Origin of the sequence: Micromonospora sp. NPDC050795 (assembly GCF_044456785.1) — a bacterium.
Taxonomy (GTDB): Bacteria; Actinomycetota; Actinomycetes; order Mycobacteriales; family Micromonosporaceae; genus Micromonospora.
The window spans coordinates 1-51286 of record NZ_JBITGE010000035.1; the positions used below are offsets into that span (position 1 = coordinate 1).

Annotated in this window: 44 protein-coding genes and 1 tRNA gene; 23 read left to right on the forward strand and 22 right to left on the reverse strand. The window is 71.8% G+C overall.

Annotated features, from left to right (window positions below):
• Positions 1-145: 145 nt before the first annotated feature.
• Positions 146-1270 (reverse strand): cellulose binding domain-containing protein, encoded by a 1125-nt coding sequence (locus tag ACIBEF_RS26045; protein WP_396795751.1) that lies wholly within the window; start codon positions 1268-1270, stop codon positions 146-148.
• 299 nt (positions 1271-1569) lie between these two features.
• Here ACIBEF_RS26045 and ACIBEF_RS26050 point away from each other — a divergent pair, with 299 nt between their 5' ends.
• Complete coding sequence (locus ACIBEF_RS26050) at positions 1570-2676, forward strand: FAD-dependent monooxygenase (RefSeq protein ID WP_396795752.1); 1107 nt, start codon at positions 1570-1572, stop codon at positions 2674-2676.
• A gap of 130 nt (positions 2677-2806) precedes the next feature.
• The gene (ctaD, locus tag ACIBEF_RS26055; RefSeq protein ID WP_210780947.1) at positions 2807-4567 is read left to right on the forward strand and encodes a cytochrome c oxidase subunit I; all 1761 of its coding nucleotides are present in this window, start codon (positions 2807-2809) and stop codon (positions 4565-4567) included.
• Positions 4568-5249: 682 nt separating this feature from the next.
• Here the strand turns inward: ctaD and ACIBEF_RS26060 are convergent.
• Genes ACIBEF_RS26060 through ACIBEF_RS26075 form a run of 4 tightly spaced genes read right to left on the reverse strand, consistent with a single transcriptional unit; the run spans position 5250 to position 11155 of the window.
• Positions 5250-6500 (reverse strand): MFS transporter, encoded by a 1251-nt coding sequence (locus ACIBEF_RS26060; RefSeq protein ID WP_396795753.1) that lies wholly within the window; start codon positions 6498-6500, stop codon positions 5250-5252.
• Between the two features lie 40 nt (positions 6501-6540).
• Positions 6541-7122 carry an isochorismatase family protein gene (locus ACIBEF_RS26065; protein ID WP_355005446.1) on the reverse strand — a complete coding sequence of 194 codons (582 nt, stop codon included), beginning with the start codon at positions 7120-7122 and terminating at the stop codon, positions 6541-6543.
• Positions 7123-7173: 51 nt separating this feature from the next.
• On the reverse strand, positions 7174-8460 hold the full coding sequence (locus tag ACIBEF_RS26070) for a nicotinate phosphoribosyltransferase (protein ID WP_396795754.1): 1287 nt from the start codon (positions 8458-8460) through the stop codon (positions 7174-7176).
• Positions 8461-8476: 16 nt separating this feature from the next.
• Positions 8477-11155, reverse strand: a complete 2679-nt coding sequence (locus ACIBEF_RS26075; RefSeq protein WP_396795755.1) for a LuxR C-terminal-related transcriptional regulator — start codon at positions 11153-11155, stop codon at positions 8477-8479.
• A 194-nt stretch (positions 11156-11349) separates the two neighbouring features.
• On the opposite strand from ACIBEF_RS26075, the gene ACIBEF_RS26080 reads away from it, so the two are divergent.
• The 11 genes from ACIBEF_RS26080 to rdgB all read left to right on the forward strand — a co-directional run bounded on the left by ACIBEF_RS26080 (position 11350) and on the right by rdgB (position 20560).
• A complete protein-coding gene (locus tag ACIBEF_RS26080) occupies positions 11350-12900 on the forward strand; it encodes a hypothetical protein (protein WP_396795756.1) in 1551 nt (516 codons plus the stop codon).
• Positions 12901-13047: 147 nt separating this feature from the next.
• Entirely contained in the window at positions 13048-13338 is a 291-nt protein-coding gene (clpS, locus tag ACIBEF_RS26085) for an ATP-dependent Clp protease adapter ClpS (protein ID WP_088946433.1), read from the forward strand.
• The gene (locus ACIBEF_RS26090; protein ID WP_210780952.1) at positions 13335-13835 is read left to right on the forward strand and encodes a DUF2017 domain-containing protein; all 501 of its coding nucleotides are present in this window, start codon (positions 13335-13337) and stop codon (positions 13833-13835) included. Before clpS ends, ACIBEF_RS26090 begins: the two co-directional genes overlap by 4 nt.
• Before the next feature lie 52 nt (positions 13836-13887).
• Positions 13888-14376: a Mov34/MPN/PAD-1 family protein gene (locus ACIBEF_RS26095; protein ID WP_396795757.1), complete on the forward strand. Its 489-nt coding sequence runs from the start codon at positions 13888-13890 to the stop codon at positions 14374-14376.
• Positions 14377-14441: 65 nt separating this feature from the next.
• A complete protein-coding gene (locus ACIBEF_RS26100; protein WP_396795759.1) occupies positions 14442-14843 on the forward strand; it encodes a MoaD family protein in 402 nt (133 codons plus the stop codon).
• Between the two features lie 11 nt (positions 14844-14854).
• Positions 14855-15820, forward strand: a complete 966-nt coding sequence (locus ACIBEF_RS26105; RefSeq protein ID WP_396795761.1) for a PLP-dependent cysteine synthase family protein — start codon at positions 14855-14857, stop codon at positions 15818-15820.
• A 225-nt stretch (positions 15821-16045) separates the two neighbouring features.
• Positions 16046-16789: an MBL fold metallo-hydrolase gene (locus tag ACIBEF_RS26110; protein ID WP_396795762.1), complete on the forward strand. Its 744-nt coding sequence runs from the start codon at positions 16046-16048 to the stop codon at positions 16787-16789.
• A gap of 110 nt (positions 16790-16899) precedes the next feature.
• The gene (locus ACIBEF_RS26115; RefSeq protein WP_393223312.1) at positions 16900-18045 is read left to right on the forward strand and encodes a glycosyltransferase family 4 protein; all 1146 of its coding nucleotides are present in this window, start codon (positions 16900-16902) and stop codon (positions 18043-18045) included.
• The gene (locus tag ACIBEF_RS26120) at positions 18042-19211 is read left to right on the forward strand and encodes a glycosyltransferase (protein WP_396795765.1); all 1170 of its coding nucleotides are present in this window, start codon (positions 18042-18044) and stop codon (positions 19209-19211) included. Before ACIBEF_RS26115 ends, ACIBEF_RS26120 begins: the two co-directional genes overlap by 4 nt.
• A 9-nt stretch (positions 19212-19220) precedes the next feature.
• A complete protein-coding gene (gene rph / locus ACIBEF_RS26125; protein ID WP_355005439.1) occupies positions 19221-19946 on the forward strand; it encodes a ribonuclease PH in 726 nt (241 codons plus the stop codon).
• Positions 19943-20560 (forward strand): RdgB/HAM1 family non-canonical purine NTP pyrophosphatase, encoded by a 618-nt coding sequence (rdgB, locus tag ACIBEF_RS26130; protein WP_357227834.1) that lies wholly within the window; start codon positions 19943-19945, stop codon positions 20558-20560. Before rph ends, rdgB begins: the two co-directional genes overlap by 4 nt.
• A 31-nt stretch (positions 20561-20591) precedes the next feature.
• Here the strand turns inward: rdgB and hutH are convergent, their stop codons facing one another.
• Genes hutH through ACIBEF_RS26160 form a run of 6 tightly spaced genes read right to left on the reverse strand, consistent with a single transcriptional unit; the run spans position 20592 to position 28395 of the window.
• Entirely contained in the window at positions 20592-22130 is a 1539-nt protein-coding gene (gene hutH / locus ACIBEF_RS26135; protein ID WP_355005437.1) for a histidine ammonia-lyase, read from the reverse strand.
• Positions 22127-23314 carry an imidazolonepropionase gene (hutI, locus tag ACIBEF_RS26140; RefSeq protein ID WP_355005436.1) on the reverse strand — a complete coding sequence of 396 codons (1188 nt, stop codon included), beginning with the start codon at positions 23312-23314 and terminating at the stop codon, positions 22127-22129. Before hutI ends, hutH begins: the two co-directional genes overlap by 4 nt.
• Positions 23311-24678: a formimidoylglutamate deiminase gene (locus tag ACIBEF_RS26145; protein WP_396795767.1), complete on the reverse strand. Its 1368-nt coding sequence runs from the start codon at positions 24676-24678 to the stop codon at positions 23311-23313. Before ACIBEF_RS26145 ends, hutI begins: the two co-directional genes overlap by 4 nt.
• Entirely contained in the window at positions 24669-25871 is a 1203-nt protein-coding gene (locus ACIBEF_RS26150) for an allantoate amidohydrolase (protein WP_396795769.1), read from the reverse strand. Before ACIBEF_RS26150 ends, ACIBEF_RS26145 begins: the two co-directional genes overlap by 10 nt.
• Positions 25868-27526, reverse strand: a complete 1659-nt coding sequence (gene hutU, locus ACIBEF_RS26155; protein ID WP_396795770.1) for a urocanate hydratase — start codon at positions 27524-27526, stop codon at positions 25868-25870. The genes ACIBEF_RS26150 and hutU overlap by 4 nt, the downstream gene beginning before the upstream one ends.
• Positions 27527-27543: 17 nt before the next feature.
• Positions 27544-28395 carry a MurR/RpiR family transcriptional regulator gene (locus ACIBEF_RS26160; protein ID WP_357227819.1) on the reverse strand — a complete coding sequence of 284 codons (852 nt, stop codon included), beginning with the start codon at positions 28393-28395 and terminating at the stop codon, positions 27544-27546.
• A gap of 132 nt (positions 28396-28527) precedes the next feature.
• Between ACIBEF_RS26160 and ACIBEF_RS26165 the strand changes: the two genes are divergently transcribed.
• Together ACIBEF_RS26165 and ACIBEF_RS26170 are read left to right on the forward strand one after the other, a co-directional pair.
• Positions 28528-30138, forward strand: coding sequence for a DUF6541 family protein (locus tag ACIBEF_RS26165; protein WP_396795772.1), 1611 nt, complete (start codon positions 28528-28530; stop codon positions 30136-30138).
• A 90-nt stretch (positions 30139-30228) separates the two neighbouring features.
• Positions 30229-32241 (forward strand): trypsin-like peptidase domain-containing protein, encoded by a 2013-nt coding sequence (locus ACIBEF_RS26170; RefSeq protein ID WP_396795775.1) that lies wholly within the window; start codon positions 30229-30231, stop codon positions 32239-32241.
• Here ACIBEF_RS26170 and ACIBEF_RS26175 read toward each other — a convergent pair.
• The gene (locus ACIBEF_RS26175) at positions 32238-33266 is read right to left on the reverse strand and encodes an acyltransferase family protein (RefSeq protein WP_396795776.1); all 1029 of its coding nucleotides are present in this window, start codon (positions 33264-33266) and stop codon (positions 32238-32240) included. The genes ACIBEF_RS26170 and ACIBEF_RS26175 overlap by 4 nt on opposite strands.
• Before the next feature lie 142 nt (positions 33267-33408).
• On the opposite strand from ACIBEF_RS26175, the gene ACIBEF_RS26180 reads away from it, so the two are divergent.
• Positions 33409-35586, forward strand: coding sequence for a sialate O-acetylesterase (locus ACIBEF_RS26180; protein WP_396795778.1), 2178 nt, complete (start codon positions 33409-33411; stop codon positions 35584-35586).
• Between the two features lie 30 nt (positions 35587-35616).
• Here the strand turns inward: ACIBEF_RS26180 and ACIBEF_RS26185 are convergent, their stop codons facing one another.
• From ACIBEF_RS26185 to ACIBEF_RS26210, 6 genes are all read right to left on the reverse strand, one after another.
• Positions 35617-36957, reverse strand: coding sequence for an O-antigen ligase family protein (locus ACIBEF_RS26185; protein WP_396795780.1), 1341 nt, complete (start codon positions 36955-36957; stop codon positions 35617-35619).
• 1 nt (position 36958) lies between these two features.
• Complete coding sequence (locus tag ACIBEF_RS26190; RefSeq protein WP_396795781.1) at positions 36959-38320, reverse strand: lipopolysaccharide biosynthesis protein; 1362 nt, start codon at positions 38318-38320, stop codon at positions 36959-36961.
• Entirely contained in the window at positions 38317-39384 is a 1068-nt protein-coding gene (locus tag ACIBEF_RS26195; RefSeq protein ID WP_396795782.1) for a glycosyltransferase, read from the reverse strand. The genes ACIBEF_RS26190 and ACIBEF_RS26195 overlap by 4 nt, the downstream gene beginning before the upstream one ends.
• The gene (locus tag ACIBEF_RS26200; RefSeq protein WP_396795783.1) at positions 39384-40349 is read right to left on the reverse strand and encodes a glycosyltransferase family 2 protein; all 966 of its coding nucleotides are present in this window, start codon (positions 40347-40349) and stop codon (positions 39384-39386) included. The genes ACIBEF_RS26195 and ACIBEF_RS26200 overlap by 1 nt, the downstream gene beginning before the upstream one ends.
• A 91-nt stretch (positions 40350-40440) precedes the next feature.
• The gene (locus tag ACIBEF_RS26205; RefSeq protein ID WP_396795785.1) at positions 40441-42105 is read right to left on the reverse strand and encodes a sugar transferase; all 1665 of its coding nucleotides are present in this window, start codon (positions 42103-42105) and stop codon (positions 40441-40443) included.
• 87 nt (positions 42106-42192) lie between these two features.
• Positions 42193-43095 (reverse strand): LCP family protein, encoded by a 903-nt coding sequence (locus tag ACIBEF_RS26210; RefSeq protein ID WP_396795786.1) that lies wholly within the window; start codon positions 43093-43095, stop codon positions 42193-42195.
• Positions 43096-43505: 410 nt separating this feature from the next.
• Here ACIBEF_RS26210 and ACIBEF_RS26215 point away from each other — a divergent pair, with 410 nt between their 5' ends.
• The 3 genes from ACIBEF_RS26215 to ACIBEF_RS26225 all read left to right on the forward strand — a co-directional run bounded on the left by ACIBEF_RS26215 (position 43506) and on the right by ACIBEF_RS26225 (position 46261).
• The gene (locus ACIBEF_RS26215) at positions 43506-44339 is read left to right on the forward strand and encodes an O-methyltransferase (protein ID WP_396795788.1); all 834 of its coding nucleotides are present in this window, start codon (positions 43506-43508) and stop codon (positions 44337-44339) included.
• A 4-nt stretch (positions 44340-44343) separates the two neighbouring features.
• Positions 44344-45162 carry an MOSC domain-containing protein gene (locus tag ACIBEF_RS26220; protein WP_396795789.1) on the forward strand — a complete coding sequence of 273 codons (819 nt, stop codon included), beginning with the start codon at positions 44344-44346 and terminating at the stop codon, positions 45160-45162.
• Between the two features lie 109 nt (positions 45163-45271).
• Positions 45272-46261 (forward strand): expansin EXLX1 family cellulose-binding protein, encoded by a 990-nt coding sequence (locus ACIBEF_RS26225; protein WP_396795791.1) that lies wholly within the window; start codon positions 45272-45274, stop codon positions 46259-46261.
• A 4-nt stretch (positions 46262-46265) separates the two neighbouring features.
• Here ACIBEF_RS26225 and ACIBEF_RS26230 read toward each other — a convergent pair whose 3' ends face one another.
• The 4 genes from ACIBEF_RS26230 to bcp all read right to left on the reverse strand — a co-directional run bounded on the left by ACIBEF_RS26230 (position 46266) and on the right by bcp (position 48070).
• Positions 46266-46793, reverse strand: coding sequence for a GNAT family N-acetyltransferase (locus ACIBEF_RS26230; RefSeq protein ID WP_396795793.1), 528 nt, complete (start codon positions 46791-46793; stop codon positions 46266-46268).
• A 109-nt stretch (positions 46794-46902) separates the two neighbouring features.
• Positions 46903-46976 (reverse strand) — tRNA-Leu (locus ACIBEF_RS26235).
• Positions 46967-47563, reverse strand: a complete 597-nt coding sequence (locus ACIBEF_RS26240) for an HNH endonuclease (RefSeq protein WP_396795794.1) — start codon at positions 47561-47563, stop codon at positions 46967-46969. Before ACIBEF_RS26240 ends, ACIBEF_RS26235 begins: the two co-directional genes overlap by 10 nt.
• 30 nt (positions 47564-47593) lie before the next feature.
• On the reverse strand, positions 47594-48070 hold the full coding sequence (gene bcp, locus ACIBEF_RS26245; protein WP_091393498.1) for a thioredoxin-dependent thiol peroxidase: 477 nt from the start codon (positions 48068-48070) through the stop codon (positions 47594-47596).
• Between the two features lie 261 nt (positions 48071-48331).
• On the opposite strand from bcp, the gene ACIBEF_RS26250 reads away from it, so the two are divergent.
• The 4 genes from ACIBEF_RS26250 to ACIBEF_RS26265 are packed head-to-tail and all read left to right on the forward strand — an operon-like array spanning position 48332 to position 51013.
• Positions 48332-49048, forward strand: a complete 717-nt coding sequence (locus ACIBEF_RS26250) for an energy-coupling factor ABC transporter permease (RefSeq protein ID WP_355005418.1) — start codon at positions 48332-48334, stop codon at positions 49046-49048.
• Positions 49045-49473 carry a PDGLE domain-containing protein gene (locus ACIBEF_RS26255; protein ID WP_396795796.1) on the forward strand — a complete coding sequence of 143 codons (429 nt, stop codon included), beginning with the start codon at positions 49045-49047 and terminating at the stop codon, positions 49471-49473. Before ACIBEF_RS26250 ends, ACIBEF_RS26255 begins: the two co-directional genes overlap by 4 nt.
• Before the next feature lie 14 nt (positions 49474-49487).
• Positions 49488-50258, forward strand: a complete 771-nt coding sequence (gene cbiQ / locus ACIBEF_RS26260; RefSeq protein ID WP_396795798.1) for a cobalt ECF transporter T component CbiQ — start codon at positions 49488-49490, stop codon at positions 50256-50258.
• On the forward strand, positions 50255-51013 hold the full coding sequence (locus tag ACIBEF_RS26265; protein WP_396795800.1) for an energy-coupling factor ABC transporter ATP-binding protein: 759 nt from the start codon (positions 50255-50257) through the stop codon (positions 51011-51013). Before cbiQ ends, ACIBEF_RS26265 begins: the two co-directional genes overlap by 4 nt.
• Positions 51014-51286: the final 273 nt, after the last annotated feature.

The following is a 51286-nucleotide window of genomic DNA, read 5'->3' on the forward strand; positions in this document are numbered from 1 at the left end:
GGGGCCCCCCCCCGGGGGCGGGGGCCCCCGGGGGCACAACCCCCCCCGCCGGCCCCCGCCCCGCCGCCCCCCCCCCCCCCCGGCGCCCCCCCCCCCCCCCCCCGGGGGGGGGGGGCCCCGGCGGGGCCCCCCCCCCACCGTCAGTTCAGGAGCGGGAGCAGGTCGCCCCGTTCAGCGAGAAACTGGTCGGGGACGAGTAGGCCCCGCTCAGGGTGCCCTGGTAGCCGAAGCTGGCCGTGCCCCCCGGTGCGACCGACCCGTTGTGGCCGACGTTGCGGGCGGTCACCGTCGACCCGCTCTGGCTCACCGTGGCGTTCCAGGCGTTGGTGACCGTCTGCCCGCCGGGCAGGCTGTAGTTCAGCGTCCAACCGTTGATCGCGCTGGACCCGGTGTTGGTGATCTGCACGTCGGCCGTGAAGCCGTTGTTCCACGAGTTCGCCGTGTACTTCACCGCGCAGCTCGCGCCACCGCTCGGCGGCGGGGTGGTCGGGGGCGGGGTGGTGGGGTTGCCGCCACCGTTGACGTTGGCCGAGAACGAGGTCACCGCGAGGCCGACACCGCCCTGCCACGGCTCGAAGCCAGCCTGGATGCTGGTCAGGTACCAGGAGTTGGTGATCGCGCCCCGGTTACGGGTGTCGTTGATGAAGTCCAGCACGCTGAAGTTCAGGCTGGAGATCGCCGAGGACGCGACGTAGGAGATGACGTTGTTGGAGCCGTTGCTGCCCCGCCAGACCTCCCAGGTGCGGCCGGCCAGGTTCGTGGTGCCGACGACCGAGCCGATGGGCTGGATCGGACCCTGCCGGTTGAGCCAGATCATGATCTCCATCTGGTTCACCCCGTCCCGCTTGGGCGACGGGTCCAGCCAGATGTCGTACGACGCGTTGTAAGTGGCACCGCTGACGTAGCGGTAGGAGATGCTGCTGGTGGCGCTGCTGATCTGGCTCACCTGGATCGGCAGGTTCGTGCCGGGGGAGCAGTTGGTGTAGTGACAACCAAAGAACACCGAGGGGTACGCCGTGGGCGCCCCGTTGGTGGGGCTGCTCCCGTTCAGCGTGGTGATCTCGAAGCCGTTGCTGGTGGCGTTGATGCACTGCTGGGCGGTGGTGCCCCAGCGGTTGTTCTGCACCACGTAGCGGCCCTGGATGACTGTCGAGCCGTACTGCTCGCAGATCAGGGTGTCGGCGGAGGCGCTGCCCCCGAAGGCCACGGCCACCAGCGAACTGGCGACCAGCAACCCGGCGGCGGCCAGGGCCCGAAGTTGACGTTTCATGACACTCCTCGACTCGGCGCGTGCCGGGCGCCGGATGTGGTGGGGTGGTGCGAGAGCGCTCCCACGCTCAACGACACATTTACATGTCTGAAACTGGTGCGCAACCGTTCGCGTCGAACTGGTGAATTGTGAGGATTGCCATGCCCCGCCGGACGGCTGCCGACGGACGGCCAGCCAAGCGACTCGGGTCGCCGACGAGCGGCGGGGAGCGGACCGATTGGGCCTGGTGTGCGCCGATCGCTCCGAGTAGCGTGTTGCCTCCAACGCGTGCCGCTCCCCCTCCGGAGGCGTACACCACCATGGGTGGCTCCCCCCTGCGCATCCTCGTCGTCGGCGCGGGCATCGCCGGCCTGGCCGTAGCCCGGGCGCTGCGCCTGGCGGGCTTCCGGCCCGACGTCACCGACAAGCTGCCACCGGGGGAGTCCACCGAGACCGGTCTCTACCTGCCCGGCAACGCCGCCCGCGCGCTGCACCGGCTCGACCTGCACGACCCGGTCCGGCCGATCGGGCAGGTGATCCACCGGCAGCGGTTCTACGACGCCGCCGGCGCGCAACTCTGCGAGGTCGACCTCGACGCCCTCTGGGCCGGCGTCGGCGAGTGCCGGGCGCTGCCCCGGGCCGACCTGCACCGGGTGCTGCTCAGCGGTGCCGGCGGCGCCGTCCGGCACGGCGCCGAGGTCCGCACCCTGGAGCTGCTCCCGGGCGCGGTGGGCGTCACCTTCACCGACGGCACCACCACGGAGTACGACCTGGTCATCGGTGCCGACGGGCCACGCTCCTCGGTCCGCGCGCTGGCCGCGCTCGGTGGGCCGCCCCGCCCCGTCGGGCAGGTCGTCTACCGGGCCCTCCTGCGCGACGGCCCACCGGTCACCGAGTGGACCGCGCTGCTCGGCCAGCGCTCCGGGTTCCTGATGGTGCCGATCGGTGCCGGACGGCTGCACATCTACGCCGACGAGGCCGGCACCGAGGAGCCCGCCGACCCCCTCGCCCGGCTTCGGGACCTCTTCGCCGACTACCGCGGCCCGGTGCCCGAGGTGCTGGCGGCCCTCGACGAGGTGCACGTCGGGATCACCGACGAGGTGGAGTTGGGTCGCTGGTACCGGGGGCGAGTCCTGCTGGTCGGCGACGCCGCGCACGCCACCGCGCCGACGCTGTCGCAGGGTGCGGCAATGGCCCTTGAGGACGCCGTGGTGCTGGCCGAGTCGCTGCGCGCCGCCAACAGCGTGGAGGCGGCCCTGGTGGCGTACGAGAGTCGTCGCCGTCCGCGTACCCGATGGGTGCGGGACCGGACCCGGGACCGCAACCGCACCAGGGACGTTCCGCCGGCGCTGCGCGACCCGCTGCTGCGCGGACGCGGCGACCGGATCTTCGGGGAGCACTACCGGCTCCTGCTCGGCCCGCTGTAGGCCCGTAGTAGATCGTGTCACGCCACCCCACGCGGCGCTGCGACCTGCCGGGGACTATCCTCCTTGCGGATGACGGCCCGCCGATAACCAGCGTGTGCCGAGCGGGACAACCGAGAACCGGAGGCCACTCGTGACCACCGTCGCACCCAAGCCGGTCGTGACCCGGCCCTGGCCGGTCCGGGAGCCGGTCAAGGGGTCGGCCATCGCGCGGCTGCTGCGAACCACGGACGCGAAGCAGATCGGGATCATGTACATGATCACCGCGTTCGTGTTCTTCATGATCGGTGGCCTGATGGCTCTGGTCATGCGTGCTGAGCTGGCCCGACCCGGGCTGCAGTTCCTGTCGCCGGAGCAGTACAACCAGCTCTTCACGATGCACGGCACGATCATGTTGCTGTTCTTCGCGACGCCGATCGTGTTCGCCTTCGCGAACTACATCGTGCCGATCCAGATCGGCGCGCCTGACGTTTCCTTCCCCCGGCTGAACAGCTTCGCCTACTGGCTGTACCTGTTCGGCGGCACGATGGCGACCGCCGGATTCATCACCCCGGGTGGCGCCGCTGACTTCGGCTGGTTCGCGTACGCGCCGCTGAGCAGCGTCGAGCACTCGCCGGGCGTCGGCGCCAACATGTGGATCATGGGTCTGGCCATCTCCGGCCTGGGCACCATCCTCGGCGCCGTGAACATGATCACTACGGTGCTGACCCTGCGTGCGCCCGGCATGACCATGTTCCGGATGCCGATCTTCACGTGGAACATCCTGGTCACCAGCCTTCTGGTGATCCTGGTCTTCCCGCTGCTGGCCGCCGCGCTCTTCGCGCTCGCCGCGGACCGCATCCTCGGCGCGCACGTGTACGACCCGGCAACCGGTGGGCCGATGCTCTGGCAGCACCTGTTCTGGTTCTTCGGGCACCCCGAGGTCTACATCGTGGCGTTGCCGTTCTTCGGCATCATCAGCGAGGTCATCCCGGTCTTCTCCCGCAAGCCGATCTTCGGCTACAAGGGTCTGGTCGCCGCGACCGTCGCGATCGCCGCGCTCTCCATGAGCGTCTGGGCGCACCACATGTTCGCCACTGGCCAGGTGCTGCTGCCGTTCTTCAGCTTCCTGAGCTACCTGATCGCCGTGCCGACCGGTATGAAGTTCTTCAACTGGATCGGCACCATGTGGCGGGGCCAGATCAGCTTCGAGACGCCCATGCTCTGGGCGGTCGGCTTCCTGGTCACGTTCCTCTTCGGTGGTCTCACCGGTGTGCTGCTGGCCAGCCCGCCGATCGACTTCCACGTGTCGGACTCGTACTTCGTGGTGGCGCACTTCCACTACGTGCTCTTCGGCACCATCGTGTTCGCGGTCTTCGCGGGCATCTACTTCTGGTTCCCGAAGATGTTCGGCCGGATGCTCGACGAGCGCCTGGGCAAGGTGCACTTCTGGCTCACCATGATCGGCTTCCACACCACGTTCCTGGTGCAGCATTGGCTCGGCAACGAGGGCATGCCCCGTCGGTACGCCGACTACCTGCCCAGCGACGGCTTCACCACGCTGAACACGATCTCCACGATCGGCGCGTTCATCACCGGTATCTCCACGCTGCCGTTCATCTACAACTGCTGGAAGTCGTACAAGACCGGCCCGGTGGTAGAGGTGAACGACCCCTGGGGTCACGGCAACTCGTTGGAGTGGGCGACCAGCAGCCCGCCGCCGCTGCGCAACTTCGACCGGATGCCGCGGATCCGCTCCGAGCGGCCGGCGTTCGACGCGAAGTTCCCGGAGTTGGCGGCCGGTGGCCAGAGCCTGGCCGGCCCGCCGGAGGGTGGCGCCAAGCCGCTCACCAGCGAGTCGGACGGCGGAGCCAGCTACCGCGAGGACACCGCGAGCGACGTCGACCGGCACTGACGCTCAAGCTCAGCAGTACGACGGGCGCCGCCCCCGGGACACCGGGAGCGGCGCCTGTCGCCATTTCCAGCCACTGTCACTCCTACTGCTCGCCCTCGTCTCAGCTGCTCCCCATCGCTACCGAGGCCCGCTCGGCGTCGGTCCGGTCTGGCCCGGCTCGGCGTCGGTCCGGTCTGGCCCGGCCCGGCCCGGCCCGGCCCGGCCCGGCCCGGCTCGGCTCGGCCCGGCCCGGCCCGGCTCGGCTCGGCCCGGCTCGGCTCGGCTCGGTTTGGTTTGGTTTGGCCTGGTCAGGTTCGGCCCGGTGCAGCTTGGCCCCGGCTGGCCTGCTCGGCCCGCCTGGCGTCGCCGCGGCGCCAGGGCAGGCGAAGTCGCTAGTGAGCGTGATGTCTGTGAGTCATCACGATGACTCACAGACATCACGCTTAATGGCGTGTATGCCTGCCCACTGTCGGGCGGACACCGCGATCTGCAGTTATCCCGGCACACCGGGAACTGACCGGGCCGATGTAGCTACGTCAGATATTGAGCGCCCTTGGCCGACACCGCCCTGGCCTGCCCGCCCTGGCCTGCCCGGCCTGGCCCGCCTGGCCGGCAGCGCGCGGCCCGGTCTGGGCGGCCGCCCGGGGCGTGCCCGGCTTGGATGGCCCGGTCCGGGGCGGGCCGTTGGATCTGGGCCAGGCTGTCAGCGGGTGGTGAGGGTGAGGTCGGCCTCGGCGGGCGGCGGGGTGGCCGCTTCGGCGATGCGGCGGCGGCGGCGCAGCTCGATCGGGAGCACCACCAGGGTGACCAGCGCGCCGAGCGCCCCGGTCACCACGAAGCCCCACAGTGGCGCGCTGGCGTCGATCACCGCGCCGGCGAGCGGTGCGCCAACCGCGATGCCGACGGTGACCGCGGAACCGTGCAGACCCATCGCCTCACCGCGTACCTCGGCCGGAACCAGGCGGCTGACCGCGTCCGAGCCGGCCGCGATGGTCGGCGCGCAGAGCGCGCCGGCGGGGATCAGCGCCAGGCACAGCAGCCACCAGTGCGCCCCGCCCAGCCCCACCGGAATGGTGCACAGGGCCAGCGCGGCGGTCAGTGCCAGCGGGGAGAACGAGCGGTGTACGGCCCCGTAGGCGAAACCGCCGACCAGCGAGGCGACCGCCCAGATGGCCAGGACCACGCCGGTCCAGCCGACCTCGCCGCTGGCCCGCAGGACAGCGACCACCGCCACGTCGGTGCCCCCGAGCACCAGGGTCGCGGCCGCGCTGAGCGCCAGGATGGCGAGCAGTCGCGGCGTCAGCCACTCCCGGCGCGGCACCCGGCGTTGTGGGCCGGTGGGCTCGGTGGCCTCCCGGATCGGGGGGTTGACGACCCACAGAGCGATTCCGGCGGCGACGATGCCGCCACCGACCAGATACATGGTGGTCTGCGCGGAGATCGCGGTGACCAGGGCCACCGCCAACGCTGGGCCGATCATGAAGGACAGCTCCACCGACATCGAGTCCAGTGCGTAGGCGGGGCGGCGTTGGTCCTCGGGTACCAGCGCGGCGATCGACTGACGGACCACGGAGAAGATGGGCAGGGCCAGGGAGCCGGCCACGAAGGCGGCCGGCAGGAGCACGGGGTACGCCAGCGACGGCGCGGTGGACCAGAAGATCGCCTCAGCGATCGCGGTGAGCACCAGGACCGGGCGCAGTCCACGCCGGTCCACGAGTCGGCCGAGCAGCGGCCCACCGATCGCCGCGCCAACCGTGACCGCCGCCCCCACCAGACCGGCCGCCCCATAGCCCCGATCAAGATCGAGGACCACGTGAAACGTCAGTGTCACCCCGGTCGCGGTGAGCGGGATACGGGCGAGGACGGCAACCAGTAGCAGCGACCGCAGGCCGGGCAGGGCGAGCGCCCGCCGGTAAGGCTTCATGTTCACGTGGGTCCGTACCTCCGGCGACATCCTCGACCGGCGGCCGCCCCTTGGCCAACCAATTAGCGCCTCATGCGGCCCTGATCACAGGCTGGCCGTGCATGAGCACCCCAGCGCCCTCCATGGCGCGTAGGGCCACGTCGGTGGTCGCCGGGGCGACGGCGGCGGTCAACTCCAGCAGCACGGTGGTGGCGAAACCCTCCCGGGCGGCGTCCAGCGCCGTCGCCCGGACGCAGTGGTCAGTGGCTATGCCGACCACGTCGACCCGGTCCACGTCGCGCCGGCGCAGCCAGTCGGCCAGGCACTCGCCGTCGTCGGCATGGCCCTCGAAACCGGAGTACGCGGCCGCGTGCTCGCCCTTGTGGAAGATCGCCTCGACCTTCGCGGTGTTCAGTTCCGGATGGAACTCCGAACCGCTGGTACCGACCACGCAGTGCCGGGGCCAGGACTCCACGAAGTCCGGGGGATCGCCGAAGTGGGCACCCGGGTCGACGTGGTAGTCCTTGGTGGCGACCACATGTGTCCACCGGTCCGGCTCGGCGGCGAGTAACCGGGAGATGCCGGCGGCCACCCCTGCGCCGCCGGCGACGGCCAGCGAGCCGCCCTCGCAGAAGTCGTTCTGCACGTCCACGATGATCAGCGCGTTGGCCATCGGGGGGTTTCCTCTCTCCGCACGGTCGTTCGGTGCTGCTCGGGGGATGACTCAGCCAGCGGGTACGACGGTGACCGGCACGGCCGGGTCGCCGGCCGAGAGCTTCAGTCCCTCCCACGGGATGGAGATCAGGCACTCCCGCAGGTGCTCCCGTGACTCGTCGAGGGTAGGCAGCGGCACCGACTCGCCGGCGACCACGTACGACTGCTGGAGCAGGCGGTCGTTGGGCTGCCGGTCGGGAACGCCCTGCGGGACGATGACCTCTTCGGTGGCGGTGCCGGTCGGCTTGTGCCGGCGGACCGCCACCTTCCGGCCGCCGATGGTGGCCTTGTGCTCGGAGCGCTTCACGACCGGCCGGCCCTCGACCTCGACCAGTTTGTAGACCAGCCCGGCGGTCGGTGCCCCGGAGCCGGTGACCACGGCCGTGCCGGCGCCGTACATGTCCACCGGCTCGGCGGCCAGCGCGGCGATCGCGTACTCGTCCAGGTCACCGGAAACGATGATCTTGGTTTCGGTGGCGCCCAGCGAGTCGAGCAACTCCCGGGACTGCTGAGCGATCACCGCGAGGTCGCCGGAGTCGATCCGTACCGCCCGCAGGTCCGGCCCGGCCACCGCGATGGCGTTGCGGATGCCCTGGCTGATGTCGTACGTGTCGACCAGCAGCGTGGTGTCCTTGCCCAGCGTGGCGACCTGCGAGGCGAACGCCGCCCGCTCGTCGTCGTGCAGCAGGGTGAACGCGTGCGCTGCCGTGCCCGCCGTCGGGATGCCGTAGCGCGCGCCGGCGGCGAGGTTGGACGTGAACCGGAACCCGGCCAGGTACGCGGACCGTGCCGCGGCCACCGCCGCCTCCTCGTGTGCCCGACGCGACCCCATCTCGATCAGCGTCCGGCCCCGCGCCGCGGTCACCATCCGGGCCGCCGCGGCGGCCACCGCGCAATCGTGGTTGAGCACGGACAGCGCCACCGTCTCCAGCACCACGCATTCGGCGAAGCCGCCGGAGACGGTGAGGATCGGTGAACCGGGGAAGAACAGCTCACCCTCGGCGTACCCGTCGATGTCGCCGGTGAAGCGGTAGTCGGTGAGCCACGCCGCCGCCGTCTCGTCGACCACCCCGGTCCGCAGCAGGAAATCGACCTCGGTGGGGTCGAACCTGAAGTCGCGGATCAGCTCGATCAGCCGGGCCGTCCCGGCGACCACGCCGTACCGGCGACCGCTGGGCAGCCGGCGGCTGAACACCTCGAAGACACACCGGCGGTCGGCGGTGCCGTCCTTCAGTGCGGCGCTGACCATGGTCAGCTCGTAGTGGTCGGTCAGGAGCGCGGGGCGGTGGATGCTCACCGCCCCAGCCTAAGGTTCAGCTCGGGTCGCCGCCGTCGTGGCCCGGGATCGAGCGCAACGCCGCCCACAGTTCGGCCCGGCCGGTGACGCCGAGCTTGGCGTAGATCCGCTGGAGGTGGTTCTCCACGGTGCGCGCCGAGAGGTAGAGCCGTTCGGCGATGGCCCGGCTGGGAGCGCCGTGCGCGGCGAGGCGCGCCACCTGCCACTCCCGCTCGGTGAGCACTGGCGCGCCGGCCTGGAGCGCCGGCGTCCGGATCAGGTCGCAGCGCCCGAGCAACCCGGCGAGGCGTTCCCGGGCGTCGTTGGCGGCGGCCGAGTGTTGCCGGCGCAGCCGCTGGACGGCCTGGGAGGTGGCCTCTGCGGCGTAGACGGTCAACTCCAGGGCGGCGTAGTCGTCGGCGACCGCCAGCAGATCGGTGGGGGAGTCGGTCACCGCGGCGCGGGCGTGCCGGGCCAGCAGCGGCGGGAGCACCCCGTCGACCCGCTCGGAGAGCTCGGCGAGGCGCTGCGCGACGGTGCGGCGGCTGCCGTCGGAGCAGGTGGGGCCGACAGCCATGCCCGCCTGGTCGAGTCGGACGAGGTCGTGCAGGACATGCACCTCGTGACCGGCGAAGCCGTCGGAGCGCAGCCGGTCCACCAGGTCGCCGAGGTGTTTGACCGCGCCCGGCAGGTCACCCGAGGCGGCGAGCGACGCGCCCCGGGCCTGCTCCAGCCACGGGTAGAGCACCGCCATGCCCGGCGCGTGCGTGCGGTCGGCTTCGGCCATCGCCGCAACCGCCTGCGCGGCGTCACCGCGCAGCGCCGCCGCCTGGGCGCGTTCGGCCTGGGCCAGACCGGCGTAGACCCGGCTCGTGGCCAGCACCGCGCAGGCGCCCAGCGAGGTCCGCATGGCCGCGTCGCTCTGCCCACGCAGCCGGGCCGCGTACGCCTGGAGGATGGCCAGGTAGCCGGTGCCGAGGCGGAAGTCGCCGGCTCCGGCGAGGTCGGCGAACTCGTCGGCCACGATCGCGTCGATCCCGGCCAGGTCACCGGTGAGCATGAGCCGGGTGCCTCGGGCCAGTTCCAGGGCCAACTGGAGGTACGGCATGTCGTTGCGCCAGCTCGCCGCGGCCGAGTGCACCTGGGCGATCGCCGTACCGCTGCGGGTCAGTTCGCCCTGCGCGGCCTGGACGTACGCGATGGTGGAGCGGGCCAGCTCGCGGGCGGCGACGCCCGCCGCCGGACGGTCGAGCACCCGTCGGCTGAGCTGCACCGCGGTGGCCGTGTCCAGGCGGTGCAGGCGCATGATCGCCTCGAATGCGTGCACCCGGGACCGGTCGGCGGAGTCGCTGAGCTGCTCGGCCCGGCTCGCGATCTCCTCCACCGTGGACTCCCGGCTCAGCCCCCAGTAGCTGACCATGCCGCGTACGGTCAGCCACCGGCAGAGCCGCCGCTCGTCGCCGGGCTCGGGGGTGACCGCGTCGAGGACGTCGATCGCCTCGTCGGGCCGGTCGGCGAACATCAGGATGGTGGCCAGCAGCTCCGCCGCGTCGTAGCCGCCGTCGGTGTGCAGCGCGGCCCGCGCCAGGCGGGTCGCCAGCGGTACGTCGTAGCGGGTGAAAGCCTGCACCGCGGCGTCCAGCAGCAGAGCCGGATCCTGTGCGGTGCCCGAGTCGAGTCGCCAGACCGCTACCCGCAGCAGGTCGTCGCGTCGGCGTTTGCCGACCCGCTCGAGCAGCTCGGCGAGGTGTGCCTGAAGCCGGCGGGTGCGGCTGACCGGGCAGCGACGGCGCATCACCTCGCCGTAGAGCGGGTGTGCCAGCCGGACGTTGGTGCGCCGGTCGTGCTGGATGACGGTGATCAGCCCGCGCTCCTCGGCGGTCTCCACGTCCGACTGTTCGGCGGCCTGCCTCAGGAGGTGCAGGCCCAGTGGTTCGCCGAACGCGACCAGCTCGACGACCGCGCGGACGCCGTCGGTGAGTTTGCCGACCCGGGTGTCGATGAGGTCGGTCAGGTTGGGCGCCAGTTCCAGTCGCCCGGTCCACTTCCAGATCCCGTACGTGCGCTTCAACTCGGCGCTGCCGTTGGCGGCGTGCACCAGCTCGCGCAGCAGCAGCGGGTTGCCGGCCGACAGCCGGCCGAGCCGGTCGGCGGAGTTGGCGTCGACCGGGCCGCCCAGGATCGCCGCCAGCAGGTCGGTGGTCTCCTCCTGCGGCATCGGGGTCAGCTCGACGTGCTCGACCAGGTCGTCGGTCCAGAGTGCGCGGATCGGCAGCGGGATCTGCTCGCCGTCGCGCAGGGTGCCGACCACTGTGGCGTTCTCGGCGCGGGCGACGAGATGCACGAGTGCGGCCGAGGGCGGATCGAGCAGGTGGGCGTCGTCGATGGCGAGCACGATCCGTCGGCCGGCCGCCTGCTGTTGCAGCACGTTGAGCGCCCAGCGCAGGATGCCGGCGGGGGAGAGGCCCTGCGGCTGCTCGGCGGGGAGGACCTGGACGAGCCCACCGAACGGCAGTGCCGCGGTGGTGGCACTGGCGGCGATGGACCAGATCGCGAACCGGTCGGTGGGCAACGAACTCACGCCCTCCCGCAGCAGGCGACTCTTGCCGATGCCAGCGCTGCCGCTGAAGAAGAGCCCGCGGCCGGCCTCGCCGGTCACGGCCTCCAGCAAACGGTTGAGCTCATCCGTGCGGCCGACGAACTCCCATCGACTCATTCGCGCAGCATATCGACCGGAATCCGTCCGCGCCCGCACCGTCACCGTGCGAAGTTGAGTAATCGCACAATTACCGCTGAGTATTCGAGGCGTTCCGCCCGGTCGCCGGCCCGCCCGTAGTCTTCCGACATCCGGGTTGACGTACCGGAAATTTCGCGACCGGACCCCTGGTCACCTGCAACGGGAGGCACCTGATGAAGCAGGGCCCTCTCCCCTCGGTCGATTCGCCGGACGACATGACCGGCCCAGCAGACCTACCGACCTGCGGCCCCCTCCCCACCCGGGTCGGCGTGTCCGGCGCCGCCCCGGATGAGCCGCTCGGTGTGGTCGCCGTTGGCCCGGCGGGTGCCGAGCGGCGTGCTGTGCTGGCCACCCTGCTCGAGCTCGACCCGGTCATGCTCACGGTGCCGGCGGGCAGCTGGTTGGTGGTGCGCGACGCCAAGGTGCCCACCCGGGCGGCGTTCGTGCCCGGTTACCGGCAGCCGCACTCCTACGGCGCGGACCGGGACGCCGCCGGTCCGGCGTTGGCCCGCCCGCCCCGGCGTGTCGAGCTGAGCGTGCCCCAGCCGCTGCTGCGTCACTTCACCCTGGTCGACGTTCCGGACACCGCCACCCTCGGTGTGTCCGGCACCCGGGTGCTGCTCGAAGCGGTGGGCCGGGCCGGCGCGATGCTCTTCGTGATCGCCGCCGACCAGGCCTTCACCGCCGCCGAGTTGAACCTGCTCGCCGAAGTCGCCCCGACCTCGGTGGAGGTCGTCTTCGCGGTCACCCCGGGCGCGGCGGGGTGGGCTCCGCTGGCCGACGGCACGGCGACTACGGAGGGCGCGGGGGCGTCCGTCCCGCCGGTCGGGGGTGCGGAGACCGAGGTGGATGCGGTCGCGGTCACTGTGGAGGCGCATCGGGCGGCGCTCCTGGCCGCGGTGCCGGCGCTGGCCGGCGCGCGATGGTTCCCGGTCGACGGCGCCGACACTGCCGCCGACCTACGGCGGGCGCTGGTGGGTTGGGCGTCGCGTGAGGGGTTGCAGCGGGCCAGCGTCGACCCGCCGATCCTGCCGGGCCAGCAGGGCCGCGTGGCCGTGGCCGCCGATCCGGGTGACTGGTCCGAGCGGCTCGACCGCCACGCCCGCTCGTGTGCTCAGCGGATCCGCCAGCATCTCGCCCTGGAGTTGGCGAACATCCACCTTCGGGCCGTTCAGGAGATCGTGTTCGGAGTCGGCCTCACCGGCCTGCCGGATCTCCTCGACCGTGAGATGGCGGCGTTGTCGTTGTTGGCGACCGCGCAGTGCGACCAGGCGGTGCGCGGCATCATGACCGACGTCGCGTCCCAGGTGCTCGGCGCGCCGCCGGCCGAAGGCGTGCGCCGCCGGATCGCCACCGCTGTGCGGTACGGCTTGGCCGATCACCGGCCCGGCCACGAACTGGACAAGGTGCTGTTGATCACCAGCACGGCGGGCGTGGCCGAGTTGACCGGCCTGGAGGCGATCGACGCCGCCGCCAGCTATCCGATGGCGTCCCGGGACGAGGTGCTCCCGCCCATTGCGGTGGCGCTCTCCGGCGGGTGCTGGCAGCAGTGGCGTACGCCGGGCAACGGCGACCACAGCGCGGCGCGCGCCTGGTCCCAGCGGGCGGTGCGCGAGGTCGAGTTGGGGTTGTCCAGGGAGATCTCCCGACGGTTCGAGGTGATCCGCCTCTCGCTGGGCGTGGTGCTCTCCGATGCAGTCGATCACGGCATTCTGCTCGCCTGACGGTGCGCCCACCGGTTGGTCCGGGTCCGGGCCGGACCCCACCGCCGATGGCGTCCGGGGCGGGTCGGGAGGGCCCGGGGTGGGTGATCCGCGCCGGTCCGGCGTTCCGGTTCCTCGGTTCCGGGAAACCGGTGGCACGATGGGGGCATGGCGGCTCCGCAGGTTGCACCGGTCGAGACGCCGGACACTGACGAGGTGCCGGCGTCCGACCGGCAGTGGGTGACGATCGTGTGGGACGACCCGGTCAATCTGATGACGTACGTGACCTGGGTCTTCCAGAAGCTTTTCGGCTACAGCCGGGAGAGGGCCGAACAGCTGATGCTGGACGTGCACCACAAGGGCCGTGCCGTGGTCTCCACCGGTGCCCGCGAACGGATGGAGCACGACGCGTCGCAGCTGCACGCGTACGGGCTGTGGGCGACGGTGGACAGATCATGAGCATGTTCCATCGCCAGGCCGGTCACTACGTCGCCGTCTTCGCCGTCGACGAGGTGCGGGTGCTGCGCAAGGTCGCCTCCGAGGTGGTGGGTCTACTCACCGACGGCTTCGACCACACCGACCCGGTGGTCGGTCGGCTCTTTCCGGCGGTCTACCCGCAGGACGCTCCGGGCACCGCGGAGTTTCGTCGCTACACCGAGGGCGACCTGAAGACCGCGAAGATCGATCAGGCGGGGGCGATCCTGGCCGCGTTGCCGGACGAGGCCGGCGGCGAGGTGCGGCTGGACGCCGAGGCCGCCGAGGCGTGGTTGCGGGCGCTGAACGACGCACGGCTCGCGATGGGCGTCCGCCTGGAGATCAAGGACGGCACGGATCTGGGCGAGGAGCTGGACGATGCTGTCGCTGAGGACCCGGGTTCCAGCCGGGTGTTCCAGCTTTCGGTCTACGCCTATCTCGGGTATCTACAGGAGTCGCTGCTCAACGCCTTGATCGACTAAGGGTGACCGGCACCACTTCGGCCTGTGCCCGGCAGGCGTTAGGCTGGTGCACGTGCTGAGCATCGACCGGTCGATCATTGACGCGATCGTCGCCCACGCGCGCCGGGATCACCCAGACGAGGCGTGCGGCGTGGTCGCCGGTCCCGTCGGCAGCGACACCCCGACCCGGCACATCCCGATGGACAATGCGGCGCGGTCGATGACCTTCTACGAGTTCGACTCGATGGAGCATCTGCGCGTGTGGCGGGAGATGGACGACCGGGACGAGGAGCCCGTCGTCATCTACCACTCGCACACCGCCACCGAGGCGTACCCGTCGCGGACGGACGTCTCCTTCGCCGGTGAGCCGGGGGCGCACTACCTGCTCGTCTCGACCCGTGAGCCCGACTCGGAGGAGATCCGGTCGTTCCGGATCGTCGACGGCGTGATCACCGAGGAGCCGGTCCGTGTCGTGGAGGCCGGTGTCGACCCGCACGCCGTCCAGTCCTACATGTTCGGGCAGAGCCCGGCGACGGTCGATTACGAGTGTTCCGACCGCTGACCTGTCAGCGCCGCAGCCATCTCGTCCCGTCACCGTAGGCACACCCGATCGAGGAGTTCCCCATCATGGCCATTGAGGTTCGCATCCCCACCATCCTGCGCAGCTACACCGGCGGCGCCAAGGTCGTCGAGGGCACCGGCGACACGCTCGCCGATCTGCTCACCGACCTGGATTCCCGGCACGGCGGTCTGCGCGGCCGGCTGATCACCGACGCGGGCACGCTGCACCGCTTCGTCAATGTCTACGTCAACGACGAGGACGTCCGTTTCCTCGGTGCGCTCGACGCGAAGCTCTCCGACGGCGACAGCGTCACCATCCTGCCGGCGGTGGCCGGTGGCGCGTTCGGCTTCGCCGCCGCAGCGGCGATCAGCTCGCACAGCGCCGCCGCAGCGGCGATCAGCTCGCACAGCATCAGTTCGCAGGGTGCCGTCGGCGCGGTGGCCCGCGACGCCGTCGCGGCTCGCTGAGGTCGGCCGCCATGGCGCGGTACGACAGCCTGCTCGACGCCTGCGGGGGTACGCCGCTGGTCGGCCTGCCCCGACTGTCCCCGACGGCGCCCGAGGGGGCCCCTCCGGTGCGGCTCTGGGCCAAGCTGGAGGACCGCAACCCGACCGGCAGCATCAAGGACCGCGCGGCGCTGTTCATGGTCCGGGCGGCGGAGGAGGCTGGCCGGCTCCGCACGGGTGACACCATCCTCGAGCCGACGAGCGGCAACACCGGCATCTCGTTGGCAATGGTGGCGAAGATGCGCGGCTACCGGCTGGTCTGTGTGATGCCGGAGAACGTCTCCACCGAGCGGGTGCAGCTGCTCCGGATGTACGGAGCCGAGATCATCTTCTCGCCGGCGGCGGGTGGTTCCAACCAGGCGGTCGCCACGGCGAAGCAGATCGCCGTCGAGCACCCCGACTGGGTGATGCTCTACCAGTACGGCAACGAGGCGAACGCGCGGGCGCACTACGAGACGACCGGGCCGGAGCTGCTGCACGAGCTGCCCAGCATCACGCACTTCGTGGCCGGGCTGGGCACCACCGGCACCCTGATGGGCACCGGGCGTTATCTGCGGGAAAAGGTCGAGGGCATTCAGATCGTGGCTGCCGAGCCGCGCTACGGCGAGTTGGTCTACGGGCTGCGCAACATCGACGAGGGGTACGTTCCGGAGCTCTACGACGCCTCGGTGCTCTCCCGGCGGTTCTCGGTCGGCACCCGGGACGCGGTGTTGCGTACCCGCCAGTTGGTGGAGGTGGAGGGCATCTTCGCCGGCTTCTCCACCGGTGCGATCCTGCACGCCGCTTTGGCGGTGGCGCACGAGGCGGTGCGCGACGGCCGGCGGGCCGATGTGGCTTTCGTGGTCTGCGACGGTGGGTGGAAGTATCTGTCCACCGGCGCGTACGGCGGCACCCTCGCTGACGCCGAGGACGCCCTGGAGGGGCAGCTCTGGGCCTGACCGATCTGGTCTGCCGACTATACGGGCCGTCGACGAATGTCGACGGCCCGTACGCGTCGTGAGGTACCGCGAGCAGGTGTCACGTTCGTGACAACTTCCGTTGGATGATTCTTGCTGCCGGGTGCGCCAGCGTAGGCTGCGCAGCGTGGCGTACGCGTCGGTAGAGATCATGGCTGGGACTATCGCCGGCACGGGTGCTACTGACAGTGACAGCGAGACCACTCGATGCGACTGACCGTTCTGGGGAGTGCCGGCAGTTTCCCTGGCCCCGAGTCGCCCTGCTCGGCCTACCTCGTCGAGGCCGACGGTTTCCGGCTCCTGGTCGACTTCGGCTCGGGGTCGCTGTCCAGCCTCCAGCGGTACGCGGGGTTGCACGCCCCGGACGCCATCCTGCTGACCCACCTGCACTGTGATCACATGTTCGACGCCGTGCTCTACGTGGTGGTGCGCCGGTACGCCCCGGACGGCCCCTACCCGGCGCTGCCGGTGTACGCGCCCGCCGGCGCGCCGGACCGGCTCAGCGCCGCCTACGGGGACGACGGTTCGGTGGAGGACGTGTACCAGTTCTACGCGCTCCAGCCGGGCACCTTCCCGATCGGCCCGTTCGCCGTCACCGTCGACCGGGTCAACCACCCCGTCGAGACGTACGGTGTGCGGCTGGAGCACGAGGGCCGTTCGCTGTGCTACTCGTCGGACACCGCGCCCTGCGAGGCGCTGCTGCGGCTCGCCCAGAACGCCGACGTGTTCCTCTGCGAGGCCAGTTACCTCGACGGCGTGGACAATCCGCCGGATCTGCACCTGACCGGCCGGGAGGCCGGCGAGGCGGCGACCAAGGCCGCTGTGGGTCGACTGCTGCTCACGCACCTGGTGCCCGCCTGGGGCAGCGAGGCGCACACGTTGGAGTCGGCCGCCGCCGCGTACAGCGGGCCGCTCGAGGTGGTCCGGCCCGGCGCCAGCTACGACATCTGACGCACCGGGTCCCGGTTCCCGGGTTCGGGCAGCGGTGTTGTGCCGTACTGTTCGCCGGCCCGTCAGCGGGCGGTCGTCTGACGCACCAGTGGCACGCGCACGGTGTGGGCATGCGGATCGCCATCGTGACCGAGTCGTTCCCACCTGATGTGAACGGCGTCGCGCACTCCGTGGTGCAGACGGCGGAGCACCTGCTCGATCGTGGCCATGAGCCGGTGGTCATCGCCCCCGCCCCACCGGGTGCCGGCCGGCAGGGCATCGACCGGCTGCCGTACCCGGTGGTGCGCATCCCGAGCGTGCCGTTGCCCCGCTACCAGGGCTTCCGACTGGGTGTGCCGACCACCGCCCGATTGACCGGGGCGCTGCTGTCGGCCGAGCCGGACGTGGTCCACCTGGCCAGTCCGTTCGTCCTGGGTGCCCGGGCGGCCACGCTGGCCAGCCGGCACGGGTTGCCCATGGTTGCGGTCTACCAGACCGATGTGGCGGCGTACGCGCGGGCGTATCGGGTCAGTTGGGGCGAGGCGGCGGCGTGGCGGCGGATCCGCGAGATCCACAACTCGGCGCAGCGCACCCTCGCCCCCTCCACCCGGGCCGCCGCCGACCTCATCGCGAACGGGGTGCAGCGGATCTGGCTGTGGCGGCGCGGTGTGGACGCGGTCCGTTTCGATCCGGCCAAGCGGTGTACGGCGTTGCGGGACCGGCTGGCACCCGGGGGTGAGCTGCTTGTCGGCTACGTCGGCCGGCTCGCCCCGGAGAAGCGGGTGGAGTTGCTGGCGGCGACGTCCCGACTGCCCGGCGTACGGGTGGTGGTGGCCGGCGACGGCCCGACCCACCGCCAGTTGGCGCGGGAACTGCCCGGGGTGAACTTCCTGGGGGTGCAGCAGGGCGAGGACCTGGCGCGGCTCTACGCCAGCCTGGACCTGTTCGTGCACACCGGACCGCATGAGACCTTCGGGCAGACCATCCAGGAGGCGCTGGCCTCCGGGGTGCCGGTCGTGGCGCCGGCCAGCGGCGGCCCGGTCGACCTTGTCGACCACTGTGTGACCGGGCTGCTGGTGCCGCCGAACGACGGCGACGCGCTCGCCGCGGCGGTGGCCGAGCTGGCCGGCGACGCCGATCGGCGGCGGGCCTACGGGCTGGCCGCCCGGGTCGCGGTCAGTCGCCGCAGCTGGGCGGCTGTCGGCGACGAACTGATCGGGCACTACCACGCCGTACGCGCGGTTTCCGCCACCGTCGGCCTGCCGGCCGCCTCGTGACCGGAGCGGCCGGTGGGCTGCGGATCGTGCGGCTCGCCAACTTCGTCACGGAACGCTCCGGCGGCCTGCGGACCGCACTGCGGCACCTCGGGGAGGGTTACCGGGCGGCCGGGCACGAACCGGTGCTTGTGGTGCCCGGCCAGCGGGCCGCCGACGAGACGTACCCGTGGGGGCGGGTCGTCACGGTGCCCGGCCCGGAGCTGCCCGGCAGCGGCGGTTACCGGCTGCTGGCCGGCCGACGCCGGTTGGCTCGGCTGCTCACCGACCTGGCGCCGGACCGGTTGGAGGTCTCCGACCGGTTGTCGCTGCGCTGGACGGGTCAGTGGGCGCGGGCCCACGGGGTGCCGTCGGTGATGGTGTCGCACGAGTCGCTGACCGGGCTGCTCGGCCAGTGGGGGGTGCCGGACGCGCTGCGCCGCCCGACCGCCGACCGGCTCAACCGGGCGACCAGTCGGGCGTACGACCGGATCGTCTGCACGACCCGGTGGGCGGCCGAGGAGTTCCACCGGATCGGCGCCGACAACGTCGATCTGGTGCCGCTCGGGGTGGACCTGGACACCTTCAGCCCGCACCGTGCCGACCCCCTGGTGCGCGAGCGGTACGCCGACGACCGCGAGTTGCTTCTGGTGCACTGCGCCCGGTTGTCCCCGGAGAAGCGGCCGGAGTTGGCCGTGCAGACCCTCGCCGAGCTGCGCCGGTTGGGCGTACCGGCGGTGCTGGTGATGGCCGGCGACGGCCCACTGGGCGGCGCGCTGGCCCGGCGGGCGGCGGGGCTGCCCGTCACGTTCACCGGTTTCCTGCCGGACCGCGCCGCGGTGGCCGCGTTGCTGGCCAGCGCGGACGTGGTGCTGGCGCCCGGCCCGGTGGAGACCTTCGGTCTCGCCGGCCTGGAGGCGCTGGCCTGCGGCACTCCGGTGGTGGTCAACGCGGCCAGCGCGCTACCCGAGGTGGTCGGCGGGGCCGGCCTGGCGGCGTACGGCTCGGGGGTCTCGATGGCGGCGGCGGTGCGGCGCCTGGCGGCCCGACCGGAGGCGCAGCGGCGGCGGGCCGCCCGGGCACGGGCCGAGGAGTTCGGCTGGCCGGCCGCGGTCGCCGGGTTCCTCGGTGTGCACGGCGCGGACGTTCTCCGGGGCACCCCGGGCGAGGTGCGCAGCCGCACCGCATAGGGTGCAGGGATGGCGCGACCTGACGGGCGAGGGCCCTCTCAACTCCGACCGGTGACCCTGACCCGAGGCTGGAGCACCCATCCGGAGGGCTCGGTGCTCGTCGAGTTCGGCGGCACCCGGGTGCTCTGCACGGCGAGCGTCACCGAGGGGGTGCCCCGCTGGCGCAAGGGCTCCGGGCTCGGTTGGGTGACCGCCGAGTACGCGATGCTGCCCCGGGCCACCAACACCCGCTCCGACCGGGAAAGCGTCAAGGGCCGGGTCGGTGGCCGTACCCATGAGATCTCCCGGTTGATCGGCCGTAGTCTGCGGGCCAGCATCGACCTCAAGGCGCTCGGCGAGAACTCGATAGTGCTCGACTGCGACGTGCTCCAGGCCGACGGCGGCACCCGCACGGCCGCGATCACCGGCGCGTACGTCGCGTTGCACGACGCGGTGAGCTGGCTCGCCGCCCGCAAGTCGTTGGCCGGTAAGCCGGAGAAGGTGATGCACCGCTCGGTGGCCGCGGTCAGCGTGGGGATCATCGCCGGGGAGGCCCGGCTCGACCTCTGCTACGAGGAGGACGTCGCCGCCGAGGTGGACATGAACGTGGTGTGCACCGGCACCGGCGACTTCGTCGAGGTGCAGGGCACCGGCGAGGCGGGCGTGTTCGCCCGCGACCAGCTCGACGCCCTGCTCGACCTGGCCGTCGCCGGCTGCGCCGAGTTGGCCGAAGCCCAGCGGAAGGCACTCGCATGAACAAGGTCCTGCTCGCCACCCGTAACCGTAAGAAGCTGGTCGAGCTTCAGCGGATCCTGGACGGCGCGCTCGGCGCGCACCGGATCGCCCTGCTCGGGCTGGACGACATCGAGCAGTACGCGGAGCTGCCGGAGACCGGCCTGACCTTTGGCGAGAACGCGCTGATCAAGGCGCGGGAGGGCTGCCGGCAGAGTGGCCTGCCGACCATCGCCGACGACTCCGGGCTCGCTGTCGACGCGCTCAACGGGATGCCAGGGGTGTTCAGCGCCCGCTGGTCCGGCCGGCACGGCGACGACCGGGCCAACCTCCAGCTTGTGCTGGACCAGATCGGCGACGTGCCCGACGAGCAGCGGGCCGCCTCGTTCGTCTGCACCGTCGCGTTGGTGCTGCCGGGCGGCAAGGAGCACCTCGTCGACGGCCGGCAGTCCGGTCGGGTGCTGCGCGCGCCGCGCGGTGACGGTGGGTTCGGCTACGACCCGATCTTCCTGGGCGACGGACAGGACCGGACCAACGCCGAGCTGACCCCGGCGGAGAAGGACGCCATCAGTCACCGGGGCAAGGCGTTGCGCGAGCTGGCCAAGCTGATCGCCAAGGTGCTGCCGCCCGCCGCCTGACCCGCGGCGGACGACAGCGACCCGCCGGAGGTCAGCCCAGCGGGCCGACCTCCCGTTCGATGGCGGCGCGCAACTCGGGCCCGGCGACGACGGCACGGGCCGCCTCCATCACCGGGGCGAGGAACACGTCCGGGCCGGGCTCCCCGGCTGCCGTACCGAGCGCGGCGACGGCCGCCCGGCCGGCCGGCGACGGCTCCAGCGGGGCGCGCAGTTGGAGGCCGCGTACGCCGGCCAGCAGCTCCACCGCGAGCAGGCTGGTCAGGTTGTCCAGGACGGTGCGCAGCTTCTTGGCGGCGGCCCAGCCCATCGAGACGTGGTCCTCCTGCATTCCGCTGGTGGGCAGCGAGTCCACCGAGGCGGGGGCGGCCAGTCGACGGTTCTCGGCGACGATCCCCGCCGCCGTGTACTGGGCGATCATCAGCCCGGAGTTGACACCGGCGTCGGGGGAGAGGAACGCCGGCAGTTCCCGGGAGCGGGTGACGTCGAGCAGCCGGTCGACCCGCCGCTCGGCGATCGCGCCCACCTCGGCGGCGGCGATGGCGAGGAAGTCCGCGGCGAAGCCGAGCGGTGCGCCGTGGAAGTTCCCGGTCGACTCGACCCGGCCGTCCGGCAGCACCACCGGGTTGTCCACAACGGACACCAGCTCCCGGCCGGCGACGGTGCGGACGAAGTCCAGGGTGTCGCGGGCCGCGCCGGCCACCTGCGGCGCGCAGCGCATCGAGTACGCGTCCTGCACGGCGTGCGCCAGGTCGTCGCGGTGCGAGTCCATCACCCGGGAGTCCTGCAACAGGCGGTGGATGTTCGCCGCCGACGTCGCCTGACCGGGGTGTGGGCGGATCGCGTGCAGCTCGGGCAGGAACGGCCGCTCCGAGCCGAGCATCGCCTCGATGGCCAGCGCGGCCGTCACGTCGGCCATGGCGAACAGGTGCTCCGCGTCGTGGATGGCCAGCAGCAGCATGCCGAGCATGCCGTCCGTGCCGTTGATCAGCGCCAGCCCCTCCTTGGCGGCCAGCTCGATCGGCTTGAGCCCGGCGGCGGTCAACGCGTCGGCGGCGTCCTGCCGTTCACCGGCCGGGCCGAGCACCCAGCCCTCGCCGAGCAGTACCAGCGCGCAGTGCGCCAGCGGCGCCAGGTCACCGGAGGCGCCCAGCGAGCCGTGCTCCGGGACCCACGGGGTGATGTCGTGGTTGAGCAGGTCGACCAGCGCTTCCGCGACCAGCGGCCGGACCCCGGAGCGGCCCAGGGCGAGGGACCGGACGCGCAGCAGCATCATGGCCCGGACCACCTCGCGCGGCATCGGGGCGCCCACCCCGGCGGCGTGCGAGCGGATCAGCGCGTGTTGCAGCTCGGCCCGCCGCTCCGGCGCGACGAAGGTGTTCGCCAACGCGCCGAACCCGGTGGAGACCCCGTAGACGGGACGGCCCGACGACTCGATGCCGTCCACGATGGCCCGGCTCGTCGCCATCGCGTCGATGGTGGCCGGGGCGAGGACGACGGTGGCGGTGCCGCGGGCCACCGCGAGCACGTCGTCGGCGGAGACTCCGGTGGGCTGGATGGTCACGTGCGTCATTGCGGAACTCCGTTGCGTATTACCTGGCGGATCAGGGGAACACCGGGCCGGTAGGCCAGGTGCAGGTGTGACGGCGCGTCGAGGACGACGAGGTCGGCCCGCGCGCCGGGGGTGAGGACACCGATGTCGTCGCGGCGCAGCGCCCGTGCGCCACCGGCGGTGGCGGCCCAGACCGCCTCCGCCGGGGTCATCCGCATCTCGCGGACCGCGAGGGCCACGCAGAACGGCATCGACGAGGTGTACGACGAGCCGGGGTTGCAGTCCGTCGCCAGCGCCACTGTGACACCGGCGTCGAGCAGCCGGCGGGCATCCGGGTAGGGCGAGCGGGTGGAGAACTCCGCGCCGGGCAGCAGGGTCGCCACGGTGCGGGTGCCCGACCCGTCGCTGTGGGCCGTGTCGGCCAGCGCGGCCACGTCGGCGTCGCTCAGGTGGGTGCAGTGGTCGACGCTGGCCGCGTCCAGCTCCACACCCAGTTGCACCCCGGGGCCGGGGCCGAGCTGGTTGGCGTGCAGCCGTACGCCCAGGCCGGCGGCCTGACCGCAGGCCAGGATGGCGCGGGCGTGGTCCACGTCGAAGGCACCCCGCTCACAGAACACGTCGATCCACTTCGCGTACGGAGCGGCGGCGGCCAGCATCGGCCCGCAGACCAACCCCACGTAGTCGTCGGGGCGGTCGGCGTACTCGGCGGGCACCACGTGCGCGCCCAGGAAGGTGGTCTCGGTGCTGGTCTCGGCGGCGATCCGCAGCGAGCGGGCCTCGTCGGCGACGGTCAGGCCGTACCCACTCTTGATCTCCATGGTCGTGGTGCCCTGGCGCAGCGCCTCCCCGCGCAGCCGGCGCACCGTGGCACGCAGTTCCTCGTCGGTGGCGGCCCGGGTGGCACCGACGGTGGTCCGGATGCCGCCGCCGGTGTAGGGCTGACCGGCCATCCGGGCGGCGAACTCGGGGGCCCGGTCCCCGGCGAAGACCAGGTGGGCGTGGCTGTCCACGAACCCGGGCAGCACGGCGGCACCACCGGCGTCGACGTGATGGTCGGCGGCCGGCGCGTACGCGGACGGCCCGACCCAGACCACCCGACCCGCCTCGACCAGCACGGCGGCGTCGCGGCGGATGCCGAGCGGGCCCTCGCCGGCACCGTTGGTGACCAGTTCCCCGATGTTGTCGACGAGCAGGCTGCCGCTCATGCGGGCGTCACCGCCTCGATCGCGGACGACAGTTCGACCGGCACGTCGACGGTCAGGTGCCGGCCCTCGGCCACCACCACCCGGCCGTCCACCACCACCTGCTCGACGTCCGCCGCGCCGGCGGCGAAGAACGCGCCCACCGGCGGCACCCCGGCGGTGCGGGCGCTGTCCAGGCGTACCGTCACCAGGTCGGCGCGGGTGCCCACCGCGATCCTTCCGGCGTCGGCCCAGCCCAGCGCGGCGTGCCCGGCGACGCTGGCCGCGTTCAGCAGGTCGAGCGGCGCGAAGTGGCCGCGCCGGCGGGTCCGCAGCCGCTCGTCCAGCTCGACGGCCCGAGCCTCCTCGAACAGGTCGATCACGGCGTGGCTGTCGCTGCCGAGGCTCAACCGGATGCCGGCGTCGGCCATCAGCCGGGCCGGGCCGATGCCGTCGGCGAGGTCCCGCTCGGTGGTCGGGCAGAGGCACACCCCGGTCCGGCTGTCGGCCAGCAGGGACAGGTCCGCGCTGGTGGGGTGGGTGGCGTGGACGGCGGTGGTGTGCGGCCCGAGCACGCCGTGCTCGGCGAGCAGCGCGGTGGGCGAGTGCCCGTGCACGGCCCGGCACTCGTCGTTCTCGGCGGGCTGCTCGGAGAGGTGCACGTGCAGCGGCGCCTGCCGCTCCCGGGCCCAGTCGGCGACAGTGCGCAACTGGTCGGCCGGGACGGCCCGCACCGAGTGCACGGCCGCGCCGACCCGGACGTGCGGGTCCGTCGGTTGGAACGCCGCGGCCCGCTCGGCCCAGCGGCCCGCGTCACCGTCGCCGAAGCGGCGTTGCGGCCCGGCGAGGGGCTGACCGTCCACGCTGGAGGTCAGGTAGCAGGCGTCCAGCAGTGTGAGCCGGATCCCAGCGTGCGCGGCGGCTTCCACCAGCGCCGCGCCCATGGCGTTCGGGTCGTCGTAGGCGCCGCCGTCCGGTCGGTGGTGCAGGTAGTGGAACTCGCCCACGCAGGTGATCCCGGCGAGCGCCATCTCGGCGTAGACGGTCCGGGCCAGCGCGAGGTAGGTGTCCGGGTCCAGCCGGTCCGCGACGGCGTACATCTGGTCCCGCCAGGTCCAGAAGTCACCCCGCCCGGCGTGGGTACGCCCACGTAGCGCCCGGTGGAAGGCGTGCGAGTGCACGTTGGCCAGGCCCGGCAGGGTGAGGCCGGGCAGTGGCACCGCGTCGGCGTACACCTCGACCCCGGCCTCCGGTCCGTGCGCTCCCAGCAGCGGCGTCACCGCCGTGATCCGGCCGTCCTCGACCTCGATCAGCACGTCGGGCGTGGGTTCGGCGTGCTCGGGCAGCCAGGCGTACTCGGCGAGCCAGCGGTTCGGTGTCACCGGCATGTCAGCTCCTCCAGCACCCGGGCCAGCGCCCGTACCCCGGCGGCGCAGTCGTCGTCGGTGGCGGCCTCGGCGGGGGAGTGCGAGACGCCGGTCGGGTTGCGCACGAAGAGCATCGCGGTGGGCAGGTACGCGGCGAGCACCCCGGCGTCGTGCCCCGCGCCGGTGGGCAGCACCGGCGCGTCGAGCAGCGTGGCCAGCCGCTCGGCCAGCCCGCCGTCGAACGCGACCACCGGGGTGGCCGACTCCTCGGTGACGGTCACGGTCGTACCGTCGCGGCGGGCCCGCTCGGCGAGCTTCCCGCGTACCGCGTCGACCAGCCCGGTCAGCGTCTCGGGGTCGGCGGCCCGGGCGTCCAGCCAGCCGGTCACCTTCGACGGGATCGCGTTGGTGGCGTTGGGTTCGACGGCGACCCGGCCCACAGTGGCGTGCGCGCCGCGCAGCCGGGCCTCCTTGTTGGCCGCCAGCACCGTGAACGCGTAGGTCAGCATCGGGTCGCGGCGGTCGGCCATCCGGGTGGTGCCCGCGTGGTTGCCCTCGCCGACGACGTCGAAGCGCCACCGGCCGTGCGGCCAGATCGCACTGGCCACCGCTACCGGCGCGTCCGTGTCGACGAGCGCGCGGCCCTGTTCGACGTGCAACTCCACGAACGCGCCGAACCGGTCCAGCAAGTCCGGGCGGGCGCCCGCCGGCCGGTCGCCGAGCGCCTCGGCGAAGCTCACCCCGGCCGCGTCGCGCAGGCCGGCCGCGCGTTCGACCGACAGCGCCCCGGTGAGCAGTCGCGACCCCAGACACGGTACGCCGAAGCGCGCTCCCTCCTCCTCGACGAAGGCGCCCAGCACCAGCGGTCGGCCGGGGGTGACGCCGGCGGCGCGCAGCTCGTCCACGGCGAGGAACGCGCTCACGATGCCGAGGGGCCCGTCGTACGCCCCGCCGTGCGGCACCGAGTCGAAGTGGCTGCCGGTGAGCACCGCGTCGGACGCCTCCGGGTCACCCCAGTGGGCGAAGAGGTTGCCGTTGCCGTCCTCGGTGACCGGCATGGCACGGTGCTCGGCCTGCGCCCGGAACCAGGCGCGCAGCTCCCGCTCCGGCTCGGTCAACGCGTACCGCAGATACCCGCCGCTGTCGGCGTCCCGCCCGACCGGCGCGATCTCGTCCCACAGCGCCCGGAACCGGGCGGAAAGGTCGTCACTCACGCAGGGTCCCCCTCCGTCATCGGTACCCGGACCCCGGTGCGGTCGGCGACCTCGCGGGCGCTTTCGTAGCCGGCGTCGACGTGCCGGATGACGCCCATCGCCGGGTCGTTGGTGAGCACCCGCTCGATCTTCTGACCGGCGAGGGCGGTGCCGTCGGCCACGCACACCTGCCCGGCGTGGATCGACCGGCCGATGCCCACCCCGCCGCCGTGGTGGATGGACACCCAGGACGCCCCGCTTGCCGTGTTGACCAGGGCGTTGAGCAGCGGCCAGTCGGCGATGGCGTCGGAGCCGTCGGCCATCCCCTCGGTCTCCCGGTACGGGCTCGCGACGCTGCCGGTGTCCAGGTGGTCCCGGCCGATCACCACCGGGGCGGAGAGTTCGCCGGAGGCGACCATGTCGTTGAACCGCACGCCCGCCCGGTCCCGTTCGCCCTGACCGAGCCAGCAGATCCGGGCCGGCAGGCCCTGGAAGGCGACCCGCTCACCGGCCAACTTGATCCACCGGGCCAGCGACTCGTTCTCAGGGAACAGGTCGAGGATGGCGCGGTCGGTGGCCGCGATGTCGGCCGGGTCGCCGGAGAGCGCCGCCCACCGGAACGGACCCCTGCCCTCGCAGAACAACGGCCGGATGTACGCGGGCACGAAGCCCGGGAAGTCGAAGGCGCGCTGATAGCCGCCGAGTTGCGCCTCACCCCGGATCGAGTTGCCGTAGTCGAACACCTCGGCGCCCGCGTCGAGGAAGCCGACCATCGCCTCGACGTGCCGGGCCATCGACGCGCGGGCCCGGTCGGTGAACTCGACCGGCTTCGCGGCGGCGTAGTCCCGGGCCTCGGCCAGCTCCACCCCCACCGGCAGGTACGCGAGTGGGTCGTGCGCGCTGGTCTGGTCGGTCACGATGTCGATCTCTACGCCCCGGTTCAGCAGGTCCGGGAAGACCTCGGCGGCGTTGCCGACCACGCCCACGCTCAGGGCCCGGCGCTCCCGCTTCGCGGCGCGGACCCGGGCAATCGCGTCGTCCAGGGAGTCGGCGACCTCATCCAGGTAGCGGTCGTGCACCCGACGGTCGAGCCGGGTGCGGTCCACGTCCACGATCAGGCAGACGCCGCCGTTCATGGTGACCGCGAGCGGCTGCGCGCCGCCCATTCCGCCGCAGCCGGCGGTCAACGTCAGCGTGCCGGCGAGGGTGTCGTTGAACCGCTTGGCGGCCACCGCCGCGAACGTCTCGTAGGTGCCCTGGAGGATGCCCTGGGTGCCGATGTAGATCCAAGAACCGGCCGTCATCTGCCCGTACATGGTCAGGCCGAGCTGTTCGAGGCGGCGGAACTCCGGCCAGGTCGCCCAGTCGCCGACCAGGTTCGAGTTGGCCAGCAGCACCCGGGGCGCCCACTCGTGGGTGCGCATCACCCCGACCGGACGGCCCGACTGCACCAGCATCGTCTCGTCCTCACGCAGGTCGGTCAGCGTGCGGACCAACGCGTGGTACGACGGCCAGTCCCGCGCCGCCTTGCCGGTGCCGCCGTAGACCACCAGGTCGTCGGGGCGTTCGGCCACCTCGGGGTCGAGGTTGTTCATCAACATCCGCAGGGCGCCCTCCTGCTGCCACCCGCGGGTGGTGAGCTGGCTGCCCCGTGCGGCACGAATGGGCTGGGTCATCTCTGGTTCTCCTCCGGTCAACCGAGGAACAACTGTCGGCGGGCCGCGGAGGCTTCGAATGCCTCCAGTCGGCGCTGGGTGTCGGCCGGTGTGGCGTCGCAGATCGCCTGCAACAGCACCATGGCCAGGGTCATCGGGGCGGTGTGCAGGTCGAAGACGAGCTGCGCGCCGACCGCGGCGGCGAGCACCACATCGGCGTGCTCGGTGGCCGGGCTGACCGGCGAGTCGGTGATCGCCACCACCGTCAACCCGGCATGGCGGGCGTCGCGCAGCGCGTCCAGGGTTTCCCGGGGGTAGCGGGGCAGCACGAAGGCCAGGACGGCGGACGCCCCGGCCTCGGCCGCCTGTTCCAGGCGGTCGGTGAGCAGGCTGCCGCCGTCGTCGAGGACCCGTACGTCCGGGTGCACCTTCGCCGCGAAGTAGGCGAAGTACGCGGCCAGCGGCGCGGCGGCGCGCAGGCCGAGCACCGGCAGTGGGCGACTCTCGGCGAGCAACCGCCCGGTCTCGGCGATCCGGTCCCGGTCGGCGAGTTGACCGGCCAACCGGTCCAGGTTGCCCATCTCCGCGCGTACCGCCTGCTGGAGTTCGTTGCCGGTGTCCGTCGAGCCGCCCGGGGTCGAGCCGGTGAGGTCGCGCAGCCGGCGGCGCAGGGCCGGGTAGCCGTCGTGGCCGAGCGCGACGGCGAACCGGGTGACCGACGGCTGACTCACGCCGGCCAGCTCGGCGACCTCGGCGGCGGACAGGTACGCCACGCCGGGGGCGTGCTGCACCAGGCAGTGCGCGATTCGGCGTTGGGTGGGGGTGAGGCGCACCCCTTGGAACAGGTCGAGCACCCGGTCAGCGGGTGCCGCGACAGCTCCTTCATTCATGAGCTGACTCTATGCATAGAAACTTTCATAGACAACCACCTCGGGTCACCCCCGCCCCCCATCGAGCCGTCGCGGCTCGTAACATGCGGGCGGCCAGCGTGAGCATGGTTCGCGTCGTCGAGAAGGAGCGTCGTGGTCGCAGTCGAGGACGCCCCGCCCATTCGCGTCGCCGCGCCGACGCCCGAGCGGCACGTCCGGGCGACGGTCGGTGAGGCGATGCCGATCATCGCCCTGATCGGGGCCTTCTTCGTCGTCAACGACATCCGGTCGTGGCTGACAGCCCAGTACTGGGGCGACGAGGCGTGGGTCGCGCTCTCGGTCCGCTTCCCCCTCGCCGACCTGCCGGTGACGACCTCGTCCAGCCCGATAGGGTGGAGTTTCCTGCTCCGACTGGTCCCGGACATCGACCACTTCCGGGTCGTACCCCTGGGTTTCCAACTGCTGACCGTCGTCGCGGCCTACCTGCTGGGCCGGTCGCTGGCGTCCGAGCGCGCCCGGGGCATCCTCATCGGTCTGGTCAGCGGGCTCGCCGTCCTGCTCCTGCCGGTCCAGCAGACCCGCCACGACCTGAAGCAGTACACGGCTGACGCCGCGGTGGCGGTCTGCCTGCTCGCCCTGGCCACCTGGACCGGGCGCGCCTGGTCTCGGCGACGGCTCGCGGTGGTGGTGGCCGCAGTGGGTCTGGGCATGCTGCTGAGTCACACCACCGCCATCGTCGCGGTCTGTGTACTCGGCGGTCTGCTGCTCTCCGTCGCCATGCGTCGGGAGTGGGCGAGGACGGTCGAGGCGACCGTCGCCGGCCTGGTCGCCGGCGCACTCGTCGCGGCCGTCTACTTCGGAGTGTCCGCCCGGGGCAACAGCGATGCCATGCGGGACTACTGGGACGACTTCCTGCCGAGCATCTCCGAACTTCCCGCACATCTCGTACGGCAGACCAAGGCCCTGTCACCGATGCTCGGCGCACCCGTGCCGATCCTGGCCGTGCTGCTCGTGCTCGGCGTCGTCACGTTGTTCCGACGCGGACACGCCGCCCCGGCGATCGCCGTCCTCCTGCTGCCGCTGGCGGCCAGCGGGCTGGGTGTCGCGGGGATCTACCCGCTGCTCGACCCGCGCACGTCCCACTTCCTGATCGTGGTGGCGGGCCTGGTGGCCGGCATCGGCATCGTCGGTCTGGCGGACCTGACCGTCGCCCTGGTCCGCCGCGGGCTGCCCCGGCTGGCACCGGACGTGGTGGCCGCCGTGACCTGCGCCGTCGTGCTCGCCAGCTTCGCCGCCGTCAACCACCGCTGGTATCGCCTGGACGGCGACGAACCCGGGGTCTGGCGGGCACACCAGGCCATCACCGACATCGGGTCGTCGACCCGGTACGTCGCGGCGCACAAGGGGCCGCACGACCTCGTCGTGGTCAGCGGGCCCGCCTGGTTCGGGTTCACGCTCTACTCCGACCAGGATCCACTGAAGCTGGTCGCGCCGGTCAGCGGCACCGTCGGTTGGACCCTCACCATGCCCACCCGCGCCGACGTGATCCTCCCGAAACCCGCCGCCGCCGATAAGCAGTCCATCAAGGACGCCCTCGACGAGATTCTGGCCCGGGCCGCGAAACAGCCGCCCGGCACCCGGGTCTGGCTGGTCCGCACGTACACCCACCCGAGCGAGCCGGTGTGGCAGGCCGCGCTCGCCGACTATCGCGTGGAACGCGTCACGTCCGGACCGGAGCCGGTGGTCGTGATCAGCCAAAGGTGACGGCGACGACGATGTGACGGGTGACCGCCAGGCGACTGACTGTGTCACCGGTCGGTACCATGCGCCTGGCGGTCGAGCGGAGGAGTTGGCATGCAGCCGGAAGGCCCCTACAGGTTCACCCACTTGCTGGGCGGTTCACCGGTGGGCAAGGCCTGGGCCGCCATCGACGAGCAGGGCCGATTCGTGAGCGTGGCCGTGCTGGACGCGACGGTTGCCGCCGCCCCCGGTTGGCGGGAGGCGTTCGCCGAGGTCGCGAACGCGCTCGCCCAGTCACCCGACGGACCCCCGATCACGTACGCCGACTTCTCGGCCGCCGCGCCCTGGGTGGCGTACGCCGCCGAGGCCGGACCCGCCCCGGAGAAGTTGTTCCGCGCGCTCGGCGTGGAATACCAACCGGTGCCCGCCGCCCCCCGACCCGTCTCCGCCCCTCCCCAGCCGGTGTCCGGCGTGCCGCAGCCGGTGTCGGGTGTGCCGCAACCCGTGTCCGGCGTGCCGCAGCCGGTCTCCGGCGTGCCGCAGCCGGTCTCCGGCGTGCCGCAGCCCGTGTCGGGTGTGCCGCAGCCGGTCGTCGACATGCCGCATGCCCCGTGGGCGGTGCAGTCGGCCGCGATCCCGAACCAGTCGCCTGCCCATCCCGTCTCGGCCGCGCCGGCGTCGAGCGCACCCGCATCACCCGCCGGGCCGGCCGGCCACGGCGTCGCGCCGACGCCGGCCGCCGTGTCCGGCCCACCGGCCGACGTGCCCCCGTTCGACCCGTACGCCGCCCCCGTACGGCGGATCAAGCCCTCGGCGCCGCCCAAGCGGCGTACCGGCCTCTGGGCGGGTGTGGCCGCGCTGGCCCTGGTGGCCGTGGTCGGCGGCGGTGCCGGCATCTACGCCCTCAGCTCGGATGAGCCCGACGAACCGGACGCGCCGCCGACCGCCACCTCCAGCGGCTTCCCTGCCGCGACCCCACTCGCCCCCGGCCTCAAGCCCTGGGCGCAGGCCGCCCTGCGCAGCCCCGAGGAGCGGGCACTGGCCGTCGCCGGGCCGTCCATGGTCTTCGTGGAGGTCGTGTTCACCGGGTACGTCCGCAACAAGGCCGGCGGTGCCCTGCTGGACAAGGCCCCGGTGACCTTCAGCCGGCGCTGCAGTGGCGTGGTCGTCCAACACGAGGGGTACGTCCTCAGTAACAGCCAGTGCGTGCAGCCCACCCCGGACGTCCTGGTCGGGGGTGCCCTGAACGCCGTGGCCAACCGGCTCGTCTCCGAGGGCAGCCTGCAGGCCAAGGACATCAGCACCTACACCCGCAGTCGGTTGAGCACCTCGGTCCTGACCGGTGCGAACGCCGGCGACCAGCCGGAAACCCGGCTGTACGGGCAGCTCAACATCGCCAAGGGCGAGGTGACGGACAGCCCGGCGATTGCCGGCACCGTCGTCCGGGCCCTCCCCATCGAGGCGGGGAACATCGCCCTGATCAAGCTGGATCAGAAGAACCTGCCCACGTCGGAGCTGAACACGTCGGCCAGCGTCAGCCCGGAGACGTCACTGCTCGTCCTGGGCTACGGCACCACCGACACCAGCTTCCGCGCCGCCACCTACACGGTGCTGTCGAAGACGGTGACCGTGACCGGGATCGACTCCTCGACTCCGCTGAACCCGTACCGGATCAATGAGGATCTCGGGCTCTATTCGCGGGGCGGGATCGCCATCGACCCGAGCGGCCGCGTGGTGGGCATGCTGGACAACGACGTTCTGCGGCCTGACAAGGCGAACCGCCTCGTCGTGCCGGTCTCCGCCATGACCGCCCTCCTCCAGACTGCCGGCGTCACGAACACGCTCGGCAAGGGTGACAACCAGTACCGCAGCGGCCTCGACGCGTACTTCGCCGGAGACGAGTCGAAGGCCATCGCCCGGTTCGACGAGGCCGCGCGGACCTCCCCGACCAACCTGCTGGCCCAGTCGTACCGACAGGCGGCCATCGACAGCCGGGGGCCCGGCGACGATTCAGGCGGGTCGAGCTGGGCCGTGCCGGTGATCGCCGCGGCCGGAGGCGCGCTCGCTGTCGCCGTCGTGGTGGCGGTGGCAATGCTCCTGGCGCGCCGGCGCAACAGCCGTTTCTAGTGCGTCTGGGCGGCACCCGGCCGAGGCGCCACGCCGCTGGCGGCCCGCGCGGAACCGCCGATCCGGGTGCCGGTCAACCACGGGCCCAGCGGCGTGCTGATGACGATCCACGCGAACACCCAGGGGACCACGAGAGCGGCGACCAGGTCGAGCACCCCACCGGACCTGGGCGTCTTCAGCACCCACAGGATGCCCGCGTGACTGAGCACGACGGCGATGCCGCAGCCGGCCAGTCGACTGATCACCCGCGACGCCCGCGCGCCGATGCGCAGGTCGAGTTCCTCCGCGAGCCGGATGAGACCGACGCTGATCAGGACCGCGGTCAGCACCCCCAGCACCGGGGAGCCGAAGTCGCCGGCCTTGAGGTCCAGGTCCCGGTTGAGGCCGAGCAGCACGAAGCCGACCCCGATCGAGAGTGCTGCCGCACCGGCGCTGGCCGGAAGACGCGGGCGGAGCCGCCGCAGCAGCCGCCCGGCCAGCACGAAGACCAGGCACGCCGGGACGAGGAAGAGCCCGAGCGGGCCGGCGGTGACAACGCTGGGCGCGAGGTACGCCGTGACCAGGCCGACCACCGCGACCGTCCAGGCGACCGCGGCGGGGAACCGCTCCAGCCACCGGAACGCGACCGCCGCGATGAAGAGCACCGAGACGAACCAGAAGGCGGAGAACGGTCGGACCGCAGCCGTGCCGCCGTACAGCGCGTCACCGATGGTGCCCGGTGCGACCTGGCCGGTTGCGGCGTCAGCGGCGAGCAGTGCCGCGACCAGGATGAGGAACCACACCACGTAGGGCACGCCCAGGGTCGTCCACCGCTTGCGCAGTTCCCCACCGAGAGGTCGGCCGGGCGACCAGAAGTAGCCGGTCAGGACGAAGAACACGGGAACGTGCCAGGTGTAGATGGACGCCCGGGTCAGATCGTCGCTCCAGACGTGGCCCGCGACAACCGCGGCGATTCCGACAATCCGGAGGAGGTCGACACCGGCGGAGCGGTTACCCGCCGCCGTTGTCGTGCTCGTTGCGGCCATGGCGGGCATCATTTCAGACAGCGGGACCAACCTACGCCCCGGATCAGCACCGGTTCGGCCGGAGGTCGTGCCGGCGTCGTCGGGTACGGCGCATCGCCTAATCTGGGGCACGACACGCTGCCCACACTGTGGAGGTTCCCGGGTGTCTCGTCCCCACCCTCCGTGGGCCCGCCTCGGATCGCTGCCCCGACCGGCCTGGATCGGCTTCGGGGTGGTCGTCCTGCTCCTGGCGGCCGTCCCCGTGCTCGGCTGGTGGCCGACGAAAACCGGCGCACCGGACGCGGCCTGGTCGGCAGCCGACGTGGACACCCCGCCGCCCGTCGCCCCCATAGACGGCACCGCCTGTGCCGCCAACGCGCACGGCATGGCCGGCTTCACCCCGGTCAGCGCCCTCGATCTGCCCGAGCGGAACGACCCCAAGAGGCCACTTGCCCTCCTGTTCGACCGGGCCGGGGCGGTGGCTGGCGGGTTCGACCGGATCGGTTACTGCCTGGAGTTGACCGGCCCCACCGGTACGCAGTGGGTGTGGACCGCCATGTCGCCGTTCACGACCGACGCCCGACGCCTCGGCCTGCCGACCCGGGCCGGTCAGATCGTCCGCCAACGGATCGCCGATCTGGAGGTCGCCACCAACGCGCCGGGCCTGGCCACCGGCACCGGTCTCACGGGCTATCTGGAGATGTGGCCGAACAAGTACGGGCCGGTCAACTCGGGCCAGGTCCCCGGCGCCACCACCGACCGGTACGACGCCGACGACGACGTGTACTCGTCGATCGGGTACGGCTCCTTCCAGGTGCACACGATCGCTGCCACCCGCCCGGCAGCGGCGGCCCCGCAGACGGTTCTCGCGGTCAACGGCTTCACCTCGGACGTCCAGCCGCTGTCGGTGGGCATCGGGACCGCCCCCACCGGTCAGCCCGACTGGACGGCCGCCGGCAACGCCGGCACGTACACCCAACGGCGGCTGACGGTCTACGCCCGCGCCTCGGTCCTCACCGTTGGTCAGCACCCTCGGGATCGGCAGCTGTACCCCCGGGACGCAGCCGGCGGCGCTGTCGTGCCGGTGGCGGGAAAGGCTACCGACCCGCGGGTCCGCGCCGTACGCCTCAAGGTCGTCAGCGGGGCCGACGGCTGGGACGAGACGGTGCCCATCGGGCCCGGCGGTGAGTTCGCGTTCCGGCAACGGATCACCGCCGCGCTTCGGGAGTACCGATTCGAGTTGCACGTGCTCGGCGACGGCGTCGCCCGGCGGGCGGCCCTCTGGGAGGGCGTGGTGTCCGGCGACGTGTACGTCATCCAGGGCCAGTCCAACGCGGTGGCGGCCAGTCACCGGGGCTCGTCGATCGGCGAGGAGTCCCCGTACGTCCGCAGTTTCGGCTCGACCACCGGGGACCGGGTCCTCTCCGGCGCGGACCGTACCTGGAACTACGCCGTCTCGGGTACGGTCCGGCAGCCCGGCTCGGTCGGCCAGTGGGGGATCCGCGCTGCCCACCGACTCATGGACACCTACCAGGTGCCGGTAGCCGTGATCAACGGCGCGGAGAGCAGCAAGGTCGTGTCGTTCTTCCAACGCAACGACGGCAACCCCGGTGACCTGCGCACCAACTACGGCCGCTTGCGGCAACGGCTCAGCGCCGCGAACGTCATCGGCGAGGTCCGGGCGGTGTTCTGGTACCAGGGCGAGGCCGACAACAACAACGCCACCGGGCACGTCGCCGGGTTCACCGCGCTGCTGACGGACTGGCGTCGGGAGGTGGGGTTCCGAACCGCCGGCGGCACCCGGTACTACGTCGTCCAGGTCGCCAGCTCACCGTGCGGAAACACCTCCGGCGGCCCGCTGCGTGAGGCCCAGCGACGGCTGGTCGACACCCTGAAGGTGACGGTGCTGTCGACAACGGCCCTGTCGGGCCGGGAGGATTGCCACTTCGCCTGGGAGCAGGGCTACCGCGAGTTGGGCGATCAGGCGTTTGCCGTGTTGGCCCGCGACATCCACCGCGGCCCCGGCGAGGGCGTGTCTGCCCCGAACCCTCGGTCGGCCGCCTTCACCGATGCTCGGCGTACCCAGGTGGTGGTTCAGCTCCGTAGCACCGACCCGCTGACGGTCCGGGCCGGCGCGGGCACCGACTTCACGGTCGACGGCAGCACCGCCAGCGTCACCGCCGTCGAGTACCGCGAGGGAGGGCGGCTCGTGCTGAGTCTGTCCGGCCCGGCCGACGGCGCGACCGGGCTGAGTTACCGGGGCGACGCCGGGCCCTGGTGCGTGAACGCCACCGGGGTCGGCCTGCTGGCGTTCAAGGGCCTGCCGATCGGTGCTGCCTAGTCACTCCGACCGGCGCGGCGTCCTGGGTTCCTACCGCGCGGCGACGGCGTCGTGCCGACCCGTCAACCGCTTGAGGGCGGCGAACCGACCTGGGCGGTCCACCAGGTCCACCGGCCCCGGGGTCGGGTTGCGGGCCGGGGCGGCGGACGCCGACGCGGTGAGGGCCAGCAGCACGATGATCCAGGTCAGCCCGTCCACCGACAGCGGGTTCCAGACGACCTCGGTGAACGAGTAGACGACGAGGAGCACCACCGGTGCCTTGGCGGTGAAGGCGTGCCCGTCCTCGACGTTGCGGTGCAGCAGGGTGGCCATCCACAGACCGAACAGGGTCAGCGCGATCAGCCCGCCGGAGAAGATGACCAGGACGTACCCGGAGTGGAAGAAGTGGGTCGGTGCCTTCTCGATGTCCTGTAGGTAGTACCACTTCGAGACGCCCACGCCGACGGCCTCCCGGCCGCTGAGGTACTCGCGGGCGGCGACCCAGATGTTGCCGCGGTTGCTCAGCGTGGTCTTCGACGCGCTCCACATCAGATAGGTGGCGGCTGTCAGTGCGCCGACGACCAGCGCCACGCAGAGCGCGAAGGGGATCCGTGGGCTCGGTCGCAGACGCTGCACGAGCAGTGCGCCCAGCATCCAGACGGCTACCGCGCCGACGGCCAGATAGCTGGTGCGGGAGCCGGTGGCGACGATGACCAGCAGGCAGAACGACGCCGTCGCCACCAGTTCGGCGCGGCGCATCGCGCAGAACGCGGCGACCAGGGTGAACGACGCCAGCATCGCCGCATAGTTCTCGGAGTTGTAGAAGCTCTTGAACAGCGCACCGGCCAGAGAGCACTTCTCCAGCTTCCCGCCGGTGCACGCCCGCCACGCCGCTTGCCCGGACAGAGCGGTCGGAATGGCCAGCAGCGCCAGGACCGCCAGCCCGGTGTAGGCCATCGCCCGTACGCTGACCGTGGTGCGGGCGGCCATCATCCAGACGGCGATCAGCAGGAGCCCGGCCGCCCCGTACGCCGGCAACCGCGACCCGTAGATCCCGGTGCCGGTGACGACGTCGATGAGGGCGCACCAGACGAGCAGCCCGCCGGCCATCGCCAGCGAGATCCGCAGCCACAGATCGGACGGGCCGCGGAGGAGACCACGGCCGGAGAGCACCAGCCAGCCCAGCAGGGCGACCACCAGCACGCCGATCAGCATCGAACTGTGGCTGCCGGCGAGCGCCGGGGCCGCGTTGGTGAGCAACGCGAAGCCGACCAGGGCGACCGCCGATGCGGGGTCGCCGAATGCGGTGGCGACGGACCGCCTCATTCGGATCAACCACAGAGCCACCGCTACGCCACCGACGGTCAGTAGGACACCGAAGATGGTGGTCACGTCAGACCCTTTCTCGGTCAGGTGCCGCTGCCGGAGCGGCGACGGCATCGCGGTGCGGGTGTCGCCGCAGGGCGATGACGAGGCATCCCCACAGCAGAATGCCGAGCAGAGCGTCGCACAGGAGGCTCGACACGACCGCGCCCTGCCATCCGTAGGCGGGGATGAGCCACACGTTGAGCCCCGCGTTGACGACGCCCACCGCGATCTGGCACACCGTACGACGGCCCTGGAGTCGGCTTCCAGAGAGGGCGTCGGCGGCCAGGTAGTGGATCGACTTCAGGACCAGGATCGCGCTGAGGCCCTGCAGCGCCAGGGTCGCGTCCCCGTACTCCGGTCCGAAGATCAGCGGCATGGTCCAGGCCATTGCTACCAGCAGCAGGCTGCTCGGCACGCTGAACATCAGGAAGCGAGGCAGAAGGCGACGGGCGAGCCCGAGCGCCGCCCGGGGTCCCTCGCGGCCGACCTCGAAGAAGCGGGGGTAGGCGACCGCGGACATCGACCGGGCCGGCGTGTACGCGAAGTCCACCACCCGGTAGGCCGCAGCGTAGATCGCCGCCGCCTCGGTGGTGCCGATCCGGGACAGCATGACCTTGTCGATGTCGTTGTAGACGGTCTGGGCGGAGAGGCCGACGGCGAACAGCAGTCCGCTGCGGGCCTGGCTGAGTGCCGGCCCGACGGACCAGGAACCACCCCCTCCGCCGCGCAATCCGTACCAGGTGGCCAGCACGCAGACCACGACGGAGACCGCCAGCGCGGTGAGAGCCCAGTTCCGAAGGGAGATCGGCTCGTCCGCCGTGGCGAGGACCAGCGCGCCGACCAGCCGGAACACGTGCAGCAGGGCGGGGATGACCGAGGCGACGAAGACCTTGCCCCGGGCCTGCACGGACGCGGCCACGGCCTCGATGAGCCGCCAGGCCACCAGGTCGGCGGCAGCGAGGCAGAGCATGTCGACGGCACTGACCTCGCTACCCCAGATCGCCACCCCGGCCGCGCTCACCAACACTGTCGCGCCCACACCGAAGACGACGGTCAGGACCAGGCCCCGCGTGAGGTGTCGGGCCCACTCGCTGGGGGCCTCGGCGTAGCTCTGGAAGATCAGACTCGGTGCGCCGGCGGACGCGAACGGGGAGACCACGGCGACGAGGGCGGTGACACCGACGAAGAGCCCGTAGGTGTCGATAGACATCTCCCGGGCCAGCAGGACGAAGAGCACGCCCTGCGCGAGGGTCCGCAGGAGTGTGCCCGTGAAGAACTTCCCGGACCGCTTCAGGAAGGTGTCGCGTCCGCTCGGGGGACGCCGGTGCGACCGTGGCCGCGGTGCGGTCGGCTCGACGGAGCCCACCGCACCGGAGGGCGTACTCACCTGTTCAACGCCTCCACCCACTGGCGGCCGACCTCGGCGGGATCCAGCGCCGCGCACCGGGCGTGCCAGGACTTCTCGAAGTCGGCCAGTGTCGGCCGCTGGGCACCGGTCAGCCGGAGCACCGCGTCCGCGAGGGCGGCCGGCGACGTGTCCGCCGCCAAGGCTCCAGGCACGAAGGTCGGGATCATCTCGTCCAGCGCGGGCACCGGGAGGGCCGCCACCGGCAGGCCCGCCTCGGCGGCCTCGACCAGGCTGAACCCGAAGGTCTCGGCACGGGACGGGTGAACCAGGAGGTCCGCTTCGGCGAGTAGCTGGGCGACGCCCGGCACCCGGCCGAGGAACGTGGTCCGGTGTTGCACACCCAGTTCCTGGGCCTTCGCGTGCAGCAGATCCCGTTCCTCGCCGTCGCCGGCGAGCGTGAGGTGGTACGCCTCCGGCAGCAGGGCCAGCGCGGCGATGGCGCAGGAGTGGTTCTTGTACGGGCGGAAGGCGGCAGTGGTGAGGAGGTTGATCCGTCGGTGGTCCACCACCTCACGCGGTGCGACGAAGGGCCGAGGTGGCATCGGGTTGGTGATGGTGACCACCGGCTGCCCCGGCGCCAGCTGCGCAACCGTGCGGGCGACACCGTTGGAGACGGCGACGACGAGCCGTGGACGCAGCCCCTTGAGCCGCGAGAACCGGGCCAGCGTGCGTACCCGTCGGTCGATCCGCAGTCGTTCCGGCAGCAGGGAGTGCTCCCAGGCGACGTAGCGGCGGCCGGAACCGGCGAGGGCGGCACCGACCGGCACGCTGCCCCACAGCCCACTGGCCACGATCTGGACGTCCGGTGCCAGGTTCTGCAGGCGCCGCCGCAGCGGCGGAACAGACTCCATCAACCGGGTGATCCGGGAACCGAGGCCCAGGGTGTCGACGTCCAGGTCGGCCAGTTCGGCGGGGACCCCCCGGGACACGACGGTTGCCGAGACCTCGACCCCCTGGGCCTGGAGGCCGCGGATCAGCAGCGCCGCCGCCAGCTCCATGCCGTAGAGCGGTTCGAGCTGCGGCAGTACGAAGTGCAGACGCATCAGTGTGGCCGTTCGGTCTCAAGCGGTCGAGTGGGGCTGCTGGGGGCCTTCGACTTGCGCATGGCGACCCGTTCCAGGGTCGACCGGGGTACGAGCCCGAGCGCCGCCAGCACTGCGTTCCGGGCGGACGGAGGCGAGTTGCGGCGGATCGCCCGCACCATCTCCCGCACGCCCTCCCGGTCCCGGGCCTGGAGAGCGTAGCGGAGGGTCTGGGCCGCGATGAAGTCCGAGAAGGTCCCCGGTGCCCACACTCCCTCCCAGCGCTGGGCCCAGTGCCACGAGGTACGCCAGTCGGTGCCGGCCGAGATCGACCCGGGGCTGCCCACCGTGTAGACGGCCGTCGCCTCCTCCACCTGGACGATCTTCACGCGCGGCAGCCGGGCGACCCGGACCAGCCAGTCCCAGTCCTGGTGTCGGGGGAGCGTCTCGTCCCAGCGGCACTCGGTCGCCAACTCGTATGTGGTCAGGAGCGTCGACGTGGGCAGCGACTGCCGGCCGATGCCGAGGTGACGGCGGCGGAACAGGTAGTCCTCCGGCAGCATGCCGTCGGGGATCACCTCTGCCGGTGCCGGTGCCGGCAGCGGCTCCGCGCCGTCCTTACGTTGCAGGATCCGGGACGACACGACGGGGCGGAACCCGGCCGCCGCGACCCGCTCGAGCGCGGGGACCTGTGCCGCCAGCTTGGTCGGCAGCCAGGTGTCGTCGTCGTCGAGGAACGCGACGTGGCTGCCCGGGATGGCGTGGGTGACTCCGAGGTTGCGGGCGTACGACCCGCGCCGGCCGCCGCCGGTGCAGACCACCCGGTCGATGTGCTGCCCCAGGTTCCGCACCGTCTGCGGCACCTCCGGGGTGTCACAGACGACCACGATGTGCACGGATGTGCCCTGCTGGGATCGGGCGGAGAGCACCGCGTCGGCGATGCTGGGGCGGCCCGTGGTGGGGATCACGACGGATACGTTCGGCATAGCGTTCTCCATGCGTTGGGGGTACGACCTGCACACGGCCGCCGGGCACGGCCGTTGGCCGTACCCGGCGGTGTGCCGGTGCGTGGGCGGATCAGCGGCCGCCGGCGCGGAACACCTCGGTCACCGTACGGAGCACCACCTTGACGTCGAGCCAGAGGGACCAGTTCTCGATGTAGAAGTTGTCGAAGCGGGCCCGGTCGGAGATCGGGGTGTCGCCGCGCAACCCGCTGACCTGCGCCAGGCCGGTGAGCCCGACCGGAACGCGGTGGCGCATCGCGTACTGGGGGTATTCGGCCGAGAACTTCTCGACGAAGTAGGGGCGCTCGGGTCGGGGGCCGACCACGCTCATGTCGCCACGGAGGATGTTCCAGAGCTGCGGAAGCTCGTCGAGGGAGGTCCTGCGCATGATCCGGCCGATCGGCCCGACCCGCCGGTCGTTGGCGATGGACCAGTTGGTCTGCGACTCGTGCTCGTCGACGGGACGCATGGACCGGAACTTGATGATGTTGAAAGGTCGGCCGTGCCGACCGATGCGCTCCTGGTAGAAGAAGATGCCGGGGCCGCCGTCGATGAGCGTGGCGACAGCGCAGATGAGGAGCACCGGGCTCAGCAGGAGCAGCGCCACCGAGGCGAACGCGATGTCCGACGCGCGCTTGAGCGCGGACTGCGGGCCGGAGAGGGTGATGTCGCCGATGCTGACGACCGGGACCGCGCCGATGTGGTCGCCGTGCGAACGGGACCCCCAGAGGGGGGTGGCCGCCCACAGGTCGCACTCCGCCGTCCGCGGCCGGGCCAGGATCTCCATGAGTGAGGTCTCGGAGCAGTTCGCGTCCGCGACGATCACCACGTCGCACTCGCGCAGCCGTACGAGGCTGTCGAGGTCGTCGAGGGATCCGATCAGCGGCAGTGCCGACGGGCCGTCCGGGGTGTCGACACAACCCACGAAGCGCAGGCCGTACTGGGGGTAGCGGCGCAGGAGCCGGGCGAGTTCCACGGCGGTGGGGCCACTGCCGACGATGATGGTGTTGTGCTCGACCCACCGGCGCTTGCGGGCGACGATGGCGAATTCTCGGGTGACGGCCCGCCCGAGGATGACCAGCCCGGCCGACGCGGCGACACCGCGGGTGAAGCTGAAGACGTACTCGGCGGATTCGTGACGCATCGCCGCGACGATGGCGACCGCGGACGCCGCGGCCAGCAGACGCCCGCAGAGGCTCGGCACCTCGTCGAGGAAGCTCACGTGCCGTCGTGCCCGGTAGAGGCCGCCGCTGGCGAAGACGATCACGGTCAGGACCGTCATGGCCAGGGTGCCGCGCCAGTACTGCTGGGTGACGAGCAGCGGCGTCAGCAGTGCCAGGACGTCGACCGGCGCGGTCATCATCCAGGCCCGCAGCCACCGGGTCCGGGTCGAGGCGCGCGAGCCGGCGTACGGCAGGACGGCGGTCGTGTCCAGGCCGGCGCGAGGCTCGTGCTCCTCAGGTGCGGGCGCGGGTGCCGGGGCCGGTGAGGTCGAGCGCCGGTCGGCGGGCGCCGGGAAGACCGGGGTCTGGTGGCCGGAAGTCTGGTGGCCGGCAGGCTGGTGACCGGGAGGTTGGTAGCCGGCAGGCTGGTAACCGGGGAACTGGTAGGCGGGAGGGCGACTCCCGCCGCGATTCCCCTCGTCGTCCCCCTCACCGTCGCCCTGGGCGTCGGTGGCGTTGCCGGCCCGGTCCTCGGCCGGCACCGGTCGATGCCACATAGCGGGCTGATTGGACATTGTGGACCTCCCCGTGACGGCCGGCTGACCTGGCCGGTCCGTAATTCGAGACAAGGCGGCGGACGGCAATGGCCGCCGGCCCAGGGGTTACTTGGCGCTGGCGAGAATCTCGTCAACGGAGTCCCGGCGCACGGCATCATAGAAGGTCTTTGCCTTCTCGGTGTTCGCGAAGACGACGCTCTCGCTGCCCACTCGACCGGTGCCCTTCGTCGGGCTGGTGAGGAAGGTGAGGTTACGACCACGGAGGTTCCGCAGGTCTGTCGCCATGCTGACGAGTGACATCTTCTCGTCCACCGCCACGGCGCTCGAGGTCGCCTTGACGAAGGAGTTGAGCCGCCCGGGGTTGGTGACGATGCCGCCGGACACGGCCTTGTCGAGGATGGCCTTGATGACCTGCTGCTGGTGACGGATGCGGGCGAAGTCGCCGTCAGCGAACTGTTTGCGCTGGCGGGAGTAGTCCAGGGCCGTCTCACCGTCCATCCGCTGCATCCCCTGCTCGAACTTGCGGAACGGCGGGTGGATCGACGTGAACGACTTCTCCGCGTTGATGTCGACGCCGTCCAGGGCGTCGATGATTTCCTTGAAGCCAGCGAAGTCGACAATCATGACGTGGTCGATTCGCACCGTGGTGAACGATTCGACTGTTTGCACCATCAGCGGAATGCCACCCCAGGCGTACGCTGCGTTGATCTTCGCATCGCGGCCGCCGTGCTGGCCGTTCTTGGCCTTCGGCACGTTCACCCAGGTGTCCCGAGGGATCGAGACGAGTTGCGCGCTGGACCGGTCCTTCGGGATGTGCGCGACGATGATGGTGTCTGTGCGCGAGCCGCCAGTGCTCTCCGGGTCGCGGGAATCGCTTCCCAGGATCAGGATGTTCATCGCGCCGCCGGCCACCGCCTGCGGACGCCCCTCCTCGGGAATGTCGGCGAAGGCGTCCACCCGGTCGATGTCCTTCTCGACCGAACGGAGATAGAGGGCGCCACCGATCATGCTGCCGCCGCCCAGGATCGCTGCGACTACCAGGCAGATGACGAGGACGCGACGCCAGCGAGGGCCACGACGTCGCCGCTTGCCCCCGGCCGGGACATCCTCCTGCGGATCGGCTGCGTGTGGGTCGAAGAATTCGGTGTCGGCATCGGTGTACCGCTGAGCACCAGACATGCCGGCGATGCTACTGATTCCATGCGCCTGTCGTGCACCCTCGTCCTTTCGGCTATCGCATGCCTGCCGACCGGGGCGGCGAACCCGACCCTGCGTTCGGACGGACTGCCGGTAACGCCGGCCCGGGAACGTTTTCCAGGCCCTATTCTGCCGCCCCTGCGGCAGGGTGTGGGCACCGTGAGCATCGGCTTTCGCGAGGACACTCCCGCTGCCGACCGAACCCTGCTACAACGGCACCCGTGGATCGAATCAAGCTCCGACGGGCCGTCGCGCGTACTCCACTCGCCCCGATCGCCGCCTTTCCCAAGAGGCTTCGCACGGTCGCGCGGCACGACGCGAAGATGCTGCGCCGCTCAGCGCGCTGGCTGCTGACCTCCCGCGAGCACCACAACTACACGTACGACCTCACCTCGTTGAGCCGCAACCACCTCGCCTGGTTCGTCAGCGTGGTCTGCGACATCCCGGTCAAACAGGTACGGGCGTACCTCAGCGAGATCGAGTCGGACGACGGCCTGCGCCAGCACCTCCTGGCGGCGATCGCCGCCTCCGACCGGCGCGGCCTCGCCGACAAGGAGATCCGCTACGCCCGGCGAATCGGCTGGTACGCCATCGTCCGTGCCACCCGCCCCACCCACGTCGTCGAGACCGGTGTCGACAAGGGACTGGGCAGCGTCGTCCTGGCGTCCGCCCTGCTGCGCAACGCACAGGAGGGGCACCCGGGCCGCGTCACCTCCCTGGACATCAACCCCGAGGCCGGCTACCTGGCCCGGGTCGCGCCGTGGTCGGAGGTCGTCGACCTGGTGATCGGCGACTCGATCGCCTCGATCGGCGCGCTGGACCGCCCGGTCGACCTGTTCCTGCACGACAGCGACCACAGCCGAGCCCACGAGAAGCGTGAGTTCGACGCCGTGGAACCCAAGCTCGCGCCCGGCGCGATCCTGCTCACCGACAACGTCACCAGCACCAACGTGCTCGCTGAGCACGCCGAACGCACCGGCCGCCGGTTCCTCGCCTACCGGGAGACCCCGGCCAACCACTGGTACCCGGGCGACGGGATCGGCGTGGCATGGTAGCCGGGTGCGGCTGACCTCGATTCACACGTACCCCGTCAAGGGTTGTCACCGGCTCGACCACGACGGCGCGTTCGTGCACCGGTGGGGTCTGGCCGGCGACCGGCGTTGGATGGTCGTGGACGCCGACGGGGTCGGCGTCACCCAGCGGGACACGACCCGGCTCGTCGGCCTGCGCGCCTCCGTGCACCCCGGGGGCCTGTCACTGCGCGCCGACGGGCAACCCGACCTCGACGTGCCCGAGCCGGCCGGCGGCGAACCGGTCCCGGTCCGCACCTTCCGCAGCCGCACCTTCGGTGTCCCCGCGCTGCCGGCCGGCCACGCGGCCGACGACTGGCTCGGAGCCCTGCTCGGCCGACCGGTCCGACTGGTCTGGCTGGCCCAGCCGACCCGCCACCTGGCCGCCGGGACCCGCGAACACGACACCGGCGACCAGGTCACCTTCGCCGACGCCTACCCGGTGCTGCTGGCCAACGCCACCTCCCTCGACGCCCTCAACGACTGGCTGGCCGAAGCGGGGGAGGAACCGGTACCGATGACCCGCTTCCGACCCAACCTGGTCGTCAGCGGTGCGCCGGCCTGGGCCGAGGACGACTGGGTGGGTCGGCGGCTGCGCATCGGCGACCGGACGTTCCAGGCCGCCGGGCCGTGCGACCGCTGCGTGGTGACCACCACCGACCAGGAGACCGGGGTACGCACCAGGGAGCCGCTGCGCACCCTCGGGCGACACCGCAACGTCAAGCAGAAGCTCCTCTTCGGACTGAACCTGGTGCCGCTCGACAGCGGACCGCTGACGGTGGACGCCCCGGTCGTCATCGCGCCCTGACCGGGAGCCGACCAGCAACCGGCACCTCACGGTCACCGTCCGTCGATGCTGTCTTAGCTTTGGCTTAGCCCGCTTGTCCGTACCCGACCGGTCCGGCAGCATCGCCGACGTGACGGACGGAAGCGCTGTCGACATCAACATCGACCTGGACCATCCTCCAGAGGACCGGCCCGCGCCGTCGTCCTGCGCGAAACCCTGGCTGGTGGCCACCGGCGTCACAGTCCTCGCGGCGACCCTCGGGCTCACCCTCACCCTGCGATCCGGCTCCACCCCGGCCTGCGCCGCCGGCCGGACGCTGGCCGCCGCACCACCCACCGGCAACGCCACGCACACCGGCAAGGCCACCTTCTACGACTCCAAGGGCACCGGCGGCAACTGCTCGAACCCGGCTGCCCCCGCCAACCGGCTCTACGTCGCGCTCGGTCCGACGGAATACTCCGCCGGTGCCGCCTGCGGCGGATTCCTCGACGTCGTCGGCCCCAAGGGCACCGTCCGGGTGCTCATCATGGACCAGTGCCCGGAGTGCGAGCCCGGCCACCTCGACCTGTCCCGCGAGGCGTTCGCCCGGATCGCCGACCCCGTCCAGGGCCTCGTTCCGGTGACCTACCGCGCGGTCGTCAACCCGCCGCTGCCCGGACCACTCAGCTTCCGGATCAAGGAAGGCGCGTCGCAGTGGTGGTTCGCCGTCCGCGTCGGCAACCACGGCAACCCGCTGCGGTCCGTCGAGGTCCGGCAGCGCGACAGCGACCCCTGGCAGTCGGCCGCCCGGCAGGACTACAACTACTGGCTGATCGCCTCCGGAGCCGGGCCGGGCCCGTTCACCGTCCGGGTCACCGACGTGTACGGCAACCGGGTCACCGCCGGCGGCATCCGAATGGCACCGGGCCAGGTGCAGAACAACACGGTCCGGATGTACGGACCCGGGGCCGGTGCCGCCACACGCCGTCCGTCCGCGTCGACCCGTCCGCCGAGCAGCCGACCCGCCGTCACGCCGACGCCGACCCGTCGCTCGGTCGAGGTGGCGAGGACGAGCGCTCCGGCCACCGACGCGCCGACCACCAGTTCGGCCCGGGCCAACGCCCGGTGGTGCGAGGGCTGACCGCTCAGTCGGCCACCGTCAGATCGAGCCACATCAGGATCTCGTCCCGGTCGTCATCGGGGGCCACCCGCAACGCGCCCGGAAGCCGGCCGACCTCCCGGAACCCGAGGCGACCGTAGAACTTGTCCAACCCCAGCCCGTCGCGCACCGTGACGTGCAGTGCCTCGTGGCCCAACGCCCTGCCCAGACGCTCGGCCTCCACCATCAGCGCCGAGCCGTAGCCGGCGCCCTGGGTGTCCGGGTGGACCATCACCCGCTTCACGGTGCACCAGTGCGCCGTGAGCGGAAAACGGTTGTCACTGAAGATCAGCATTGCCGTCAGCCGGTCCCCGGAGTAGCCGACCAACAGCCGGTCCGGTCCGTCGGCGATGCCGGCGAAGGTCGGATCGGCGGTGACGTGCACGTCGGCGGCGGTGACCGGTGGTACGAAGCCGACCGCCCCGCCCGCGTTGCTGACGTCCATCCAGAGGTCGACGATCTCGGCGCGTAGCTGCGGGGTCAGGTCAGGATCAAGGACGAAGCGCAGACTCACGTTCGCCATCCTGGCTCAACGACCAGGGCCACGACCCGCGGCAGTGACGTGCCCGACAACCGATCCTGGCTCCGACCAAGCCAGGATCCGTCGCCACTCGATGGCGATGTGGGGCCGACGGGATTCGAACCCGCACTGGTGCGGACCTAAACCGCATGCCTCCTGCCGTTGGGCTACGGCCCCTTGAAGCTGTACTCCACCAGCGTCCACGGACACTCCAGCCGACGCGGCAGTCGCCTGCCTATCGGGAAGCCGGTCGGAGTAACCGCATCAGGATCGTAGACCACCTTGGGCTCCACGAGTGCAGGCCGTCGCTGACCAGCGTATGTAGAGGTCTGACTGTGGCAATTAGGGCAGAGCAGACGAAGGTTGCGCGGCCGATTGTCGAGAAAATCGCCATTGATGTGGTCCACGTGCAGCGTCAGCCTGGCGCCTTGCCACGTTGACCCGGTGCCGCACACCTCGCAGGTCTCCGGCAGGCCGATTGTCGCCAAGGCGCGTTTGAGGCGGATCCCCGGGATTCGGCGGGAACCGGCCGGCAGCACTACCAGCAACTCCGTGGGGGACGTGCGCCGCCAACGCACGCCTCGATTGTGTGCCTGGCCGGTGAAGTGCGACGTGTCGATGCCGAACCGCTTGAGCTGTCGGCTGATGTGCGCGTGTGAGCCACCGCTGACGCGAACGCCGAGCAACCGCATCACCTCGGTGATGTTGCGGGCGACGGCGGCAGCGGCGGCCAGTGCTTCCGGCGTGTACTTGTATCGGACCACTGACGGACCGTAGCGCCCCGGTACGACAGGTTAGTCCAGGCCCAGGTCGCGGCGGAGCTTGGCGACGTGCCCGGTGGCCTTGACGTTGTAGAGCGCCCGCTCGACCTTGCCGTCGGCGTCGATCACGAACGTCGAGCGGATCACGCCGGTGACGGTCTTGCCGTAGAGCTGCTTCTCGCCGTACGCGCCGTAGGCGGTCAGCACCGACTTGTCCGGGTCGGACACCAGCGGGAAGGTGATGGCGTCGCGCTCGCGGAACTTCGCCAGTTTCTCCGGCTTGTCCGGGGAGATGCCGACGACCTCGTAGCCGGCGGCCTGGAGTGAGGCGAGTGAGTCGCGGAAGTCGCAGGCCTGCTTGGTGCAGCCGGGAGTCATCGCGGCCGGGTAGGCGTACAGGACCACCTTGCGACCTCGCAGGTCGGCGAGGGAGAGCTGGTCGCCGGTGTCGGTGGCGAGGGTGAACTCGGGCGCTGGGTCACCGGGGGAGAGTCGGTCGGGCGAGGTCATGGCCCCGACCCTACCGCCGTGCCGGCCAGCGCCATCACCGACGACGCGGGCCGTCGCTGCGAGCGCGCGCCTGCCGTCTGTCGGCCGGGGCGCGGGGGTGATCATCAGGGGGTCGGCTGGTGGAAACCCGCCGTTCACGCGCCTGACCAGGTAGAGGTGATCAAGGCCATGCCCTGTTGCCAGGCTCTGGCAACAACTAGTCCTGGGAAATAGGCTGTCCCACGCTGGCCCGGTTGGGCCCGCTGACGCGTAGGAGGTCGCGTGGAGACACTGGCGATGCACATCTCGAACGGGATCATCGACGGTCCCGTGGCAGCGATCTTCGCTGCGCTCGCTCTTGCCGCGCTCACCTTCTGCGTTCTGCGCGGCCGGCGCGACCTGGACGACCGGCTGGCCCCGATGGCCGGCCTGGTGGCGGCGTTCATCTTCGCCGTCCAGATGCTCAACTTCCCGATCTTCACGGCCGGCGTCAGCGGCCACCTGCTCGGTGGGGCGCTCGCCGCGATGCTTGTCGGTCCGTGGGTCGGCGCGCTCTGCGTCTCCGTGGTGCTGGTCGTACAGGCGCTGGTCTTCGGCGACGGCGGCGTGGCGATGCTCGGCCTCAACATCACCAACATGGCGCTGCTCGGCACCGCCGCGGCGTACGCGCTGATCGCGCTGCTGCTGCGGGTGCTGCCCCGGACGCGGGCTGGTCTGGCGGTGACCGCGTTCGTCGCGGCGATGCTCAGCGTGGTGGTCGCGTCCCAGGGCTTCGTCGTGCAGTACTGGCTGGGCGGCACCACCGACCTGGGCGGCAACCTGGCCGGCCTGGCCGGCACGATGGCCGGAACCCACCTGCTGATCGGCATCGGCGAGGGCCTGATCACCGCGACCACCGTGCTCACCGTCGCGAAGGTGCGACCCGACCTGGTGTACGCGCTGCGCTCCCTGCGCACCCCCACCACCCCCGCTGTCCCGGTCTCCGGAGGTGTCCGATGAAGAACCGTTCGTGGGCCTTCCTGGCCGGCGGCCTGCTGGTCGCCCTGCTGCTCGCCGGCGTGGTCAGCAACTACGCCTCGTCCCACCCGGACGGGTTGGACTCGTCGCTGCTCAAGGGCTGCACCGTCGACGCCGACGACAACATCGTCGGCGGCAGCTGCCCGGCCCAGCAGGCGAAGGACCACGAGTTGGCCGACAGCCCGCTCGCCGACTACGGCGTACGGGGCGTGCGGAACAGCTTCGTCTCCACCGGCCTCTCCGGGGTGCTCGGGGTGCTGGTCACCTTCGCGGTCGGGGCCGGCGGGTTCTGGCTGCTGCGCCGCCGGGGCGGCACGCCGACCGGCGCTGACGCGGCGACGCCCACCGGGGACGCCACGCCCGCCGAGGATGACGCGGCGACGGCGCGCGCCGCCGCGACAAGCTGAACAGGGGTACGCGGATGGGAGCCGGTCACGGGCACGTGCTGTACCGCGAGTCGGACTCGCCGGTGCACCGGCTCCCGCCCGAGGTCAAGATCGTGGCGATGGTGGTCTTCACCCTCGCCGTGGTGGCCACCCCACGGGAGGCGTTCTGGGCCTTCGGCGCGTACGCCGTGCTGGTGGCGGCGGTGGCGGCGTTGGCCCGGGTGGGCCCACGGTGGTTGCTCAGCCGCGCGTTGATCGAACTGCCGTTCGTGTTGTTCGCGGTCGCCCTACCGTTCCTCGGCACCGGCGACCGGGTCGAGGTGCTGGGCCTGCGCCTGTCCGAGGACGGGCTGCACGGCGCGTGGAACATCCTGGCCAAGGGCACCCTGGGGGTGCTCGCCTCGCTGCTGCTCGCCGCGACCACCACCACCCGCGACCTGATCGTGGGGTTGGACCGGCTGCACTGCCCGCAGGTGCTCACCCAGATCGCCGCGTTCATGCTGCGCTACCTCGACGTGCTGGTCGGCGAGGCACGGCGGATGCGGGTGGCCCGGATATCCCGGGGAGACGACCCACGTTTCCTGTGGCAACTGCGGGGCTTCGCCGCCGGGATCGGGGCGTTGTTCCTGCGCGCCTTCGAGCGCGGCGAGCGGGTCTATCTGGCGATGCTGTCCCGCGGCTACACCGGAAGGATGCCCGCCGTGTGGCAGGGCGAGGGTGCGGCGAGCGCCGGTCAGTGGCTGGTCGCGGCGACCGTACCGGTGTTGGCGGCCTCCATCGCCGCGACCGCCGTCGTGCTGTCATGATCGGTGTCGTGCAGACCGCTGTCTCGCTGGACGTTCGGGGTGTTCGTTACGCGTACCCGGACGGGCACGTCGCCCTTCAGGGGGTCGACCTGAACGTGCCGCGGGGCGACCGGGTGGCGCTGCTCGGGCCAAACGGTGCCGGCAAGACCACGCTGGTGCTGCACCTCAACGGCATTCTCACCCCGACCGAGGGCAGCGTGAGTGTCGGCGGGTTGACCGTCACCCCGGATCGGGCCACCCTGGCCGAGGTCCGCCGCCGGGTGGGCATCGTCTTCCAGGACCCGGACGACCAGTTGTTCCTGCCCACGGTGGCGGAGGACGTGGCGTTCGGGCCGGCGAACCTGGGTCTGCGCGGGGCTGAGTTGGCCGCCCGGGTGGACGAGGCGCTCGCCGCGGTGGGGATGAGTGAGCACCGGGGCCGGGCTCCGCAGCACCTGTCGTTCGGGCAGCGTCGCCGGGTGGCGGTGGCCACCGTGCTCGCCATGCACCCGGAGATCCTGGTGCTCGACGAGCCGTCGTCGAACCTGGACCCGGCGGCCCGTCGGGAACTCGCCGAGATCCTGCGCGGCCTGCCGGTGACCCTGCTGATGGTCACGCACGACCTGCCGTACGCGGCGGAGCTGTGCGAGCGTTCGGTGATCCTCGACGACGGCCGGATCGTCGCGGACGCCCCCACCACCACCCTGCTCAACAACGCGCCCCTGCTGACCAAACACCGCCTGGAACTGCCCTACGGCTTCACCCCCCAGCCCTAAACCCCACCCCACCCCACCCCCCGCCCCCGCCGATCTTGCACTTTCTGTCCCCGCCTTTCGGGGCGAAAGCCGCATATGGCCAACCCAAAGTGCAAGATCGGCGCGGGAATGGGCGCGGGGCGCGGGCCGTGGGGCGCGGGGCGCGGGTGCGGGGCATGGGCGCGGGGCATGGGCGCGGGCGCGGGGCGCGGGTGCGGGGCATGGGCGCGGGGCATGGGCGCGGGCGCGGGGCGCGGGTGCGGGGCATGGGCGCGGGGCATGGGCGCGGGCGCC

Excerpts from the sequence above, each read along its gene's own strand:
- rdgB (WP_357227834.1), top strand. The coding sequence starts at position 19,943 with ATGAACAAGGTCCTGCTCGCCACCCGTAACCGTAAGAAGCTGGTCGAG.
- ACIBEF_RS26115 (WP_393223312.1), top strand. The coding sequence starts at position 16,900 with ATGCGGATCGCCATCGTGACCGAGTCGTTCCCACCTGATGTGAACGGC.
- bcp (WP_091393498.1), bottom strand. The coding sequence starts at position 48,070 with ATGACCTCGCCCGACCGACTCTCCCCCGGTGACCCAGCGCCCGAGTTC.
- ACIBEF_RS26065 (WP_355005446.1), bottom strand. The coding sequence starts at position 7,122 with ATGGCCAACGCGCTGATCATCGTGGACGTGCAGAACGACTTCTGCGAG.
- ACIBEF_RS26255 (WP_396795796.1), top strand. The coding sequence starts at position 49,045 with ATGAAGAACCGTTCGTGGGCCTTCCTGGCCGGCGGCCTGCTGGTCGCC.
- rph (WP_355005439.1), top strand. The coding sequence starts at position 19,221 with ATGGCGCGACCTGACGGGCGAGGGCCCTCTCAACTCCGACCGGTGACC.
- ACIBEF_RS26170 (WP_396795775.1), top strand. The coding sequence starts at position 30,229 with ATGCAGCCGGAAGGCCCCTACAGGTTCACCCACTTGCTGGGCGGTTCA.
- ACIBEF_RS26105 (WP_396795761.1), top strand. The coding sequence starts at position 14,855 with ATGGCGCGGTACGACAGCCTGCTCGACGCCTGCGGGGGTACGCCGCTG.
- ACIBEF_RS26050 (WP_396795752.1), top strand. The coding sequence starts at position 1,570 with ATGGGTGGCTCCCCCCTGCGCATCCTCGTCGTCGGCGCGGGCATCGCC.
- ACIBEF_RS26100 (WP_396795759.1), top strand. The coding sequence starts at position 14,442 with ATGGCCATTGAGGTTCGCATCCCCACCATCCTGCGCAGCTACACCGGC.
- hutI (WP_355005436.1), bottom strand. The coding sequence starts at position 23,314 with ATGAGCGGCAGCCTGCTCGTCGACAACATCGGGGAACTGGTCACCAAC.
- ACIBEF_RS26080 (WP_396795756.1), top strand. The coding sequence starts at position 11,350 with ATGAAGCAGGGCCCTCTCCCCTCGGTCGATTCGCCGGACGACATGACC.
- ACIBEF_RS26090 (WP_210780952.1), top strand. The coding sequence starts at position 13,335 with ATGAGCATGTTCCATCGCCAGGCCGGTCACTACGTCGCCGTCTTCGCC.
- hutH (WP_355005437.1), bottom strand. The coding sequence starts at position 22,130 with ATGACGCACGTGACCATCCAGCCCACCGGAGTCTCCGCCGACGACGTG.
- ACIBEF_RS26110 (WP_396795762.1), top strand. The coding sequence starts at position 16,046 with ATGCGACTGACCGTTCTGGGGAGTGCCGGCAGTTTCCCTGGCCCCGAG.
- ACIBEF_RS26205 (WP_396795785.1), bottom strand. The coding sequence starts at position 42,105 with ATGTCCAATCAGCCCGCTATGTGGCATCGACCGGTGCCGGCCGAGGAC.
- ACIBEF_RS26210 (WP_396795786.1), bottom strand. The coding sequence starts at position 43,095 with ATGATCGGTGGCGCCCTCTATCTCCGTTCGGTCGAGAAGGACATCGAC.
- ACIBEF_RS26045 (WP_396795751.1), bottom strand. The coding sequence starts at position 1,270 with ATGAAACGTCAACTTCGGGCCCTGGCCGCCGCCGGGTTGCTGGTCGCC.
- hutU (WP_396795770.1), bottom strand. The coding sequence starts at position 27,526 with ATGACCCAGCCCATTCGTGCCGCACGGGGCAGCCAGCTCACCACCCGC.
- ACIBEF_RS26175 (WP_396795776.1), bottom strand. The coding sequence starts at position 33,266 with ATGGCCGCAACGAGCACGACAACGGCGGCGGGTAACCGCTCCGCCGGT.
- ACIBEF_RS26265 (WP_396795800.1), top strand. The coding sequence starts at position 50,255 with ATGATCGGTGTCGTGCAGACCGCTGTCTCGCTGGACGTTCGGGGTGTT.
- ACIBEF_RS26200 (WP_396795783.1), bottom strand. The coding sequence starts at position 40,349 with ATGCCGAACGTATCCGTCGTGATCCCCACCACGGGCCGCCCCAGCATC.
- ACIBEF_RS26075 (WP_396795755.1), bottom strand. The coding sequence starts at position 11,155 with ATGAGTCGATGGGAGTTCGTCGGCCGCACGGATGAGCTCAACCGTTTG.
- ACIBEF_RS26145 (WP_396795767.1), bottom strand. The coding sequence starts at position 24,678 with ATGCCGGTGACACCGAACCGCTGGCTCGCCGAGTACGCCTGGCTGCCC.
- ACIBEF_RS26060 (WP_396795753.1), bottom strand. The coding sequence starts at position 6,500 with ATGTCGCCGGAGGTACGGACCCACGTGAACATGAAGCCTTACCGGCGG.
- clpS (WP_088946433.1), top strand. The coding sequence starts at position 13,048 with ATGGCGGCTCCGCAGGTTGCACCGGTCGAGACGCCGGACACTGACGAG.
- ACIBEF_RS26160 (WP_357227819.1), bottom strand. The coding sequence starts at position 28,395 with ATGAATGAAGGAGCTGTCGCGGCACCCGCTGACCGGGTGCTCGACCTG.
- ACIBEF_RS26195 (WP_396795782.1), bottom strand. The coding sequence starts at position 39,384 with ATGCGTCTGCACTTCGTACTGCCGCAGCTCGAACCGCTCTACGGCATG.
- cbiQ (WP_396795798.1), top strand. The coding sequence starts at position 49,488 with ATGGGAGCCGGTCACGGGCACGTGCTGTACCGCGAGTCGGACTCGCCG.